A 57671-nucleotide genomic window follows, 5' to 3' on the forward strand; every position below is an offset into this window, starting at 1 on the left:
TTAGTTCCATCTTTTTTAGAAACTAAACTTAATTTTAAGTTTTTGTTGAAATTAGCAGCAGTACCCTCAGAGATTTTTTTATCATATGCATTTACAGCAGTATAGTATGCTTTAAAATCACTTTTAGCATCGTCATATTTTGGCTCAGTAGGTCGAACATTAGCTTTTTCTAAAGCAGCATCGTCAGCAGCTTCTGTAGCTAAATCCATATCAGCAACAATTACAAAATTGTCCATTAATTGGATTAATCCATTAGCTTTTCCTCTGTATTGAGTAAGTTCATCATTATCAATTAATTTGTCGATTTCAGCAGAGCTTCCAGCGTTAAATGTAACTAAATTTTTTCCATTGTAAGAAAGTGTCGCTTTTGTAGTGTTTGCAGTTGCTTTTGTACCGCTCATTTCCCAAGCATAACCATCATTTACACTCATTTTGTATGAGAATTCAGTTGGTATTTCTTTTCCGTTAGCATACTTTGCCGTTTGACTAATTACAGCAGCTTCTTTACTGTCAATTGTTAAAGTTGCATCTGATGTATTAGGAAGGAAGAAATAGTCATTTACTTCTACAGTTGTGTTTCCATTAAAAACATAACTGTCATTGTATTTTACTTTGATGTCAGAAGAAGTGCTTTTTGAAGAAAAAATTGCATTGTTTGTAGTTAGAGATTCTTTTGCAGGGAAAACAAATTTTAATTCAGTTGTTGAAGCAGTTTTAACCCATTTTTTTCCAGCATTATCCCAAGTGTAAACTCCATAAACACCAGATACGTTTAATATATCCTCAACTTCATTGTCATTTTTTCCGTTAAAAATATCAATACTGCTTACATCAAGTAAACGATTTAAATTCTCTAAAGCTTCGATTGCTCCAGAAGATTTAGATTTGTCTAATTGAACCAACATTTCATTAGCTTCTGCTTCTAATTTTATCTTTTGCTCAGCAGGAGTCAATTTTGAATATGGCTGTTTTACCAAGTTTGCGATTTGCTCCTCTAGAGTTAATTCTGTTTCTGGATCTGTCTTTGGATCCTCATTGTCACTAGAACACGAGATTGCTAGTTGCGAAAGTACTAGAGATGCTAGTAGGATTTTTTTAATCATAATGGTGTTATTTAAATTGGTTGATTTAATCAAATTTGTTTTTGATTTTTTTCATGGCGAAAGTACAATCTTTAAAAATGTTTTTATTACGGAAAGACGTAAAATGTAAACTTTTATGTAATAAAAATAAATTAATAAAATATCTTGCCCAATATTTACTTCTAGAGATTAATTAATAAGTTTTTTACATTTGTAATTAAAATTTTTATAAATAAAATTAAATGTTATACTCAAAAATAGAAGGCGAAGGGAAACCATTTGTAATCATGCACGGATTTCTTGGGATGTCTGATAACTGGAAAACTTTAGCTGGACAATATGTAGAAGCCGGATTTCAGGTTCATATTTTAGATTTAAGAAACCACGGGCGCAGTTTTCATTCAAGCGAATGGAATTATGAAGCAATGGTTCAAGATGTGTACGAATACTGTCAGGCAAATAATCTAACTCGAATTGATATTCTTGGACATTCTATGGGAGGAAAAGTGGCAATGCTTTTCGCAACAACGCACCCAGATATTGTAGATAAATTGATTGTGGCAGACATTGGCCCGAGATTCTACAAACAGCACCATCAGGAGATTTTGGCAGGATTAAATGCTGTTGATTTTTCGGTAAAACCAAGCCGAAATGATGTTGAGGAAATTGTGTCTCAATACGTTCCTGATTTTGGAACACGTCAGTTTCTGTTGAAAAATTTATACTGGAAAGAACCTGGACAATTGGCTTTTAGATTTAATCTTGGAGCATTTAATAACAATCTGGATGCCATTGGAAAACCTTTGGACGAAAACTTAAAATTTACGAATCCAACTTTATTTATAAGAGGGGGAAATTCTGGATACATTCAAGATGAAGATTTGGATGGAATTCGTAAACATTTTCCAAACTTAAAATTAGAAACCATACCAAATGCTGGGCATTGGCTTCATGCTGAAAATCCGAAAATGTTTTTTGAATTGACAACCCAGTTTTTGAAGGAGTAGTTATTTTTTTGATAAAAAATTAGTACTTTTAAATAAATTTTAAACCTGAATAACTATGAAATTATTACTTAGACTTCTTGTTACAGCTGCCTTAGTTTTATTATTGTCTAACATTTTAACAGGAGTCCATGTTGCTAGTTTTGGTACGGCCGTAATTGTTGCAGTAGTTTTAGGATTGCTAAATATCTTTATTAAACCAATTTTGGTATTGCTAACTCTGCCAGTAACGTTTGTTACGCTTGGTTTATTTTTATTAGTTATAAATGCGGTGATTATTTTGCTTTGTACAAAAATTGTTGGCGGTTTTGCAGTCGATACATTCTGGACGGCATTAATATTCAGCATTATTTTGTCTATCCTTCAATCTCTTACTTATAAAATATTGGGAGACGATAAATAAAACAATTGAGCAGATTAAAACTGCTTCAAATACAATAGATTAAAAACTTGGTTGGGTTGCAAAAATTTTATAATTTTGCAACCCAATTTTATTATGTAAATTAAAGAAGAAGATGGATATTAAAAGAGTAGCAATAGACGCTGTAAACGAGACGATTGTTATGAACGTTGTTCATATGGATTATAAAGGTCAAGTAGCAAAAAGAATTAACGAAAAAATGCCTTTAGCACAAGTTAAAGGATTTAGAAAAGGGGCTGTGCCTAAAGATCTTGTTGAAAAACAATACGGAAAAGCTATTAAGCAAGAAGAGATCAAAAAAGTAGTTGATTTGGCTTTAGAGCGTTATATTCAATCTGAAAGATTAAATCTTTTAGGAACTCCTCTTGCTAAAGTAAACGAAAACTTTAACTGGGATGCTGAAGAGTTAACTTTCGAATATGAAATTGGTTTAGTGCCAAACTTCGAAATTGATCTTGAAGCTAAAAATAATATCGTAAAATATATCGTTACTGCTGATGATAAATTAATCGACGGACAAGTGGAGCGTATCCAAAAACAATTTGGAAAAGCAGTTCCTCAAGAAGTTTCTGATGCTAAATCTGATTTAACTGGAACTTTCTCAAACGAAGCAAACGGAATCAACAATACGACTACAATTTCTGTTGATGCATTCAGCAAAAAAGCTCAAAAACAATTCATAGGTAAAAAAGTTGGAGATGTTGTTACAGTAAGCACAAAAGGTTTATTTGAAGACGATCACCAATTAATGGATTACTTAAAAGTAGGTCACGAAGGTGTTCACGGTTTAGATGTTGAAGTTAACTTTACTATTGAAGCAATCAACGGTTCTGAGCCGGCTGAATTAAACCAAGAATTATTTGATAAACTTTTTGGAGAAGGAAATGTTGCTTCTTTAGAAGATTTAAAAGCTAAAATTAAAGAAGATGCTGAAGCGCAATTCGCTCAGCAAGCTGACCAAAAATTATTATTAGACGTTCAAGATTTCTTAATCGAAAACACAAAATTCGATTTACCAGCTGAATTCCTTAAAAAATGGTTGCAAACTGTTGGAGAGAAAAAATTAACTCCAGAAGAAGCAGAAGTTGAATACGCAAGATCTGAAAAAGGTTTACGTTTCCAATTAATCGAAGGAAAAGCATTGGCTCAAAGCAATATCCAAATTACATTTGATGACTTGAAAGAGTTTACATCAAACGCAATCAGACAGCAAATGGCTCAATTTGGTCAAACAAACCCAACTGACGAAGAAGTTCAAGGAATCGTGGCTAGAGTTTTATCTAACCAAGACGAAGTGAAAAGACTTTCTGAGCAAGTTGTAGCGGCTAAAATGTTAGATATTTTCAAAGAAAAAGCTAACCCAACAACTAAAGAGGTTACTTACGAAGAATTTATCGCAGCTTCTTACGGAGAATAAATTTTAGTCTGAAAGTCTAAAGTTGTAAAGTCAAAAGTTAAGAAGTATACTTTTTAAAAATTAAGATTTTATTACAGAAACTGAAAGATAAAAATAATTATATTTGAACGTCAATGGAATTTTTATTCTATTGACGTTCTTTTTTTGTTTCAGGTTTCAAGTTGGTAATTGTTTCTTAGTAAAAAAACTTAGAATCTTAGCACCTTAGAATCTTAGCATCTTAAAAAAAGAAGACAAATTGGCATCCTTTATAAAAAGGTATGAACTTTGTTTTATCCGTTTAAGTCATTTTCTGACTTTAGACTTTTCAACTTTAAACTAAAAATATGAACTACGGTAAAGAATTCAAAAAATTTGCTACAAAGCACCAAGGAGTAAACGCAATGTATTACGATAAAATCGTAGCAGCGATGACACCAACAAACATGACTCCATATATTATCGAAGAGCGTCAGCTGAATATTTCTCAATTAGACGTTTTTTCAAGATTAATGATGGACAGAATTATCTTTTTAGGAACTGGCATTGACGATCAGATTGCTAATATAGTTCAGGCTCAGTTGTTATTTTTAGAAAGCGCTGATGCTTCAAAAGATATTCAAATTTATTTAAACTCTCCAGGAGGAAGTGTTTATGCAGGTTTAGGAATTTACGATACTATGCAATACATCAAGCCAGATGTAGCAACAATTTGTACAGGAATGGCAGCTTCTATGGGGGCAGTTTTATTATGTGCAGGAGCGGCAGGAAAACGTTCTGCATTACCTCACTCAAGAGTAATGATTCACCAACCATCTGGAGGAGCACAGGGAGTTGCAACAGATATGGAAATCAACTTACGTGAGATGCTGAAATTAAAAGATGAATTGTATAACATCATTTCTCACCACTCTGGTCAGTCTTTCGAAAGAGTTCACAAAGACAGTGAGCGTGATTACTGGATGAAAGCTGATGAGGCTAAAGAGTACGGAATGATTGACGAAGTTTTAAGAAGAGGATAATTTTCTTAAAGTTAAAGTTTCAAAATTAAATTTGAAACTTGAAACAAGAAACTTCAAACAAAAAAATAAAAATATTAGGCTGTAAAGAGCTAAGTTTTTAAGTTTTAGGTCAAAAAGCTTAGAAACTTAGTATCTTTGCAGCTTAGTAACTTAAATAAAGAATGGCAAAAGTAGTATTAGAATGTTCGTTTTGTGGAAGAAAGAAGCCAGAAACTAATTTATTAATTGCAGGTATCAATGCACATATTTGTGATAAGTGTATTGAACAAGCACACGGAATTGTTTTAGAAGAATTAAAATCTAGCGGAAGCGCGAAACTAGTTGGGGACTTAATTTTGAAGAAACCAAAAGAAATTAGAGCTTTTCTAGATCAATATGTTATTGGTCAAGACCAAACAAAAAAAGTAATGTCGGTTGCGGTTTACAATCACTACAAGCGTTTAATGCAACAGCAATTAGACGATGAAGTAGAGATTGAAAAAAGTAACATCATCATGGTTGGTCAGACAGGAACAGGAAAAACGTTAGTAGCAAAAACTATTGCTAAAATGTTGGATGTTCCGTTAGCAATTGTTGATGCGACTGTCTTAACAGAAGCTGGTTATGTTGGAGAAGATGTTGAAAGTATTTTGACACGTTTGCTTCAGGCTGCAGATTATGATGTAGCAAAAGCAGAAAGAGGAATCGTATTTATTGACGAAATTGATAAAATTGCCCGTAAGAGCGATAATCCGTCAATAACTCGTGATGTTTCTGGTGAAGGTGTTCAGCAGGCATTATTGAAGTTATTGGAAGGAACAGTTGTGAACGTACCGCCAAAGGGTGGACGTAAACATCCAGACCAGAAATTTGTTGAGGTAAATACCCAAAATATCCTATTTATTGCTGGTGGTGCTTTTGATGGAGTAGAACGTATTATTTCAAAACGTTTAAACCGTCAAGCAGTGGGTTACTCAACTTCTAAGAATGCTGACAATATCGATAAAGACAATTTGTTGCAATACATTATTCCAAAAGATATTAAAGACTTTGGTTTGATTCCTGAGATTATTGGACGTTTACCAGTTTTAACGCACATGGATCCTTTGGATAAAGCAACGCTTCGTGCAATTTTGACACAGCCTAAAAATGCGTTGATTAAACAATATCAGAAGTTATTCTTAATGGATGATGTTGAGTTTACAATTACCGATGAAGCTTTAGATTTTATTGTAGATAAAGCTCTAGAGTATAAACTTGGTGCTCGTGGATTGCGTTCTTTGTGTGAAGCTATTTTAACAGATGCTATGTACGAACTGCCAACATCTGATGATATTAGTTTGACAATCGACAAAGAATATGCAGAACATACGCTAAGTAAAAACTTATTGAAGCGTATGGAAATTGCTTCTTAAATTTTAAAGTCAACTTTGTCAAAGATTTAAGCTTTGTCAAAGTTCAATTTATAGAACCTGTTCATTTATTTTGAACAGGTTTTTTTATATACTTTTTTAAATCTATTTTCGTTTGTTTGTAGATATGAAAAAAATACTTTTTATACTTTGCCTTGTTTTTGTTTTCTCTTGTAATAAAGAAAACAAAGCACCAACTGTTGCTGAAAATAAGCAGGAAAACGAAATTGCTTCATCAGAAAAATCTAGAGTTGCAATTAATTACAGCGATTATTACAAAGAAGCAGAACAGTATTGCAAGAAAAATAATTTAAACCAAAGTAAATTTATCTTAATTGATTTGGGGATACATTCTGGGTATAAGAGATTCTTTGTTTACGATTTTAAAAAGAAAGAAGTTTTAAAATCTTATATGGTAAGTCACGGCTGTGGTGATAATCAATGGGGTAGAACATCTTCTAAAGAGAAACCGCAGATAAGTAACGAGTTCGATTCGCATTGTTCTTCTGTTGGAAAATATGTGATTTTAGATCGTGGTGTAAGTCAGTGGGGAATAAAAGTTAATTATGTTTTACAAGGAAAAGACAAAACTAATTCAAATGCACGAAGCCGAGCAATTGTACTGCATTCTTGGGATGCTATTTCAGATAGTGAAGTTTATCCCGAAGGAACTCCAGAAGGTTGGGGATGTCCTGCTGTTTCAAACGAAAGTATGAAAGAAATTGACGAATTGCTTAAAACAAATGAAAAAGTTCTAATGTGGATTATTAAGTCCTAAGCTATGGTGTTATGAAAACAAAGGTTCTATTTTAGCCCTGATCGAAACGGCATCCTTTTGCTCTGGGGTTCAGAGCAAAAGATATAGTGTAGAGCAGGACTAAAGGTTCTTTTGAAAACGGAATGTTCTGCTTCTAAAAATTATTGAACTCTAAACTTCTCTCGATATTCAATAGGTTTCATTCCGACCATTTTGTAAAATACTTTTCTAAAAGCCTTTGGGTCGTTATAACCTGTTTTTTCGATAATTTCTGAAATTGAAAGTTGTGTTTGTTCTAAGTATTTCTTCGAGCTTTCGACTCTGATATTTTGTAAATATTCAATAGGAGGAATTCCTGTTACTTGTTTAAAACGACGTGTCATGTTTCGTGCGCTTGTTGGAATATCTTTGGTTATTTCTTCCAGTTTTTCGATGGAATGATATTGGCTTTCAATTTTTTGCTGCAGCATTGCAACTAGAGAATCGTTGTGTAAATGATTAGGTCTGAAGGTGCTGAAATAACTTTGTTTGTATCGATTCAAATCGATTGAAAATATTTTAGCGATTTTAACTGCCATCTCGTTGCCGCAGAATTTCTGAACCAAAAGAATCAATAAATGAAATGTTGAGGTAGATCCGCCACTTGTGTATAAACTTCCATCTGCCGTCAAAGTTTCCTCAGGTTTTAAATTTACCATCGGAAAAGCTTTGGTAAAGGCACTGCAAGCGTCAACATGTGTTGTTGCTAATTTTTCGTTCAACAAACCAGAAGCAGCAAATAAAAACGCACCAGTACAAAAACTTGCTAATTCGGCTCCTGCCTGATGCTGCTTTTGTAGCCACGGAATAAAGCTTTTGTTCTTTTTAATCATTTCACTCATATTATCAGTGGTAAAAGCCGGAATTAAAATCAAGTCTAAAACACAATCTGAAGTTTCAATTGCATTGCTTTCATATCCAAATAAATTACCTTGGTCGTTTTGTCCTTTCGATTGAAAAATCAAAATTTCAAAAGGTTTTTCATCTCCAGGAGTAAGTTTATTAGCGGTTTCAAATACTTCTAATATCGCCGCGATGCTTAGTAATTTATAATCGTGAGGTACGATTAAACCTAGTTTCTTGCTCATGATATTTTGATTTTTTTGGATTTCAGTATCATACAAAAATAAGCAAATTGTCTTAAATGCCCCTAAAAATGACTTTTATTGGCATTTTTAAGTAATCTTAAAAAATTAAATTTGTTTTAATTAATTCGTAATTTTATCAATATGAAAACAAAAATCTTCTTAAATCTTGCTGTAAAAGATTTAAAACGCGCAATATCTTTTTTTAACGAACTCGGTTTTTCGACCAATCCGAAATTTACAAATGATAAGGGAGCTTGTATCGTTATTAGCGAAGATATCAATGTCATGATTTTGGTCAAAGATTTCTATCAGACATTTACCAAAAAGCAAATTTGTGATTCGGCTACAACAAGTGAAGTGCTTATTTCTCTTTCGATGGAATCACGAGAGCAGGTAGATCTAATGATTGAAAAAGCAATTAAAGCTGGAGGAACCGATTATATGCAATCACAAGATTATGGCTGGATGTATCAGAGAACTTTTTTGGATGTAGACGGACATCATTGGGAAGTTTTCTTTATGGATGAAAGTCAAATACCAGAGAACATGTAACAATTAATAAAACAGATTTAACTAAGTAGATAAAAAACTATTAAAAAATGATAACAATAAAAAATACTGTAAATGCATCTTTAGATAAAGTTTGGAATTTCTGGAATACTCCAGAACATATTACAAAGTGGAGCTTTGCTTCACCAGACTGGCACACGCCGTATGCAGAGGCTGATTTGAGAGAAGGAGGAAAATTCAAATCGACTATGGCTGCAAAAGACGGAAGTATGAGTTTTGATTTTGGAGGTGAATTTACTTTGGTAAAACCAAACGAAGCCCTTTCTTATGTTTTGGGAGACGGAAGAAAAGTGGAAATTACTTTTACGGAAACTGCAGATGGTGTTGAAATAATTGAAAGTTTTGACCCAGAAACACAAAATCCAGAAGAAATGCAGCGCGCTGGCTGGCAGGCCATTTTAGATAATTTTAAAAGTTACGTTGAGGCTAATTAAGAAGCAAAACGACAAAGCTCCCAAAGGTTGAAAAATAGAATGCTAAATAATACTTATATGGTTTAAAAGAAAATAAATATCTAACCCAACAAAAAAAAACAAAAAATGACAAAACAAATATGGTTGAATCTTCCTGTAAAGGATGTGGCAAAAGCGAAGGATTTTTTCTGGAAAATAGGTTTTTCGTTTAATGAACAACATGATACGCCAAGTTCGACGTGCATGGTTGTAGGTGAAGGATATTTTGTAGTGATGCTTTTTGAAGAAATGCTTTTTTCAAGTTTTTCACAAAACAGTATTACCGATACGAAATCGAGCTCAGAAGTCTTGATTTCTATCGATGCAGAAAGTAGGGAAGAAGTTGACGAATTGGCAGAAAAAGTGAAAGAAGCTGGAGGGAATGTTTTTGCTCCTCCTGCCGAAAGTCAGGGTTGGATGTATGGCTGTGGTTTTGCCGATTTAGACGGTCATCGTTGGAATGTTTTATTTATGGATTTTAGTAAATTACCAGGTTAAGATGGAAAAATTAGTGTTTAATACTGAAATAAAGGCTTCTAAAGAAAAAATTTGGAAAGTCTTGTGGGACGACGAAACCTATAGAAAGTGGACAAGCGTTTTTGCTGAAGGAAGTTACGCAGAATCGAATTGGAATGAAGGAGATAAAATTTATTTTTTAGGCCCTGGCGGAGCAGATGGAATGAATAGTCTTATTGAGACTAAAATTCCTAATGATTATATGGCTTTTAAGCATATTGGTGAAATTAAAAACTTTAAAGAAGTGCCGCTAAATGAAGAAACAGAAAAATGGAGTGGAGCAATGGAAACGTATAAACTGACCCAAAAAGGGGATGTTGTAAACCTTCATGTAGAAGTTGACGTAATTGAAAAACATATTGACTATTTCAAAGATGCTTTTCCAAAAGCGGTGAAATTGATTAAAGAATTGTCTGAGAAATAATGTTTTGGAGAGGACTTGAAAAAAGAAGCTAGAGAATAGAGAATAGAGAATAGAGAATAGAGAATAGAGAATAGAGAATAGAAAATAGAGAATAGAGAATAGAAAATAGAGAATTGATAATTTATAATTTTAAAAAAAATATCATGGCAACAGCAGTAAACCCATATTTAATGTTTAACGGAACATGCGAAGAAGCATTTTTGTTTTACAAATCAGTTTTTGGTGGAGATTTTCCGTATATCGGGAAATTTAAAGATGCTCCGGCAGAAGAAGGCGAAGTGCTTTCTGAAGAAGCTTTGAATAGAATTATGCACGTATCTCTTCCAATTGGAAATAGTATTTTAATGGGAAGCGACACGCATCCAAGATACGGAGATGTTGGTTTTGGCGATAACTTTTCTGTTTCTGTTAATGCAGAAAGCAGAGAAGATGCCGATAAAATCTTTAACGGACTTTCGGCTGGAGGAAAGGTAGAAATGCCTATTAATGACACTTTCTGGGGATCTTATTTTGGAATGTTTAAAGATAAATTTGGCATCAATTGGATGGTGAGTTTTGATAAAAATGAAGGAATGAAATAACATAAAAGTTACGTTATTTTAATAATAAAAGATAATTGTTAAATTACTCGAAAAAGCACATTTATATGTGCTTTTTCTTTTCAAAAAAACAAGGATTATTCTTTTTTATCAACGAGAGATTGCCGATTTTTGTCGCTTCATAATCAAGAAAGAAAAATGGCAGCAGAAGATAAAGAAATAATTTTATTAAAAGTTTCTGGACACGATAAAATTGGGGTTACAGCAGGTTTAACAGCCGTATTGGCAGCATATGACGCTAATATTTTAGATATAGGTCAGGCCGATATTCATGATACACTTTCTCTAGGTATTTTGTTCGAAATTGCTGCAGGTTCTTCTTCGGCACCCGTTTTAAAAGATCTTTTGTTTAAAGCTTATGAATTGGAAATCAAAGTAAAATTTATTCCGATTTCTATCGAAGATTACGAAACGTGGGTAAAATCACAATCAAAACAGCGTTATATCATTAATATTCTGGGTGAGAAACTAGCGGCTTCACAATTGTCTGCCGTAACTCAAATATTGTCAGATCAAAATTTAAATATCGATTCTATTATCCGATTAACTGGGAGAACTTCAATTGTAGAAAAAGAAGAATATCCACGTTCTTGTATTCAATTGTCTGTAACAGGTGAAATTGTAAACAAGATTATCATGACGGCAAGTTTTATGGAAATCTCTAGAACACTAAACGTTGATATTTCTTTCCAAGAAGATAATATTTACAGAAGAAACCGCCGTTTGGTTTGTTTCGATATGGATTCGACTTTAATTCAAACCGAAGTAATCGATGAGCTTGCAGAGCTGAATGGAGTAGGAGATCAGGTTCGTGCCATAACAGAATCGGCTATGAACGGCGAAATTGATTTCAACGAAAGTTTTAAAAAGCGTATGGCTCTTTTAGAGGGTTTAAGCGAAGAAGTTCTACAAAACGTTGCGGTTAATTTGCCAATTACACAAGGAGCACATCGTTTGATGAAAGCCTTAAAATACTACGGCTACAAAACTGCAATTCTATCTGGAGGATTTACTTATTTTGGAGAATATCTTCAAAAAGAACTAGGAATAGATTATGTTCATGCCAATCGATTAGAGATAAAAGATGGTAAACTAACAGGTAAATATTTAGGAGATATTGTTGATGGTCAGAAAAAAGCCGAATATCTAAAAGCAATTGCCGAAAAAGAAGGAATTCACATCAATCAGACCATTGCAGTTGGTGACGGAGCAAACGATTTGCCAATGCTAAATTTAGCTGGCTTAGGAATCGCTTTCCACGCCAAGCTAAAAGTAAAAGAAAGCGCTTCAACCTCAATCTCGAGTTTAGGTCTTGATGGAGTTTTATACTTGTTAGGATACCACGACCGATATATAGATATGATGTAGAAGGCAATTTTGCACAGTTTTTGTCATTTATGACATACTGAACGTAATAAAAAACAAACCTCAGTCTCTTCAAATAAAAGGCTGAGGTTTTTTATATGGGCATGTCCCTTCGGGTCGGGCTATCCGTTGCAATCTTTTATGCCAAACCCTGGCATAAAAGGATTTCCACTTCTATCCCTCATGCTGGTTTAGTGGAATTTACGGTTTTCAATCACGAAATTATATGGCTAAAAAGAATTTAAGTTTATTTTTTCTTTTAGTTCATTGTAAATTTTTTCAGTAGATGGAGTCTCAATATTTAATTCGATTCCATAATTAATTATTGGGCTAGCAAATAATTCTAACTCATTATTTGCTTTGTTTGAGTTTATGTCAAGCTGCAGTGAAGTCGGTGTTTTCGGTGGAAAAGTTGCTGCTTTCTCAAAAGTCTTCGTAATAATATCATCACTTAACTGAATTCCTTTTTTATCAGCTATTAATTTAATCTCTTTCATGATTTCTTTAGCTTCACTTCTTTGAAGAGGAACTGTACAGACTTCTCCAATTGAAGAATTGTATTTAGAAGTTACCAAACCAAAACTGGCAATAAAAATAAATTTCGTCCAGATTTCAGTAAAAGAATTGTCTTTCAATTCAAAATCTATTCTGCTTTCAGATAATAAATCAATTATCCAGTCAATGTTTTCATTGAAATTTTCGGGATCACGTCCAATGAATATTTTTCCAGGTTTTCCTTTATGTTCAACTATTCCCTTTTCTTTTATATGAGAAGCCACATAAATACAACTTGGTAAAATAGTATTGTTAGGAATTAATTTTCTTATTCTTTCATAAATGTCAGCACCATTCATCATAGGCAGAATAATAGTTTTCGGGCTTATAACCTGAATCATCTGCATACAAATATTTTCGAGATCATATTCCTTTGTGCAAACTAATATTAAATCGGGAGAAGATACTTCTTTTACAGTATCACAAATAAATTCAGGTTTAGTAACCGAATTAGGGTGTTCGTCTGAAAGTAAAATTAATCCATTTTTTTTAACAGCGTCATAGGTCTGTTCCCTGGCAATAAATGTAATTTGATGCTGTTTTTTACTTTCGTTGGTTTGGTTTATTTTAAAGCCAAAATAACCTCCAACTCCGCCAAGTCCTACTACGACAATATGTTTTCTTTCCATTTTTTTATTTTTTACAAATATCATTTCTTCTACGATTAATAATACTTGTCAAATGATAAGAATTTAGAGATGGGATGTATCTCGTCTAATACGGCTTAAGGAAGTGTCTGTAATTCCTAAATAAGAAGCTATAATTTTAAGAGGAACATTTTTAAATATATCGGGTCTTTGCTTTAAAAGCTTTAAATATCTAGTTTCGGCTTTTTGACTTACCATTTCGATAAGTCTGTCGTTAAGATTGTGATAATTAATAACAAACAGTAATCGGCTAAATTCTCTAAATTGAGAAATACTATGAAAATTATCTTGAACAGTTTCTAAATCCGTTTCCCAAAAAGTACAATCTGTAATGGTCTGAAAGGTTTCTTTGGTAGGCTCTTTTTTAAAAAAAGAAAGAAAGTCGTTTACAAAACAAGGCGCCGTAAAGATATTTGTAATGATTTCGTCATTATCTTCATTTAGAATAAAAGATGCCATGTATCCTTTTTCTAAAAAATATGTTTTAGTGCTTACTGTTTCCTTATCCAGTAAGATTGAGTTCTTTTCTAATTTAAAAGGAGTAAAATTTTTAGTAATTTTTTCTACAACTTCTTTTTCTATTGGAAATAAGGAATGGAAAAAGTTATTTAAAACTAGTTTGTTTTCTGGGTTAGTCATTATTATTTATTCACGAGATTCTAATTCTCGTTTAATTTCTTTTAAATTCTTAATATTCAAAAAAAGAATAGGTAATAAAGCAATCGGAATAATATTCATAGCGCTAAAACCTTTCATAAAAACAATGAATAGATTAAGAACGAATAACATAAAAAGCACAACGCAAAAAATAGTGTTTACAGTTTTTAATGTCTTCTGATTTTTAATCAGTTCTTCGGTAGTCATATCGCTGAATTTTGTGTCTTTCATCTTTTATAATTTTTATTTAAGAAAATTAAATAGTTATTTGTAATGATTAATTTTCAATACTTTAGCATTCCTTGCGTCAATTATAATTAAAAAAGTTCCGCCTTGTTCTCCTAATAATAAAGTTCCGTTAATAACATAATGATTATTAATTAGATGTACTTCGTAAGGCTTTTGATGTTTGATTTTATCTTCACCATAAATCTCAAAAAGAATAGGTTCTGCAATTTTGATAGCTGTTTGGCCGTCGTTAATCAGTAATTTTTTGTTATCAAGAAAATTGTCCTTGCGTGGATTTTCAAGAGCATCTTTTAATTCAAGTTCAGCCTCATCACTTCCAAACTTTGAGTGAGAACAGCAACTGAAAATAAGAATTAAAAAAAGACTAATTAAAATTTTAAGATCAATTTCTCTGTTAGATAAAACTTTCCTTATCAAATGACTAGATATAAATTAACACATTTCTTTCAATTGCTCCAAATAATCTCTCTGATTCGATAATCTCGGAATCTTATGCTGACCGCCCAATTTGTCTCTTTCTTTTAGCCAATCATAAAAAAGATTTTCACGAGCAACATTAATCACCAAAGGATTTAAAGTCATGTTGTTGTAACGTTTTGCTTCGTAATCTGAATTTAAAGTCTGCAACGTTTCGTCTAAAACTTTTTGGAAAAGACCTACATCGGCAGGATTTTTCTTGAATTCAATCATCCATTCATGAGCGCCTTTTTCTTTGTCCTGCATAAAAATAGGAGCAACAGTGTAATCAATCACTTCAGTTTGCGTAACTAGGCAAGCTTTAGCAATTGCCTGATCTGTATTCTCAACCATTAATTCTTCACCAAAAACATTGATGTGATGTTTGGTTCTTCCGGTAACTCTAATTCGGTACGGATTTAAAGAAGTGAAACGAACCGTGTCACCAATTAAATAACGCCATAAGCCAGAGTTTGTAGTAATTACGATGGCGTAGTTTTTATTCAATTCAACATCGGCTAGACGAATTACTTTTTGGTTTGGAGTTCCAAAAGTGTCCATCGGAATAAATTCATAGAAGATTCCATAATCTAACATTAACAATAAATCGCTTGAGTTATTTAAATCCTGAATTGCAAAAAAGCCTTCCGAAGCGTTGTAGATTTCATAATATTTAAAATCTTTACTTGGTAAAATTTTCTTGTACTGTTCTTTATAAGGAGAAAAACTTACACCTCCGTGAAAATACACTTCCAGATTTGGCCAAAGTTCTAATAAACTTTGCTTGCCCGTGTTTTCTAAAACTTTATTCATTAAAACCAGCATCCAAGATGGAACTCCTGCAAAACTGGTTACATTTTCGTTTTTGGTTTCATTGATAATGGCAGCGATTTTAGTTTCCCATTCGCTCATCAATGAAGTTTTGCTGCTTGGCGTACTGCTGAACTCGGCCCAAATAGGCATATTTTCAATCAGAATTGCCGATAAATCACCAAAGAAAGTATTATTGTTTTCGTAAATCTGAGAACTTCCTCCTAAACGAAGGCTTTTTCCCAAAAACAATTCAGAATCCTCATTATTATTCAAATAAAGGCATAAAAGATCTTTACTGCCTTTGTAGTGGCAATCTTCTAGAGCTTCGTTACTTACTGGAATAAATTTACTTTTTGCATTTGTAGTTCCGCTAGATTTAGCAAACCATTTAATTGGAGTTTCCCAAAAAACATTTTGCTCGCCTAAACGTGTACGTTCGATTAGCGGTTGTAATTCTTCATAAGTTGCAATTGGAACTCTTTCTGCAAAGGTTTGATAAGAGTTAATACTAGAGAAATCATATTGTTTTCCAATAACTGTATTTTCAGATGCCGTCAATAAGTTGTGCAATAATTCTTCCTGAACTTCATTTGGGTATTTTAAAAAAAGCTCTATTTGATGAATCCTTTGTTTGAGGACCCAAGATGCAAACGAATTGATAATAGATAAAGGCATGAATTTGTTTTTTAGTTAACTGATTTTAGCTTTTAAATCGTACAATTTGTGTAAAACAAAAAACTTAAAATTTGAATATCGATAGACAAATAGTAACTTTGTCTTCATATCAAAAATAATATTTTTTTGTAATAAACCATTCGATTTAAGGTAAAGATTCTACCTAATAAGTCGAATTTTAACACAAAAAATTTTAAATCTTTTGAGAATTCTAAATCAGCAATTTATAAATAAAAAATACGAATGCAATATCAAGGTGTACTCACAAAAATGCAAACAGAACTTGGAAGTCCAATTCAATATTATTTGGTTTTTGAAGACAGTTTCTTAAATGTAAACCAATTATTAGATAAAGAAATTGAAATCAATTTTGAGGGATGCCAATGTTTAAATTGCGGTAAAAAGAAAAAAATATACCGTCAAGGTTTTTGCTATGAATGCTTTTATTCAAGCCCTGCAGTAGGAGATTGGATTATGAGGCCAGAATTGAGCACAGCGCATTTAGGAATTGCTGATAGAGATTTAGAATATGAATCAAAAGCGCAATTGCAGCCGCACGTTGTGTATTTGGCTTCGGCTTGCGAAATAAAAGTAGGAGTGACTCGTAAATCGCAAGTTCCAACTCGTTGGATCGATCAAGGCGCTTCTCAAGCAATTGCAATTGTTGAGGTTCCAAACCGATATTTGGCAGGAATAACAGAAGTCGCATTAAAAGATCATTATACAGACAAGACCAATTGGAGAAAAATGTTGCAAAACTCTGTTGAAAATTTTGATTTAATTGCAGAGAAAGCAAAAATTGAAAGTTTAATTCCAACAGAAGTTAGAGATTATTTTTATGCTGAAAAAAATGATGTTTACGAACTTCAGTATCCCGTTTTGAGTTACCCCGCAAAAGTGAACAGTTTAAACCTTGATAAAACACCTTCTTTCAGTGGAAAATTAACTGGAATTAAAGGTCAATATTTGCTATTTGAGAACGGTACAGTTTTTAATATTCGCGGTTCTGAAGGGTATGTCGTTTCAATAAATGTCTAGGTTTTCTAAGGAGTTGTCGATGTTTATTACATAATCGTCTATTAATTTGTTAATTCTGTGATAATTTATTGTAATTTTAGCTCAATTCCAAAACACAAAAAGGTGTAAATGATGATACATTTGGTTACAATTTTGTAACAAATGCTTATTGGAAGAATTTATTTTTAGATAATAAAAGAAGGTAGATTTGAGACTGCCACTATTTCTAAAATTTAATTAAGATTTTATAATCAATAAATTATTCCATAAATGAGTATTTTAAGCAAAATAAATGTACACAGACGTAGCATAATGCGGAATCTGACTAAGAATGTTGGAAAGGCAAATATGCAGGACGATTTTATCTTGGTCGATAAGAGTGAGATCAAAAAAGTTCTGATCTGTAGACCAAATGGAAGATTAGGAAACCTTTTGTTAATTACACCTCTTGTTCAGGAAGTGTCTGAAATGTTTCCAAACTGTAAAATTGATTTATTTGTAAAAGGAACTTTGGCTCCAATTATTTTTGAAAAATACGATAGTGTTGACAAAATAATTCATCTGCCTAAAAAACCATTTAAAAGTTTGCTGGCCTATTCAAAAGTTTGGATTTCATTAAAGAAAACACCTTATGACTTAGCGATTAATGTAGATCAGAATTCATCTTCTGGCCGATTAGCAGTTCAGTTTTCAAATGCCAAATACAAGTTTTTTGGAGACTCGAATGAAGAAGAAACAGGGCATAAAATTGATTTTGAACATATTGCAAAATATCCTGTCTATAATTTCCGCAATTATCTTTCAAAACTGAGATTACCAACAAATAGTAATAAAATAATTGCTCCTTTAGAACTTAAATTATCGGCTTCTGAAATTGCAGAAGGCAGAAAGATATTAGGGCAGCTGACGAATAACGATAAAAAGACGATTTGTATTTTTACGTATGCAACAGGAACAAAATGCCTTTCGGAAGAATGGTGGGAAAAATTTTATTCTCAACTTACTTCAGAGTATAAAGACTATAATATTATTGAGATTTTACCTGTAGAGAATGTGTCGCAAATTGGATTTAAAGCACCAACATTTTACAGTAAAGATATTCGAGAAATAGGATCTGTTATTGCAAATGCAGATTTGTTTATTGGTGCCGACAGCGGAATTATGCATTTATCAAGCTCGGTACATACACCAACTATTGGATTGTTTTCTGTGTCTAATTTGAAAAAATATGAACCGTATGACAATTGCAGTATTGGAATAGATGTCAATCTCTACACGAAAAAACAATATATAAAAACAATAAATTCAATTTTGAATAACGGTAGATTAAATTTTTATTCAAGAGCAATATAAAAGCAAAAAATCCTGTTCGAATGAACAGGATTTTTTTTAAATGATAAGTTTTTAAGATACTGATAATCTAAGTTTTTTAAGCTTTAGAGAAGCTCAGTATCTTAGCGTCTTTTTTATGGATTTTTCTTCTTAAACAATCCATTCAATAAATCACTAGCTTTTTTAGTCACTTCTTGAGTTTTTTGCTCTTTTTCAGTTTTTGCAGCCTGAGTAGTATCTTTTGCTTTTGTGTTTTTATTAATCAAATCAGTAAGTGCAGAAGTTCCTTTTTGAGTCAGCTTTTCTTTTTGCTGATTAACCAATTGTGTAGTCAAATTGCTTACAGCGGCTTTCATATCAGTACTGATTTTAGGATTTGAAAAGTTACCAGTCAAAGCAGCATTAATTGGAATGTTATCTAATTTTGCAGCATCAGCAGGAGATAATTTTGCAATTAAATTATTAGCTTCAGTTCCTAAATATTTAGCAGGAACATCAAATTTAATCGTGTAATTCATGGTTTGGTCAAAACCGTGGGTTCCGCCAACTGTAGCTTTTATATCTTGATACTTAATTTCGAATGGTTTTACATTTACTTTTCCGTTGTCAAACGTTAATGCCATTTTCAGATCATTTAGATTTAATTTGTTCAAATCTAAAAACTTAACATTTGAAGTAAGCGAATTTAAAACAGTTGAATTTTTAGCATTTACTGTAGTCGATAATAATTGGCCTAATAAATCTCCTGAAATTGATTTAAGATCTGGAGTCAATTCTTTTGCATCCAAATTACCATTCAATTTGATAGTCGAATTTAATTTTCCGTTGATGATTCCCGCAATTGGAGCGATTTTTTTCATCATATCCAACTGTGTAAAAGTCTGTGCAATATCAACTTGATTGAATCCTAAATTCATATCAAATGTAGGTACTTTTTCTTTTGTAGAAACCGCTCCGTTAAGACCAATTGATCCACCGAAGATATTAGTTTTAAAGTTTTCAAGAGTTGCTTTTTCATCTTTAATAATCAATCTTCCGGCCACATCTTGAAGTTTTAGATTATCGTATAAAACTGTTGTAGCTTTAGCATTCAATGTGCAATTTAAGAAAGCAGGAATCTTCATTGCCTCAGCTGGTTTCGCTTCTGTTTTTGCAGTTGCAGGTTCGCCAGAAGTCATAAAATCATCAACAGCCAATTGTTTTGAGCTCATGTTGAAATTTCCTCTTAGTTCTTGTTTTTTAAACATAAAACCATAGAAGTTTTCTAAAACTCCGTTAATGCTAATGTCACTTTTTCCAGTTGTAGCATCAAATTGTTTTAAATTGATTTTGCTTGGATTAAATTCGACCAATGCTGTACTGATGTTCATTGCTTTATTGTTTTCATCAGTATATTTAAATCCTGACAAACTCATTGTACCAGCATTTTTTATGTTTTGGTATTGGCTTTTTTCTACAGAAGCCATATCAAAATTGGTTGTTACATCAGCTTTTAAAATACCTGCCAAGGGCTTATCCATTTTAATTGGATAGGCTTTTGAAAGATTAGCTAAGTTTATTGTTCCTTTTAAAGCCGCATCAACAATTGGATTTACAGTGATGTTTTTGATATTCGCTTTAGCGTTAAAAACATCCTGGTCAATTCTGAAAGATAACTTATCTAAATTAACGTAAGTATCATTTAAGATTCCGGTTTCGTTAATGATTTTCGTATCAATTACAATATTCTGAACTGATTTTGGTAGGTTTGGATATTGGAAAGAAGAGTTGTTTGATGCAATTTCGATATTAAATTTAGGAACTGTCGTATCTGTCAATTCACCCTTTGCAAAACCATTTACCGTAAAATCTCCAGTCGTTTTTACACCTTCTAAACTAGACGCGTACGCCGAAGGAATCAAACCTAAGAAGTTAGTAAACGATGAAGTAGGAGTTTTGAATTTCAAATCGTAAATCTGAGCTTTTTCAGCCATTTGGATAAATCCGTCAAATTCTAAAGGCAGCTGATTGATTAAAGCTTTATTTTCTTTAAAAGTATATTTGCTCTTCTCTAAGTCAATTCCAAGAACTGCGTCTAAAGTCAGTTTTACATTTTTCATGTAATTCACTTTATCCATGTTCAATGAAACTTTTGCAGTAGATTTTGTTGTCAAATCTAATTTTGAATTGGTAAAATCTCCAGTTCCTTCATGGTTTAAACTGTCAATTACCATTTTAATTTTAGAACCTTGATCGATGTATCTAAAAGTAAAATTCTCAATTTTATAGTTCTGAATTTTAAGTGCAAGTGGTTTGCTTGCTTCGTCTTTTTTATCTTCTTTTTTGTCTTTTAAGGCAATATCGAAGTTTCCTACACCATCTTTATTGAAAATAATGTTTATTAATCCGTTTGTAGAACTGATTCCCTGAATGCTTAAAGGCTCATCTTTTCCTTTGAAAAGTTCTTTAACGCTCATTTTTAAATTCAATTCTCCTAAAGAAACCAATGTATCGCCTTCAAAAGGAGCTTTGTTGATGATAACTAATTTCTCGATTCCAACCGTTGCGTTTGGAAAATTTTTGAATAAACTTAAATTGGCATCTGTAAAACTTACTTTAGCATCAACACTTTCGTTGATAGCTTCAACGATTTTAGCCTTGATTTGATCTTTAAACAAAAACGGAATGGCAAATAAGGCAGCAACAAATACCACAATGACTATGGCACTTATTTTTAAAACTTTTTTTAGCATATATTAATAGATTTGAGGGTTAACTTTTTAAAATCGATTCCTGCAAAAATAGTTTTTTTTACTACAGGTTGCAGATAAAGTTTTCTTAAAAATGTAAGAATTTTATTAAAATTGTTGAATAAAAAAATCCGTTAAGAATACTTTCAAAACGGATTTTTAAGTGAATTTATTTTATTATTTCTGAATAAATGAAACGATTTTCTCAACCAAGACTTCAGAAATAGGAAGTGTTTCATTGTTGTAGGTCGCTAAATTAGCTTCCTGATTGCCATCAACAATTTTCATGATATGATTCATTTTATCAATAATCTGCAAATCTGCATTTTTGTTGGCTTGTTTTAAATTCTCTGCATCTTTTACTGCAATTTGAATATCATTATTTCCTTGTACGATCAAAACAGGAATAGTAAGTTTTTGTATTTCGGTCTGCGGATTGTATTTAAACCAAGAAATCAAATAAGGTTGAATGCTTGGCCTGAAAAGAGAATTCAGCATTGGATCAATTTTTTTTACCTCAAATCCGTTTTTTAAACTATCGATAATCGGAAAAGTCATATCGTTTAGCTGTTTCATTGATTTTGCCCCAATCTGTGTTTTTAGAATTTGATCTGCTGGTTCGCCTGCTCCGGCAATCGAAATGAATTTGTCTGCTTTTCCACTGGCGACCATTCCAATTAAAGAGCCTTCACTATGACCAATTATGATTATTTTAGAAAAACGCTTGTCTTGTTTCAAGTAATTAATCCAGCTTTTGGCATCTTGAATGTAATTTTCAAAAACCAGACTGCCTTCCGATCCTCCTGCAGCTTTACTTTCTCCTATTGCTCTTTTATCATATCGCAAAGATGCAATTCCGTTTTTAGCCAAAGCTTCTGCCAGCATTTTCAGCGAATTGTTTTTCATCATGGGGTTATTTCCATTTCTATCTGTTGGGCCAGAGCCTGCAATGATTAAAGCAACTGGAAATTTTTTAGTCAAATCTGGAGTTGTCAGCGTACCAAAAATCTGATCGTTGTTAATCTTTAAGATAGCTGGTGTTTCCTTAAAGGAGATTTCTTTTTTGTCTTGAGCATTTATGAAACTCCAAAACAAAACCGTTAAAAAAAGAATTGCTTTATTCATCTTTAATTCAATTAATAAATATTGATTCCGTAGGGCAATATTGCTTGCACTCCTTTTTGTTTTTGAAATTTCTTAACCTGTTCGATAAGAAGATAGTTTTCTTCGCCGATTTCTTCTTTTATGAAAGCTTCTTTCGATTTTGCAAAAGGAAGATTTGATAGTAAATCGTTAAGTGTTTTTTCGTATTCAGGATAATTCTGAGTGCTGTATTTTTTTACTTTAGCAATTTTAGCTGCTTCAGCGATCGCATCATTTAATCCGCCAATTTTATCCACCAAACCAATTTTTAGAGCTTCAGTTCCTGACCAAACTCGACCTTGCGCAATTGAATCGACTTGTGCAAAAGTCATTTTTCGGCCTTCCGCAACATGAGTTACAAAAGTGTTGTATACTTTTTCAACTCCTTCTAAAGTGAAAGCTTTAAATTTTTCATCAACAGGCACAAAGGGACTGTAGTTTGCTGAGTTTTCGTGCGTTTTAACTTGTTCAGAATTTATTCCTAATTTGTTTGCCAATGGACTAAAATTTGGCAGCATTCCGAAAACTCCAATAGATCCTGTAATGGTATTGTTTTCAGCAAAAATTTTATTGGCGTTGCAGGCAATATAATAACCGCCAGAAGCTGCATAATTACCCATAGAAACCACAACTGGTTTAACTTTTTTAGTAATTTCAATTTCCCTCCAGATTAAATCAGAAGTTAGTGCACTTCCGCCTGGACTATCAATTCTAAGGACAATTGCTTTAACATCATCATTTTTTCTAGCTTCCTGCAAAGAGCGGCGCATAGAACCTTCTCCAATTGTATTTACATCTCCTTCACCGCTTCCAATTTCGCCTTGAGCGTAAATAATAGCAATCTGATCGCTTGAAGCATCAGCTAAAGCTGTTGTTACATGATTTTGAGTATAATCTGAAATTGAAATTTTGTTGTAATCTTCATCTTTGTCTACTTTTAGAACTTTTCTAATGGCATCGTGATAAACATCTTCGTAAGCAACAATATCTACTAAATGTTGCTGTTTTGCCATTTCTGGAGTTCGAGCCAAAAGACCATTTGCAATTTCGTTTAATTTTGGTAAGGGAATATTTCTGCTTTTTGAAATATCTGCCGAAACGATAGCCCAAATAGAGTTTAGAAGTGCAGTAATCTGCTCTCTATTGGCATCGCTCATTTTATTGTCTAAGAAAGGTTCAACAGCACTTTTGTATTTTCCGTGACGTATTACCTCCATATGAATTCCAGATTTATCTTGAAAATCTTTGAAAAACATAACTTCAGAAGAAAGCCCTTTAAAATCTAAATCTCCAGCTGGATTGAGATAAATGGTATTGGCAACAGAGTTTAAGTAATATTCTTTTTGCGAATACGTATTGGCATAAGCCCAAATATATTTCCCTGATTTTTTGAAGCTTTCTAAAGCATTTCTTAAATCTTTATATTGTGCAAGACCAAGAGACGATTCATCATTTAAGATCGAAATTCCTTTGATGTTATCATCTGTTTTTGCAGCCTCAATTGCGTTAATTACATCGGTTAAACCAATGCCTTTTTGTTCAGAAAAACGAGTTACCCATGGATCTTTATATTTTCCTGCGTAATCGTTTTTAATTTCTTTTAAATTTAATTCAATAACCGAATTAGATTTAACGGAAACACTGTCGTCACCGCCAAAAACAACTCCGATAAAGATTACTCCAAAAAAGAAGAGCATAATAAAAACAAAAATACCAATAACTGTGGCAATTACATTTCCTAAAAACTTCATATGTATATTTTTTTAATAAGTAGCAAAAAAGGGCAAAATGTTACAAACTAGACATCTAAATTTCGGATTGGATTTGAGACGTCGTTTCACAAATATATTGGTTAATTCTAAAATAGTTTTAGTTAATTTGCATTAATTATGAAATTACAGCATCAAGTCGTTTTATCGATAGGCAGCAACCAAGGCAGCAGACTAGAAAACATTCAAAATTGTATTGATTTGATACATCAAAATGTGGGGACTGTTATTGAGGTTTCAAAACTTTACGAAACTCCTGCGTGGGGGTTTGAAAGTGATGCTTTTTATAATTGTGCACTTCTTTTGCATACCAATTCATCTGCGCAAAAAGTATTAAATCAAATTTTAAAAGTCGAAAAGGAACTAGGAAGAATCCGTTTGAATCAAGAAGGGTATCAATCTAGAATTATTGATGTTGATTTGATTGCTTTTGATAACGAAATAATCGATACAGAAAAACTTCAAGTCCCGCATCCGCTAATGCAAAATAGGAATTTTGTTTTGCTTCCGATGCAAGATTTAAAATTAAGCTGGAAACATCCGATTTTACAAAAAACAATTCCCGAATTGATTGCCCTAACTCCAGACAATAGTGTTTGTACAGTTGTGCAGAATCTGAAAAGTCCGATTGCAAAAATTCCTTTAAATCAGTTTAATTATGTTGCTTTTGAAGGGAATATCGGTGCGGGAAAAACTACTTTGGTGCATAAAATTGCCGAAGATTTTAACGGAAAAACTGTTTTAGAACGATTTGCAGATAATCCGTTTTTGCCCAAATTTTATAAAGATCAAAATAGATATGCGTTTCCTTTGGAAATGTCTTTTTTAGCGGACCGTTATCAGCAATTGGCCGATGATTTGGCGCAATTTGATTTGTTTAAAGATTTTATAGTTGCCGATTATCATATTTTTAAATCTTTGATTTTTGCAAAAATAACGCTTGCCGAAGATGAATATCGTTTGTATAGAAATCTGTTTGATATTATTTATAAAGAAATGCCAAAACCAGATTTGTATGTTTATTTGTATCAAAATACAGAACGACTGCTTCAAAACATAAAAAAACGCGGACGTATTTATGAGCAAAATATTGAAGCGTCCTATTTAGATAAAATCAATAATGGCTATTTGGAATACATAAAATCTCAAACCGATTTGAATGTTTTAATCATTGATGTTTCGGACCGAGATTTTGTAAAAAAACACGAAGATTATCTTTATATATTGAATGAAATTAAGAAGAAGCTTAATTAATTGAGATATTGAGATAATGAGATAATGAGTCAATTAGATAATTTTGTAGAGATGTCTTTTTTTAATTATCTAAATTATCAAATTGACACATTACCAAATTCTAAACTATCTTTTCAAAGTAAAATGGCCTCTTAAGATCGGCATTGAATCATCTACTTTTAAAGCATACCAATAATCTGAAGCAGGAAGCGGAACCTGATTTAAAGTACCGTCCCACGTCATTTTGAAGCGGCTTAATTGTGCTATTAATTTTCCGTAGCGATCAAAAATTGTAACAACTGCCTGAGGATAATTTTCCATTCCAGTGACTTCCCACACATCATTGTAAGTATCGTTGTTTGGTGTAAAAAATGGAGGAAAAACAAGCACTACAAATGGTTTGGTATTTTGTCCGCAACCACTTTTTTCTCGTGCATATGCAGTTTGTAATCCGCCAGGAACATCGTAGAAAATAGTGGAATCTTGAAAATTGACTCCGTCTACAGAATATTCATAATAATCTTCTGCTTTTACAGGATAGATAATAGCTCTAGTTCCTTCAACATCAACTCTTGCAATTTGAGGAATTTTATGCTCTTCGACCATAATTGTTTTTGTACTCGTACAATTTTCGGGAGATGGACTTGTAACGGCTACCGTGTATGTTCCGCCAGTACTAACAGTAGTAGTTTGAGTTGTAGCTCCATTTGACCATAAATAACTCATTCCAGAAATTCCAGCATCTAATGTTATGGTCTTAAATTCGCATAATGGCAAAGTTTCATCAGTAACTGCTGGTGGTGTGTAAATCTCGATATTTATTGGAGTTCTTGTTGGGTTGATGCATCCACTATTTGATGCTTCGGCATAATAAGTTGTATTTGACGAAATTGTAGGAGTTGTAAAAGTGGTTCCCGCATAAATACTTGTTCCTCCAGTTGCTGAAGTGTACCAATTTATAGAGCCAACATTTGAAGTTGCCTTAATGGTTAAAACTCCTGGTCCGCAATTAGTATAAATGTCTTGTTCTGCAATAGGAGTTGCAGGAGTTGTATTTACAGTTGCAATTATCGATTTTCGGTTTAATTCGCAGCCTGCATCAACGTAATAAGTGGTAGTTGTACTTATTGATGGAGTAGTGTAGGTGTTTCCTGTGCCTAATAAATTTCCTCCTGTAGCGGCATCGTACCATTTAATCGTGCCAGCATTGGCGGTTGCGGTAAGAGTAAAACTTCCTGAATCGCAAACGGGAGGACTCAGATTACTGGCCGGTGTTGCCACAGGAATGGTGATTTTGGTACTGGTTGCAATCTGTAAAGGAGTTTCTCCTGGCATTCCGCCATATTCTACCACATATCCTTTTGGCTGATAATCCCCAGAGGTATCTCCTGCATTTGATAAGTCGTTCCAAGAGCCTCGTATTCCTACACCAGGCTGTGTAATGTGTGCATAGTCTTCATCGCCTTGCTGGTTGGGTTCGCCTGTGTTCCAAAAAGCATAATTTGGCGTTGAACCATTTGCGTTTCCATTCCAAAAAATAGTTCCTGTTTCAGGACCAGTAACCCATTTCCAGACGCCTTCTGTTTCAGCGTCGCTTCCTCCAATCCATCCCGTTCCAGAAGCTTGCTCGCCAATTAGTTTTGCTTCATCAGCAGATAATATAGTGGCTAAATAACCTTGAAGACCATAATAAGTACGAGCCACTGCTGCATCTCTTGCCGCTGTCCAAGTTATTCCTATACTTGGAACATATTCATAATAATGCTGTGTAGACGGTAAATAATTTGCTTTCCCCATTGTTATCGAAAATGTTCTTATTCCAGAAGCTGTTGCAGAAGAATTTGTAAAGGCAACATCTTTAATAGCAGCAACAAAATCGGAATATAAAACATCAGTTCCAGCAGTCGAACTAGATAATGTTAGTTTTCCTGCCGCAGCATCCCAACTTGTGGTAATGTTGGAATGTGCTGTAGGATTTAAAAGTACAAGCTTGTCAAGACCGCTAGAATATCCAGAAGAAATTTGAATATAAATGGCTTCGGTTCCAGTTTCAGAAGGATCGTTTGTTATGGTTATGTCTGTTACAATTTTTTTAGTTTCTTGAGGGCAGTATAATTGATCGCCAGTAGCTTTAATTACCGGAGACGCCACAGCTGAAAATTTACTGCAATTGTTAGAATAAGTAGCCGAATTGTCTTTGTAAGCAGACCAATTGGCATTCGAATAATTTGCGTTGTCTACTTGAATGCAGCTAAGGCTTGGGTTGGAGACAAAACTTAAATTATTAAGTAGAGTATTGTTTCCGTTTTTTAAATTTAAAGAAGTTAATAAATTACTATTGCAGACAAAGCTGGTTAACTCAGGATTTTTAGAAACATCTAAAGAAGTTAATAATGTGTTAGAACAATGTAACTGTGTTAGTTTGGGGTTTTTAGAAGTATCAATAAAGGGGACCTTTGTCGAGCTAAAATGTAATCTTTCTAATTCGCCATTGTTTGTAACATCTAGATTTGATATAGGATTGCTGCTTATATTTAAATCGTTTAAACTTATATGTTTCGTTACATCGATGCTGGTTATATTGTTACTAGAGGCACCTATAACAGATAATTGAGGGTTTTTCGAAATGTCTAAAATGCTTATTCTATTGCTGTTTAAGTTTAAAAAATTTAATACCGGGTTATTACTGATATTTAAACTGGTAAGTTGATTAAAATCGCACATGATGTGCTGAATAATTGTATTTTGACTGACATCTAGATCAGTTAATTTATTAAATCCGCAAAATAAGACTACTAGCTTTATGTTTTTAGTAATGTCAAGACTAGTGAGTTGGTTTTTATTGCAACTTAAATTGATTAATTCTGTATTGTTTGAAACGTCTATATTCGTTAATTTGTTATCGTCGAAAGTTAAATATTGTAAGGCTGTATTTTTGGTTACATCTAGATACATGAGGTTGTTCATGTTGCACTGTAGAATTCTTAAGAGCCTATTGTTAGAAATATCTATGCTGATAAATTTGTTTCCATCTAAATATAATTCAGAAAGATTAGTATTTTTTGATAAATCAAGATTTATCAGATTATTTAAGCTACAACTCAGAAATCTAAGCATTGTATTTTTAGTAATGTTTAAATTACTGATTTTGTTACTTCTATTAGGATCATTATTAATTGCACCTAAGTCTAAATATTCCAGATTTGTAAAGTTTTCTATTCCGGTTAGATCTGAAATATTTTTTCCTTGTAGCACTAATGTCTTCAGATTAATAATATTTGCAGTCAGAACTTGACCATCAATAGTGCCACTATCAATACTTAAATCGATTAAAGCTTGTTCGAAGTTAGGATCAGGAATTAAGGTATATTGTTGTGCATATCCAATAAAGCTGGATAGCAGTAAAATGAATATGAAAGATGTTTTTAAGGGGTAATTCTTTTTCATTTTATAAAAGTATTACTTTTATAATAATAAAAAAATATATTTACATTTCTAACATTTTTAGGCTTAAAAATTGTAAAATCACATGTTTTTAATAAAAAATCTGATTGATTTTATTGTCGCCAATTTATTTTTTGGAATAAATCCCAAACTACAATCCCCGCGCTTACAGAAATGTTTAGAGAGTGTTTAGTTCCTAGTTGCGGAATTTCAATACAGCCATCACAGATTGCAACAGCTTCTTGCGAAACGCCATAAACTTCATTTCCAAAAACTAAAGCGTATTTCTGGTCTTCTTTGATTTTAAAATCCTGAAGAAAAATAGAGCTTTCAACCTGTTCAATTGCCATTGTAAGAATATTTTCTTTCTTTAAGTTTTCGATAACTTCCAGAACATTTTCATGATGCTCCCATGCAACGGTTTCGGTTGCGCCAAGAGCAGTTTTATGGATTTCCTTATTTGGAGGAGTTGCGGTGATTCCGCATAAGATTATTTTTTCAATCAAAAACGCATCAGCAGTTCTAAATACGGAGCCAATATTGTGCAGACTTCTAATATCGTCTAAAACTAATATTAAAGGTGTTTTCTCCGATTTTTTAAAATCTTCAATAGATTTACGGTCTAGTTCGCTGTTTTCGAGTTTTCTCATTGTTTTTGAATTGTAGTCATAAAAAAAGCTTCCAAAGATAAGGAAGCTTTTTGATTATTTTAAATGTTTTTCAGATTAGCTTTTTACTGGATCTGGTAAAACAGTACCTTTAATAGTAAGGATTTTTGTAGGTTGTCCTTCTGCGTTAGAAGTTACGGTTACAGTTTTTGTAAAAGCACCAACTCTATCAGTAGCATATTTTACACCAATAACACCTTTAGCTCCTGGAGCGATTGGTTCTTTTGGAGTAGTTGGAATAGTACATCCGCAAGATCCTGTAGTGTTAGTAATGATTAGTGGCTTAGTTCCGTTGTTAACAAAAACGAATTCACGTTTTCCATCAGCATTGTGAGCGATAGTTCCGTAATCAATAGTTTCTGTTTCAAAAAGCATTCCTGCTCCTTCAACTTTAGCAACTTTAGCCGCTTTAGCTTTTTTAGTTGTTTGTGCATTCGTAGCTGTAATACCAGCTACAGCTAACATAGCGAATAAGATTATTTTTTTCATCTTTAAGGGTCTTTTTTAATGATAAACAAAGCTATATAAAAATCTTATACTACAACCTAAAAAATTCTTAAAATATTTTAATTTTTGAAGCTTTTCATATGCGGCTAAAAAAGCATAAATTCGCTGTCTTAATTTTTCATTTAAAAACATTACAATTTGGCAGCTAAAGAGAAAGTGGTGAAGGAAACACCTTTAATGAAACAGTACAACGAAATCAAGGCTAAATATCCTGATGCATGTCTGCTTTTCAGAGTAGGAGATTTTTATGAAACCTTTGGAGAAGACGCCATTAGAGCTTCTAAGATTTTAGGAATAACATTAACAAAAAGAGGTGCAGGATCTGATACAGAAACGGCACTTGCTGGGTTTCCGCATCATTCTGTAAATACTTATTTGCCAAAATTGGTTAAAGCCGGACTTCGTGTTGCGATCTGTGATCAGCTGGAAGATCCAAAAATGACCAAAACAATTGTAAAAAGAGGAGTGACTGAACTTGTAACTCCTGGAGTTTCTTTGAATGACGAGGTTTTGCATTCAAAATCAAATAACTTCTTAGCATCTGTTTATTTTGCTAATAAAAATATCGGAATTTCATTTTTAGATGTTTCGACAGGAGAGTTTCTAACGGCTCAAGGAAATGCAGAATATATTGATAAATTGTTGCAGAACTTTAACCCAAGCGAGGTTTTGGTTCCAAAGAATAATAAGAATGATTTTAAAACTGCTTTTGGAGAAGATTTTCATAGTTTCTACCTAGAAGATTGGATTTATAAAGAAGACTATGCTTTAGAAACCTTAACAAAGCATTTTCAGACGAATTCATTAAAAGGGTTTGGTGTTGAAGAATTAAAAGAAGGAATTATTGCTTCTGGAGCAATTTTATATTATTTATCCGAGACACAGCATAATCGTGTGCAGCATATTACGGCAATCCAGCGTATTGCAGAAGATGCTTATGTGTGGATGGATCGATTTACCATTCGAAACTTAGAATTGTATCATAGTTATAATCCAAATGCAGTTACGCTTTTGGACGTTATAGATAAAACACTTTCTCCAATGGGGGGACGTTTGTTGAAACGCTGGCTGGCACTTCCTTTAAAAGATGCTAATAAAATAAAAGGGCGACATGAGGTTGTGGCTTATTTAAAATCAAATCCTGAAATTCTACATAATATCCAATATCAGATTAAACAGATTTCAGATTTAGAACGTTTGATTTCTAAAATAGCTACAGGGAAAGTTTCGCCTCGTGAAATAGTGTATTTGAAGGAATCTTTAGATGCCATTATTCCGATTAAAACTCTTGCACTGGAAAGTCCTCAAGAAGCTGTGAAAGTTATCGGCGATAGTTTGCATGCTTGTGATTTGCTTCGTGAAAAAATTAAAACGACTTTAAATCAAGATGCGCCAGTTGCAATCTCAAAAGGAAATGCGATAGCGGCAGGAATAAATGAAGAGCTAGACGAGCTACGTGCGATTTCAACTTCAGGAAAAGAATTTTTAGAAGGAATTGAAAAAAGAGAATCGGAAAGAACTGGAATTTCTTCATTGAAGATTTCCTTTAACAATGTTTTTGGATATTATATTGAGGTTAGAAATACCCATAAAGATAAAGTTCCAGAAGAATGGATTCGTAAACAGACTTTGGTAAATGCAGAGCGCTATATTACCGAAGAATTAAAAGAATACGAAACCAAAATTTTAGGAGCAGAAGAAAAGATCTATAAAATAGAAAGCGAGCTTTTTGAACAATTAGTGGCGTGGATTGGCACGTATATTAAGCCAGTTCAAATGAATGCATATTTAATTGCGCAACTAGATTGTTTATGTTCGTTTACGCAAATGGCTGTCGAAAATCAATATGTGTGTCCAGAAATCGATGATACATTTGAATTGGATATCAAAAACGGAAGACATCCTGTGATTGAAAAGCAATTGCCTGTTGGAACTCCGTATATTGCCAATGATGTTTTCTTGGATAGAGAAACACAGCAGATTATTATGATTACCGGGCCAAACATGTCGGGTAAGTCGGCGATTTTGAGACAAACAGCTCTAATTGTACTTTTGTCTCAAATGGGAAGTTTTGTCCCTGCTGATAGCGTTAGAATGGGAATTGTAGATAAGATTTTTACTAGAGTTGGAGCTTCAGATAATATCTCTATGGGAGAATCTACTTTTATGGTAGAAATGAACGAAACGGCTTCGATTTTGAATAATATTTCAGACAGGAGTTTAGTGTTGTTAGATGAGATTGGACGAGGAACAAGTACATACGACGGAATCTCAATTGCTTGGGCAATTGCTGAATTTTTGCACGAGCATCCAGGAAGAGCAAAAACGCTTTTTGCAACGCATTATCATGAGCTGAATGAAATGACAGAATCAATGCCAAGAATCCAGAATTTTAATGTGGCCGTAAAAGAATTAAAAGATACTGTTCTTTTTGTTAGAAAACTGGTAAAAGGAGGAAGTGCACATAGTTTTGGAATTCACGTTGCAAAAATGGCTGGAATGCCTCAGTTGGTTATTTCGAAAGCACAAAAGCTTTTAAAGAAATTAGAAAAGAATCATTCAAGCGATGCTTTAAACGGAATAAAATCTGCTAATGATGAAATGCAGATGAGTTTCTTTAATCTAGATGATCCTTTGTTGGAAGAGATAAAAGAAGAAATTTTGAGTCTCGATATTAATGCAATTACGCCAGTAGAAGCATTGATGAAGCTGAATGAGATCAAAAGAATGTTGGTTAAAAAATAAAATCTAAAAATTTTCAATTTTAAAGTTTAGGTTATCAGAATGTTATAAAATAAGTGGATTTTTTTTTGAAAAAACGCTTGTGTAATTGAATAAATGTCCTAAATTTGCACTCGCAATACGAAACAAATCAAGTGTTGCAGTTCTTAAATAGAATTTGAAAATGCGAAAATAGCTCAGTTGGTAGAGCGCGACCTTGCCAAGGTCGAGGTCGCGGGTTCGAGCCCCGTTTTTCGCTCTAAGACCATACAATGCTCGGATGGTGAAATTGGTAGACACGCTGGACTTAAAATCCAGTGAACAGCAATGTTCGTGCGGGTTCAAGTCCCGCTCTGAGTACTAAAGCCTCTTCTTTTGAAGAGGCTTTTTTTATTTGCAGACTTGCGGGTAATAAATTTACGCAGTAAATTTATTAGAATCTCAGAATCTCAGAATCTCAGAATCTCAGAATCTCAGAATCTCAGAATCTCAGAATCTCAGAATCTCAGAATCTCAGAATCTCAGAATCTCAGAATCTCAGAATCTCAGAATCTCAGAATCTCGGAATCTTGAAAAAAATCTAAAATCAATAATCTAAAATCTAAAATTTATAAATGGGTGCTTTTGTAATTAGCAAGCGATTTAATGATGAATATAAGTTTACGTTTACTTCTCGGAGGGGGAAAGTGATTTTTACGAGTTTGAGTTATGAGTTGAGGTTTGAGTGTGAAGAGGATATTGAGAAGTTTAAAGCGAATATTGAGCTTGCCAAGTTTTTGAAGTTTAAAGGTTCTGGTGGGAAATATTTTTTTAAATTGATGCTTGGCGATGTCCATTTTGCTACAAGTCGAAAATATAGTACAGAATTGCTTTTGCAGAAAGGGGTGAAAGAAATTGTGACCTATTCTTCTAGGTCGGAGATTTTGGATTTTTCTTCAAGTGAGTCAATTTTTGATGATGAGGAATCTGAAGACGAAGAGGTAGAGGAGGTGGCTGAATAAGAAAAAAGCGTTCGCAATTGCGAACGCTTTTTTTGTTTGTGGGATTTGCGAAAAAAAAAGTTGATCGCAAAAAAAAACCATCTATAGAGATGGTTTTAAAATCGTTAGAACTTAGGTTCTAATTATTTTTTTACTTCTTCTACTTTAGCAGCAGCAGAATCAACTTTAGCAGCAGCAGAATCAACAGTTGCAGCAGCAGAATCAACAACAGCAGCAGCTGAATCAACAGCAACAGCAGTAGAATCTACAGCAGGAGCTTCAGCAGCAGCGTCAGCTTTTTTACAAGATACAACAGTTAATACAGCAACAACAGCTAAACTTAAAAATACTTTTTTCATCTTACTTTATTATAAAAGGTTAATTATTAATTCGTGGCAAAGATATAAATTTTTTAATATGTAAAATATTTTTTCACTTTTTTTTTAAAATATTTTCCTTACTCACGTTTATCTTATTTATCAAAGAATATGCCAAAATTATAAATTTTTCTTAAATTATCTAATTTGTCGTCTAAATAATTTTTTATTGAATAATCTTTATGAAAATCAGTTATTTAGTTTCTTTGATTTACGGTTTATTTTGTTTTTTAAGACTATTACAGTAGAATCGTTTTGGCTTTTTTCTTCAAATTTAACATCTTTATCAAATCAAAAAGCTATTAGATGAGTTTCATAATGGTTTCTGTGGCTCCTTTGTGGTCCTGAATAAACGATTTGCAGATTTTGCTTTTTTCTTCTAGAACGTTTTTGTCATTCAATAATTGGTCAAAAATCAATTTAAGTTCTTCGCTTGTTGATATTGGCATGCAGCCGCCGATTTTTACTAAATCAACTGCTTCTGCAAAATTCGAATAATTAGGTCCAATTACAATTGGAATTCCGAAAGTAGCCGGCTCTAATATATTGTGTATTCCGGGATTTCCAAATCCGCCGCCTACATAAGCAATAGTGCCGTAACTATAAATCTTAGTAAGAATTCCAATAGTGTCTATTATGAAAACACTGTAATCGGATAAATCTTTGTTTTCTTTTTCTGAGAATAGAATCGTTGGTTTTGTGATTTTTGAAAGAAGATCTAAAATCTGATCTGGTTTAATATTGTGTGGAGCAATTATGAATTTTGTATTTTCGGGTGCTTGATTGATATATTCAGTAATTAAAATCTCGTCTTTTGGCCAAGAGCTTCCAACAACAATTGTTGGTTGGTTGTTTTTGAAATTTTCAACAAAATCAAGACGATTGTCTCTCTCTAAAATAGCATTTACGCGATCAAAACGGGTGTCGCCAGAAACAATTACGTTATTGAATCCAATTCCTTCAATTTTTTGTTTTGAACTTTCATTTTGAACAAAAAAATAAGTAAAAGTATTTAATGCTTTTCTGTAAAAACCGCCATACCATTTAAAAAATGTCTGATTGTCTCTGAAAATTCCCGAAATAAGATAAGTTGGTGTTTTGCTTTTTTTTAATTCATTTAAATAGTTAAGCCAGAATTCGTATTTGATAAAAAAAGCAAATTCGGGATGAACCAGTTTTAAAAATCTTTTCGCATTACTTTTAGTATCAAGTGGTAAATAAATGGTCACATCGGCAACTGTGTTATTTTTACGCACTTCGTATCCAGATGGTGAAAAAAAGGTTACAATGATTTTATGTGAGGGATATTTTTCTTTGATTTTTTCTATAACAGGAAGTCCTTGTTCATATTCGCCAAGTGAGGCAGAATGAAACCAGATTGTTTTGTCGTCTGCTTTAATTTTTTCTTCTAATATTGGAAATACATTTTTTCGGCCTTCAACAAAAAGCTTAATTTTCGGACTAAATAGTGCTATGATTTTTAAGAAAAATCCTGCGATGTAAATGGTTAGATTGTATGAAAAAAGCATGTAATTTTTTTTGCAGCTAAATTACATTTCTTTCGACTATTTTCATTGGTTTGAAGCTATTAATAACTATTTTTGTTCCTCCTTTTAGAGATTTCTGCCTGAAAACGGTGTCTTTAATTTTTTTAAATAGATTCAAAATGAAAAAAATACAAATGGTTGACTTAAAGAGTCAATACGAAAAAATAAAATCAACTGTAGATGCTTCGATCCAAGAAGTTTTAGATACAAATACTTATATCAACGGACCTTTAGTTCATCAGTTTCAAAAAAATCTTGAAGATTATTTAGGAGCAAAACACGTTATTCCCTGTGCGAATGGTACAGATGCGTTGCAGATTGCAATGATGGGACTTGGTCTTCAGCCTGGAGACGAAGTTATCACTGCTGATTTTACTTTTGCAGCAACTGTTGAGGTGATTGCTTTATTGCAATTAACTCCAGTTTTAGTTGATGTAGATTTGCATAATATGAACATTGATATTGATGCAGTGAAAAAAGCAATTACGCCCAAAACAAAAGCAATTGTTCCTGTGCATTTATTTGGACGCGCTGCAAATATGGATGCGATTATGGAAATTGCCGCTCAATACAATTTATATGTGATCGAAGATAATGCTCAGGCAATTGGTGCTGATTATATTTCTAAATCTGGTTCAAAAACCAAAGTAGGAACAATCGGTCACGTCGCAGCAACTTCATTCTTCCCGTCTAAAAACTTAGGATGTTATGGAGATGGAGGAGCAATTTTTACAAACGATGATAAATTGGCTCACATTATCCGCGGTATTGTAAATCACGGAATGTACGAACGTTACCACCACGATGTTGTAGGTGTAAATTCACGTTTGGATAGTATTCAGGCTGGAGTTTTAAATGCAAAATTGCCACTTTTAGATGAATACAATCAAGCACGTCGTTTGGCTGCAACTAAATACAATGCAGCTTTCGCTGGAAATGCACACATCATAACTCCAGATTTTGATGCAAACGAAAATGATCATGTTTTTCATCAATATGTATTAAGAATCATCGATGCAGATCGTAATGCCTTAATGCAGCATTTATTGGATAAAGGAATTCCTTGTGCAATTTATTATCCAATTCCGCTTCATTCTCAAAAAGCATATTTAGATCCTCGTTATAAAGAAGAGCAATTTCCTGTAACAAATCAATTGGTTCAAGAAGTAATTGCTTTACCAATGCATACAGAACTTGATGATGAGCAGATTAAATATATTACAGACAGCGTAATTGAATTTTTGAAATAAGAAATTTTAAGTATTAGCCAAAATATAACCACAAACAACCACGAAATGAAAGTATTAGTAACAGGAGGATTAGGATTTATTGGATCTCACACCGTAGTCGAATTGCAGAATGAAGGCTTCGAAGTAGTGATTATTGATAATCTTTCCAATTCTTCAGAAGATGTTTTAAATGGAATTACTGCAATTACAGGAAAAACACCTTTATTCGAAAAATTAGATTTAAGAGAAAAGACTGCAGTGCAGGATTTTTTTAAAAAACACAATGATGTTACTGGGGTAATTCATTTTGCAGCTTCAAAAGCGGTGGGAGAAAGTGTTGAACAGCCTTTATTGTATTATGAAAACAACATCAGCAGTTTAATTTACCTTTTACAGGAATTACAGCAAAAACCAGAAGCAAGTTTCATTTTCAGCTCTTCTTGTACAGTTTACGGTCAAGCCGAAAAAATGCCAATTACGGAAGATGCTCCAGTTCAAGCGGCAATGTCTCCTTATGGAAATACAAAACAGATTGGCGAAGAAATCATTACAGATACTGCTAAAGTTACTAATATCAGTGCTATTTTATTGCGTTATTTTAACCCAGTTGGAGCACACGAATCAGTAGAAATTGGAGAATTGCCTTTGGGTGTTCCTCAAAATTTAGTGCCTTTTATTACACAGACGGGTGTAGGATTGCGTCAAGAATTATCTGTTTTTGGTAATGATTACCCAACTCCAGATGGAACTGCAGTTCGCGATTATATTCACGTTGTTGATTTAGCAAAAGCTCACGTAATTGCTTTGCAGCGTCTGTTAAACAAAAAGAATTTAGCAAAAGTTGAAACCTTCAATTTAGGAACTGGAAAAGGAAGTTCTGTTCTTGAAGTGATTCATAGTTTTGAAAAAGTCAGCGATAAAAAATTGCCTTATAAGATGATGCCTCGTCGTGAAGGTGATATTACTGAAGCTTACGCAAATACTGATAAGGCAAATAATGTCTTAGGATGGAAGGCTGAACTAAGTTTAGATGAAGCTATGGCAAGTGCTTGGAAATGGGAACAGAAAGTGAGGAATAAATAAATTCTTTATTAGTTAAAATTATAAAATTTTAAGATCCCAAATTATAGCAGTATAGTTTGGGATTTTTTTAGCGTATTAATTAACATGAAACAAAGTTTAGATTATAAATTAATATTTGCCTTAGCGGCCGTTGGAATTATTTGGGGAACTACCTTTTTGGAGATTAGAGTTGCGGTTGAGACTATTCCGCCTTGGTTTGTAACTTCAATTCGTCAGGGATTGGCGGGAATAATCATGATGATTATTTTATTGTTCAAAAAAGAATTGAAATGGATTGGGTGGGAAAATTTAAAACACCAGCTTGTTCCTTCTGTGTTAATGATAGTAATAGCAAATGGTTTTACAACCGTTGCAGAACAGACTGTGCCAAGCGGATTGGCTTCGGTAATCAGTGCTATGGCTCCTATACTTATTTTTCTGGGCAGTATATTATTTAAATTACAAAAACCAAGTTTAAGAGGATTTGTTGGAGTTATAATAGGGTTTTCGGGAGTTGTTTTTATATTTAAAGACGGACTAGGATCTTTTTTAGATGCCGATTACAGAATTGGAATGATGTTTATGGGGTTTGCGATTACTGCTTGGGCTGGTGGAACAATTTATACCAAACTTCATGGGAATAAATCTAAAAATATAGTTCTTAATTTATTTTACCAGTTTACAATGGCTTCGTGCATTCAGATTGTTTTGGCATTTATTTTTTCGCCCAATATTGATGTGAGTTTATGGAGTTCTAAAAGTATTTTCGCAGCATTATATCTGTCGATTTTCGGGTCTGTAATTGCTTTTTTTAGTTATAATTATGCTCTGAAACACGTTACGCCGGTTCAGGTTTCTATTTTAGCTTATATCAACACTATAATTGCGGTATTTTTTGGTTGGCTTATTTTGGATGAAAAAATTACAATTGATTTTATAATTGCAACTATCCTGATCATTTTGGGAGTTTTTATTATTAATTACAAAAAGAAGGAAAAGAAAACTTTATAAATTGATTTAGTTTATTTTGTAAATTTGTAGGATTAAAATGTAGGAATAATGGATTCGGATAAAGAAAATAAAAAGATTAACAAGGTCGAAGAGCCAAGAGTAGAATACGAAATTCAAAAACCAAAATTTAAAGGAATAGATCCTGAAACTTTTGATTTTGATACCGAGTTTGCGAAGGGTTTAACTCCAGAGGAATTTAAAGAGGAAATGTATAAAAGAATAAAAGCTTATCCTTGGAGAAAATAATTTTTAAAGAAACGGTTCTTGAATATTTTGATGATTTGCTTCTTATTCTTTTTGAAGACGAATATTTTGGTTTTCCTGATTCTGCTCGAAACTATGTAAATAAAATAGTTGATTTTATTTTTTCAAGTATATCAAGCTTTCCACATAAGAAAACTCCAGTTACTCTCCAATATTTAGGCTCAGATTATATTTTCTATAAAACTAATTCTAGAACGACTTGGTATATCTTTTTTGAAATAAGTAATCAAAATTATTTGATTACTGGAATTATAAATAATTACAGTGAAGAAGCAAAAGAGTTATAAAATAAAATCCTCATAAACTGATTAAAGCTTATGAGGTTTTTTTTATGAGTATAGTTTTAATTGACACTAAAAACTAATTAAGCATTAGCCGTAGCAGCTTCTTTATCAATTTTATTAATCAATCCAGTTAAAACTTTTCCTGGACCAACTTCAGTAAACAAAGTAGCGCCATCAGCGATCATTTGCTGTACAGATTGAGTCCATTTTACAGGAGCCGTTAACTGAATAATTAAGTTCTTTTTAATTTCGTTTGCGTCAGAAACTGCATTTGCCGTAACATTTTGATACACTGGGCAAATTGGAGCAGAGAAAGTTGTAGCTTCAATTGCAGCAGCTAATTCTTCTCTTGCAGGTTCCATCATTGGTGAGTGAAATGCACCTCCAACAGGTAAAATTAAAGCACGTTTTGCTCCTGCAGCTTTCATTGCTTCACAAGCTTTTTCAACAGCTGTAGTTTCTCCTGAAATAACCAATTGTCCAGGGCAGTTGTAATTTGCAGCAACCACAACACCATCGATAGAAGCGCAAACTTCTTCTACTACATTATCAGCTAAGCCTAAAACTGCGGCCATTGTTGATGGAGTGATTTCGCAAGCTTTTTGCATAGCCAAAGCACGCTGAGAAACTAATTTAAGACCATCTTCAAAAGATAAAGTTCCGTTAGCAACCAAAGCAGAAAATTCTCCTAATGAATGCCCTGCAACCATTTCAGGTTTGAAATCTTCTAAAGTTTTAGCTAAAATAACAGAGTGTAAAAACACAGCTGGTTGCGTTACTTTAGTTTCTTTTAGTTCTTCGGCAGTGCCTTCAAACATGATATCTGTAATTCTAAAACCTAATATTTCATTAGCTTTTTCGAATAATTCTTTGGCTAAAGCCGAATTTTCATATAAGTCTTTGCCCATCCCTGTGAATTGTGCACCTTGACCTGGAAATACGTATGCTTTCATTTGTCTAATTTAATTTTTACTTTTTTTTAAAATTGAAAATTAGTTTCAATTGGAAGGCAAAAGTACTATTTTTTTAGCTCGTATAACCCTTAAACATATAAATCCACGCTAATCTTGAAAATCTCAGATTAAAAGGAGTGAGTAAAGTAATCACAATAGCAATAATAGGAAGGATTCTTAAATCGAAGTTTGTTTCGAAAAAATACTGTGCAATACAATATGTTGCAATTCCTTGAGCAACTGTTAATCCGTAGTTTACATACATAGCACCAAAGAAATAACCAGGCTCTTTTTGGAATTTATAATTGCAATGGCTGCAGTATTCATTCATTTTTGGAAAACTGAAATTCAGAAAAATATTTTTGTCTGTAAAAACTTTTCCTTTATGACAAACAGGACATTCGTTTTTTAAAATATGAGTTAATGCGTTTGACATGATATTGTTGATTTTTGTTTATACAAAGGTAATTCAGAGCATTATAAAAGTCTTTTTAGTATCTTCGCTTATTGTAGCACAATAAAGACATTATGAGTGAAATTCCAATAAAAAAAATCTAAATTCCAAAATCTGAAATTGCAAATTCCAATTCGAAAATCTACAATCTAATCGCTTATGAAAAAATATCCCATTTATAGTGTTCAGAATTTTAGCTGTAACGATATTCATCGAGATTTTTATGTCAATACTTTTGCAGAACATTTAAAAAATCACAGTTTTGTAGAAGAACCGCACCGACATGATTCGTACTTAATGGTCTTTTTTACAAAAGGTTCGGGATTGCATGAAGTCGATTTTGATCAATTTGATATAAAAAGAGGAAGTCTTTTTGTGTTACAGCCTGGGCAAATGCACCATTGGAATTTATCGGAAGACATTGAAGGTTTTGTTATTATTTTTTCTCAAGAATTGTACAATTTATACTTCGGACAAAAAAAAATCAACGATTATAATTTTTACCATTCCATTCAAAACCGTCCCGAAATGGTTTTTGAAGAAAAAGAAATTCCTAACATTCTTCCTTATTTCGATTTATTGATTCAAGAAAATATTCACAACAATAAATATCAATTAGATAAATTGTTGAACTTGCTCGATTGCATTCATATAGAAGTAGCCAGAAAATATGGAGAAACATATTCGCATCAAACGCATTCTTACAATATTAAAATAAATAAATTCGAATCGCTTTTAGAAGAATATTTCAGAACCGAGAAACTACCTTCATTTTACGCAGAAAAACTAAATATCACACTGAAACATTTAAACAGAATCTGCAACGAAATTCTCCAAAAAACAGCAACAGAAGTAATCACAGATCGTGTTATTCTCGAAATAAAAAGAATGCTAATCGATAAGCAATTAGCTGTAAATGAAGTTGCCTTTAAAGTAGGTTATGAGGACTATTCGTATTTCTCGAGATTCTTCAAAAAACAAACCGGAATGTCGCCAACAGAATTTAAAAATACAGTGCGGTGAATTTTTAGGTTTGCCACGAATTACACGAATTACACTAATTTTTTTCTCGCAAAGTTGAAATTGTGCCACAAATTAAAAATCCAAATAATCTTTTTAATCTGTGGCAAAAAAAAAATCTTGGAAATTAGTGCAATTAGCGGCAAACAAAAAAGCCCTACAAATGCAGGGCTTGAATAACCAACCAATTAAATCCGAGAATGCTTAATTAGGCTTGTTTTACAAATTGTAATTCAATGTTTAAACGAACTTCTTCACCTACTAAAACACCACCTGTTTCAAGAGCTGAGTTCCAGTTTAAACCCCAATCTTTACGATTGATTTTTCCTTCTATGCTTAAACCTACTTTTGTATTTCCCCAAGGGTCAGTCATGATTCCGCTAAATTCAACTGGGAATTTTACTGTTTTAGAAACACCTTTAATGTCTAAATCTCCAGTTAATTCAAATTCACCATCATTAATTTTTTTGAAAGCAGAAGATTTAAAAGTTAATTTTGGATGATTCTCAGCGTCAAAGAAATCACCGCTTCTTAAATGTCCGTCACGATCTGCATTAGCAGTGTCGATTGAAGCGATATCGGCAGAAAAACTAAAATCTGCATTATCAAAACTTTCCCCTTCTGTGATTGCAGAAGCATCATAAGTTCCGAATTTTCCTGAAACATTTGTAAACATCATGTGTTTAACTTTAAAACCAATTTCTGAGTGAGTTGGGTCAATTGACCATTTTGTAGTTGCCATAATTTTATTTTTTAAATAATTAATTTCATTTTGATAGGACAAAGTTACGGTGACAGTTGTCCTGGAGCACTTAACCTAGATTAAGAAATGAAAAATGTAAAGGTTTTTGCCACAGATTAGAAGGATTAAAAGAAATATTGCCACGAATTACACGAATTTCCACAAATTTCAATTCAATTTATTTCGAGCAGTTGGTGGCGAAAAAAATCAATTTAATCCTTCTAATCTGTGGCTGGAAAAAACTAATGTTTAAAGCTTAGCTTTTGCTATTCATATAAAATGTCAACGCTCCCGACGGACATTTATTAACAGTAGAAATTATTTTCTCAGTTGTAGATTGTTCTGGAGTAATCCACGGTTTTTCTTTTGGACGAAAGACATCCGGATTGTTTTTTACGCAATTGGCAGAATGAACGCATTTTCCAGATTGCCATACAATCGTAACTTCTCCGTTTGTATATTCTTTAGTTAGGTTATTTGGATTCATGGTTTAAAATTTTACTGATGAATTTAATTTTAAAGTCAGAACAGTTTTCGTATTTATAAAGTTAGTCTTTCTTTTTTAAAATCGAACAAAAAAAGAAACGATAACAGTCTCATTTACAGATTTGTTATCGTTTCAAAGTACAGGTATTAATTGTTTTTGTTTGAATTAATAATTCATCGGAATGTCCATTAATAAAAATTCAGCGTCTGTGTTTGCTTTAATGTTTAAAACATCAGTTCCTGAAATTCCAACCGCATCACGAGAATTTAATTCCTGACCGTTGATGGTTACATTTCCTTTTAAAACGAAAGCATAAACTCCGTTTCCTTCTTTTTTAATTTTATATTCAGCAGTAACGTCAGCATCAAAGTTACCCATATTGAACCAAGCATCTTGGTGAATCCAAACACCTTCATCGTCTGGATTTGGAGATAAAACTTGAGATAATTTATTACGTCTGTCTTCAACATCCAAAGTAATCTGCTGATAACGTGGCGTCACGTTTCTTTTATTTGGAAACAACCAGATTTGCAATAATTTAGTTTGTTGATCAGCATTTGGGTTGAATTCGCTATGCTGAATTCCTGTTCCAGCACTCATTACCTGAATGTCTCCGTTTTTAATTACTTCAGTATTTCCCATGCTGTCTTTGTGAGCCAAATCACCTTCAAGCGGAATTGTAATAATTTCCATATTATCGTGAGGATGCGTTCCAAAACCCATTCCGCCCGCAATTGTATCATCGTTCAAAACACGAAGGGCTCCAAACTGAATTCTATCTGGATTGTACCAGCTTGCAAAACTAAAACTATGATAAGCGTTTAACCATCCATGATTTGCATTTCCTCTTGTGTCTGCTTTGTGCAATATTATATTTTCCATGATTTTGTCTTTTATTGATTTTGATAGTACAAAGATACCGCCAAGGTCAAGGAAAAGCACTTAATCTAGATTAAGAAAGGTTTTTTAAAGGTTCTGAGGTTCTAAAATGCTATCCCGAAGCTTCGGGACAAAGGTTTTTCTGGAGCAGAAATTTGGTTTTCAAAAGACCTGACGTCCCGCTATCCGTTCCAATCTTTTGTGGTGAACCCCACCACAAAAGGATTTCCACTTCTATCGGGGCTAAATAAGAAGTTTTTGTTTTCAGAAGTAGAAAAGTAAAGTAACCATGCAGTTTGTCATCTCGACGAAGGAGAGATCACACAAGTGGCTCGACAAAGATTGACGATTATAGGATTGGAGTTTCTAGTGTGATCTCTCCTTCGTCGAGATGACAAGATTGTGAGAAGATATGTTTAGGTAATTATACTCAAAGTGAAATAAAACTTTGCGGCTTAGCTTCTTCGAGATTATTAAAAATTTCTATTACTTAATCCTAATCAATTTCCCTTTCCCAACCACTTCATCAAGATAATTCGCAGCAGAACTTTTCTTATCATGCATGTAAAATAGAATCGTATCTTTTGTAATCTGATCTTTTGGAATACTGATAATCAAATCAGTATTAATAAAATTATCTAATAATATTACATTGCCATAAGAAACTTTTCCTTTTGGTAAATACTTGTTATCAAAAGCAAAAATGCTATCCTTAAAAGTGATTTTATCTTTTTGGATATAGGAATTGTCATCTTCTATTAAATAATTATAACGGCCAGTAAGTTTGTCCGTTTTCTGGCTGAAGTTAATAGAAAGTATCGTTATTAGTAAAGCAAAATATTTCATGGCAATCTAGCTGTATTGATTCATAAACTGCTGTACAACAGCATCTGTATTCTCGTGGCGTTTTTTTCTTTCTAAAACAATTGGCGGGGCAGCTCTTTCTAAACAATCTTGTACGGCACAAGTTTCGCAAGTTACACCAACAATTCGTTTCACCAAAGGTTTTCCGTCTATGAATTTGAATTTCTTTTTCATTGTTGGATTAATCAAAATTCCAACAGAAATACTTCGAATGGTATCCTGTAAAAAAGGATCTTTTGTAGCCGATGAAAAAACCAAATATTCGTTTCCGCTATTCGCATAACTGGATATTTGCGCATCAAAAAAATGCGATTTGTTTTGTTGGATCGCTTCGTCAATTGTTTTTACCGAAACCCACCTTCTGCAATAATGTTCGTTTGTTTCGTTGGCGTGCGGTTCCTGCTGATGTGTAATATGCAACTCTTTATTGATCTGGTAAAAATCAGAATCGATTTTATGTGATAATCTTAAAAAGAATAAGTTTTTCAGCTGAAAATCTTTTGGTAATAAATTGGTCAATCGCTGATAAAACGATTCAGGCGAAACTTCAAAGCTTTCAATTAATTGAACAAATTCTTCGGGTTTTGGATTTTCGTTTTCCAAAAAAGAATTGATTTTATCAACAACTAATTTTCTCGGCAATAATAAAGCGCCGGCAAAATAAGAAGCATAAAAATTATGCAAAACCTGATCGAAATTTTCAAACTTAATCCAGCTGAAAGTCAGTAATCGATCGGATATTTTTAGATAATTATAAGCTATTTCTTTAGCCAAAATAAAAGCTTTCTGCGGTGCATCTAATTCGGTCGAAAGTAATAAAGTTCTGCTTTTTGGAACATAAATCGAACGCAAATCGCCTAAAGCTTCTTGATCTATAAATGCTATTTCTTTGATGTTGTATTCGTATTCTTCTTTTAGAATTGCTTCCAGTTCTTCAATGCTGATTTTAGAATCCAGATTGATCTGAAAAGACTTCGAAAATGCAATTACTTTTTCTTCTAAATCTTCAAAATAATTACTGTGGGCTTCCTGATACGAACGTAAAGCAGCCAAAAAGAAACTTTCTCGGCTTAAATTATAATGCTGTGCAATTTCAATGATCGTACTAATAAAAGCATTGACTTTAGCTGGAGCGTTGGCAATTATATCAATTAAATCGGCTTCCTGAATTCCGAAAAGCTCAAGCGGAATTTCTTTTAGAATTCCTGATTTTAAAATTTCGCCAATAGGAGCGAGGTTATTATCGAGTTTTAGAGAAACCATTTGGTCATAAGTCACGTCCAAATGTTCGCAAAGCAGTAAAATTTTATCTGTTTTTGGATATTTTTTTCCCTTTTCAATCTCGTTTAAGTACGATTTTGAAAGATTGGTCAGTTTGGCCAAACCAAAAAGAGACAAGTTTTTTTGTGTACGAACTTGTTTCATTTTTAGCCCAAAAATCAGCTTTATATAGTCTTTTTCGATATCCATAATCCAAATGTAAGTAATCTAAAAATAATCGCCAAAAAAATATTTTTTAAATTTAGCGAACGTTCGCTTGTTTTGTAAAAAACTTTTTTATAACATTGTATCGTTGAAACTTGTTAATTGTGAGTTAGTTATGGTTAAGTTGTTTTGATGGGAAAAAGAAGATTTGTTTAGTTAATTAAAAAATTAAAATCTGCAGCAATGAAAAGCCAATTAGAGATTACCGAAACGGCGATGGAATTTTTAGCCGAAAAGAAGCTTCGTTATCCAAAAATATGGACAGAAGAAGCGATTGTTTTTATAACTGAATTGCATAGAAAATTCGAATCACAGCGAAAACTATTGCTTTTACAGCGTGAGCAGAAACAAGTCAATTTTGATCAGGGAATTATGCCTGTTTTTACTCCTGAAACAAAAAGCATCAGAGAAAGTAATTGGACAGCTGGAGAAATTCCTAAGGATTTACTGGATCGAAGAGTGGAAATTACTGGACCAGTTGATCGTAAAATGATCATCAATGCTTTGAATTCAGGTGCCAAAACATTTATGGCTGATTTTGAAGACAGCACTTCGCCAACTTGGCAAAACCTGATGGATGGGCAAGTGAATTTAATTGATGCAGTAAAAAAAACAATAACGTTTACTGATTTGGTGAAACAGAAATCGTATCATTTAAATGAAAAAACAGCAACGTTAATTGTGCGTCCGAGAGGTTTGCATTTGTCAGAAAAGCATGTTTTAATTGAAGGAAAAGAAGTTTCGGGTTCTTTGATAGATTTTGGACTGTATGTTTTTCATAATCATAAACGCCTTTTGGAAAACAATTCTGGACCCTATTTCTACATTCCGAAATTAGAACATTATCTGGAAGCACGTTGGTGGAATACTGTAATTGACTTTACTGAGGATTATTTGAAACTGAAAAGAGGAACGATAAAAGTGACGGTTTTAATTGAAACCATAACAGCAAGTTTTCAGCTAGATGAAATTATTCACGAATTGAAAGAACATATCGTAGGCTTGAATTGCGGACGCTGGGATTATATTTTCTCTTACATCAAAAAGTTTAGAAAAAATCCAAAATTCATTGTTCCAGATCGCGATCAGGTAAATATGACCTCACCTTTTATGAATGCGTATTCCAATTTGGTTATTCAAAGATGTCATAAAAGAGGTATTCATGCCATTGGCGGAATGGCAGCACAGATTCCGATTCGAAACAATGAAGAAGCCAATGCAGTTGCTTTTGCAAAAGTAAAAACCGATAAAGAGCGTGAAGTTCGAAACGGTCACGACGGAACCTGGGTAGCACATCCAGATTTGGTTAAGGTTGCAAAAGAAGTTTTTGATAAAGGAATGCCGACTCCAAATCAGATTCATATTAAAAGAGAACATCGAAAAATTACAGAAGCCGATTTGATTGAACCGCCAATTGGAATCATTACTGAAAATGGCATTCGAAAAAATATCAATGTTGGAGTTTTGTATTTAGCTTCATGGCTGAATGGACAAGGCGCTGCAGCATTGCATAATTTGATGGAAGACGCAGCAACGGCCGAAATTTCGAGATCGCAATTGTGGCAATGGCTTCAAAATAAAGTGCTTTTGGATAATGGACGAAAATTAGATTTGTCTTATTATCATGAATTGGCTTTAGATGAATTCAGAAAAATCAAAGAGGAATTAGGCGAAGAAAATCATGAAAAACAACAATTTCCATTGGCTGAAAAAGTATTGGAAAGATTAGTTGTAAATCCAGATTTCGTTGATTTTTTGACGATTCCGTGTTACAAATATTTATAAAAAAAATCTGCTGAATTTGCGAGATCTGCGGGCGAATAATTTTCTCACGCAGATTTGGCAGATCAGGCAGATCGAATGTGAATGAAAAGATCTGCGCAGATCTTCCGAATACTATTTATTTAAGTCCAGTTAAAACTGATAACTGAGACTGAAAACTATAAACTTTACTAACCACTTTAACTATACTATTTATGAAAACAACAGAAGACAGAATTCAGGAATTGATTAACGATTGGATAACGAACCCAAGATGGAAAGGTGTTGAACGTCCTTACACTGCGAGTGAAGTAGTTACGCTTCAGGGTTCGTATAAAATTGAGTATTCTATTGCGAAAATGGGTGCAGAGAAATTATGGAGAAAGTTAAAAAGTCAGGATTATGTTGCGGGTTTAGGCGCTTTGACTGGGAATCAGGCGATTCAGGAAGTCGATGCGGGTTTAGAAGCGATTTATTTAAGCGGATGGCAGGTTGCTGCTGATGCAAACCTGGCGGGAGAAATGTATCCAGACCAATCGCTTTATCCAGTAAACAGCGTTCCGATGGTGGTAAAAAAAATCAACAATGCGTTGTTGCGTGCTGATCAGATTCAGATTGTAAATAATATTGAAGATAAAAAAGATTATTTAGTTCCGATTGTAGCTGATGCCGAAGCGGGTTTTGGTGGAAACTTAAATGCTTTCGAATTAATGAAATCTATGATTGAAGCAGGAGCTTCAGGAGTTCATTTTGAAGATCAGCTGAGTTCTGCTAAAAAGTGTGGACACTTAGGCGGAAAGGTTTTGGTTCCAACGCAGGAAGCAATCAATAAATTAATTGCAGCCCGTTTGGCTTCAGATGTTATGGGCGTTTCAACTTTAATTGTGGCAAGAACAGATGCTGATGCGGCAAATTTATTAACAAGCGATGCCGACCCAAGAGACAGAAAGTTTTTAACGGGTGAAAAAACGGCTGAAGGTTTCTTCTATGTAAAAAACGGGATCGATCAGGGAATTGCAAGAGGTTTGAGCTACGCACCTTATGCCGATTTAATCTGGATGGAAACCAGTAATCCAGATTTGGAGTATGCGAGAAAGTTTGCAAAAGCAATGAAAAAAGAATTTCCAGATAAAATGCTGGCTTACAATTGTTCGCCGTCTTTCAATTGGGCAGCAAAATTATCAGTAGCCGAAATGGAAACATTCAGAGAAGATTTGGCAGCAATGGGATATAGTTTCCAGTTCATCACTTTGGCAGGATTCCATGCTTTAAATACAAGTATGTTCGAATTGTCTAAAGCGTATAAAGAGCGTGGAATGGCAGGATATTCTGAGTTACAAGAACGTGAATTTGCTTTGCAAAAAAACGGATTCAGAGCTGTAAAACATCAAGCTTTTGTGGGAACTTCTTATTTTGATGCCGTACAAAATACGGTAATGTTAGGAAAATCAGCAATAACCGCAATGAAACATTCTACAGAGGTTGAGCAATTTTAATTTTTTTTCCGCCACGAATTCACGAATTATCTTTTAATAATCTTTGAGAATAAAAATTTGTGAATTCGTGGCGGAAAAATTTTATTTTTTCAAAAGTCTCGCTTTCATTTTGCTGAAAAATTCAGGAGTGACTCCAATAAAAGAAGCGATTTGTTTTTGAGGAACTTTGTGTACCAATGTTCCGTATTTTTTTGTGAATTTTTCAAAACGCTCTTCTGCCGGTAAGCTCAAATTGTCCATTAATCGCTGTTGATTAGCAACTAATGAATTCTCAATTAAAATTCTGAAAAAACGTTCCAGTTTCGGAATTTCAAGATACAATTGTTCTTGATTTTCTTTAGATAAAGAGACCACTTCTGCTTCTTCCAGAACTTCAATAAAAAGCTGACCTGGTTTCTGAGAAAAAAAGCTGTACATATCGCTCATCCACCAGCCTTCGCAGGCAAATGATAAAACATGTTCAACAATATTATCGTTGATATTGAAACTTCTTAAAATTCCAGAGTTTACAAAATACGAATGTTTGCAGACTTCTCCGGCGTTTAATAAAAGCGTTTTGGCTTTATAAGTGTTCGTTTCTAGTTTAGATAAAAAAAGCGCCTGTTCTTCTGGTGTCAGAGAAACGTGTTTGGCAATGTTTTCGAGAATTAATGCCATTATTTTTTATCGTCGATTAAAGTAAATGAAGTTGCTTTAAATCTGTCTCCTTTGATTTCTCCTGTAACCAATGCTTTACTGATCGCATTGCAAAAACCTTTTTCGGCGTGAGCATCTCCGTGATCGTGAATCGTAGTTCCGTCAACGAAATAGCTCTTTCCGTCAATGCGAACGGCTAAATCACAGCTTTTACCTTTCATTCCGAATTGGCATTCTCCACATGAAGCTTCAACGATTGTTGGTTTGTCAAATTTCTTTTTGTCTTGCGCTTGTGCTGAAATTCCAATAAATAGGAAAATCATAAATATAAGTTTTTTCATTTTCTAAGAGTTTACAGTTACTAATTTTGCCGTTTCTTTGGCACGTTCTACTACTTCGTTAATTGGAGTCGAAAGAGCATCGTAACTTAAAACAACACCCATTCTTCGATAAGGTCTTGACGTCGGTTTACCAAAAATCCTGAAATCGGTTTTTGGTAAAGCGGCTACTTTTTCGATTCCGCTAAAAGTTGGATTTGCAGAATCTTCTGATGCTAAAATTACGGCGCTTGCTCCAGCTTTTTCTAAAGTAATTTCGAAAATCGGAAGACTTAAAATGGCTCTCAAATGCAATTCAAATTCGTTAAAATTCTGAGTTCCTGCTAAAGTTACCATTCCGGTATCATGCGGACGCGGAGAAAGTTCAGAGAAATAAACGCCTTCATTGGTCAGGAAAAACTCAACGCCAAAAAGTCCGGCACCGCCAAGTGCTTCGGTAATTTTTTCGGCCATATCCTGAGCTTCATATAAATCTTTTTCTGAAACCAAAGCCGGCTGCCAGCTTTCTTGATAATCGCCACGTTCTTGTCTATGACCAATTGGAGCACAAAATAAAGTAGGGTTGTTATTTTGAGTAATCGTTAAAAGTGTAATTTCTGAATGGAAATCGACAAAAGCTTCTACAATAACTTCAATAACATCGCCACGCGAACCTGCAACGGCATATTGCCATGCTTTCTCGATATCGCTTTCTGTTTTTATCGTTGATTGTCCTTTTCCAGAAGAAGACATTAGGGGTTTTACCACGCACGGAATTCCAACTTCCTGAACAGCTTTTTGTAATTCTTCTGCAGAAGTTGCGTATTGGTATTTTGCTGTTCGTAATCCCAATTCTTTTGCTGCTAAATCACGAATTGCTTTACGATTCATGGTAAAGTTTGCCGCTTTCGCTGATGGAACCACTGTGATTCCCTGTTTTTCGTAATCGTAAAAACGTTCGGTGCGAATGGCTTCTATTTCGGGAACGATAAAATCAGGTTTATGTTTGGCTACGATTCGGTCTAAAGCTTCGCCGTCAAGCATATTGATTACTTCAAACCCGTGTGCGACTTGCATGGCCGGAGCATTTTCATAACTATCAACTGCAATTATAGTTTGTCCGATTCGTTGGGCGGCAATGACAAATTCTTTGCCTAATTCGCCTGAACCTAGGAGTAGTATTTTCATTTTGATGAATTGAAATTTTTTATAAACAAAAATAGCTATTTTTATTATTTATTAGTTTATTATAAAATTATGAGTTTAAAACAACCGCACAAAAATAGAATTGATGAAAGCCAAATCCAATATTGTGGATGGGACGATGATGGTTGTCGTAAAGTAATGTATCATCAAAAGCTTTTTACTGGCTATTTAGTATTAGATAGAAATCCAAATGGTTTTGTTGAATTTGAAAAAGAATATAAAAATGGTAGTCATTTGGGGTGGGACAATGAGTATGATCAAAACGAACAACTTGTGCGAACAACTTTAACTGTTGGAGAAACTAGTTTAGTTTTTTATGAATACGATTCAAAGGGTAATCAATTGGTTGAAGGAAAATTGACGGACGATGGTTATTTCCAAAAAATGGTAGAGAGGTATAATTTAGATTAGAAAAATCAATAAAAAAGGTTTCTAAAAATAGAGTATGCCAAAAGAACTGCAAAAATTAATGTTTTGTAATATTGTTTTTGGATTCAATTCAAGTTGATTAAAAAATTAAAGATAAATAAAATGAAAATTATTCTCACGCAGATTTTGCAGATTCGGCAGATTTTAATTTATTGTAAGGTTAATTTTTTCATCATGTAACCATACAGTTTGTCATTTCGATTTCTATGATAAAACCAAATCTTTTTTATAAGGGATTTGTTTTTTTATTACTGCAAAAACTCTATGAATTATTTTATTTCTCACAGCATTCAAAACACTCATTTTGTTCTTTCCTTCATCAATTTTTCTATGATAGTATTTGCTTAAATCATTATCCAAACGTATTGCACTCATTGCTGCCAGATGTAAGATGGTTTTGAGTCCTTTATCTGCAAGTATGGAAACTCTAGGTCTTCTTTTTAGTGATGTTCCAGATTGAAAATCGAATGGTACAACCCCGCTGTAACAGGCCATTTTTCTTGGATCTGTTATAACCGTAAAACCTTCTGTTTTTGATAATAATGTCCACGATAGAACTTGGCCTACTCCTGGAACTGATTTTATCAGTTTCTGCTTCTGGCTTAGACTTTGGTCATCATGGATTACTTTTTCAATATCATTTTCAATAGCTTTAATTTGTTCTTCAACACTTTTAATGAGTTTTACATTTAGACTTTTTAGTTCTTTATCCAATCCAATGCCTTTCATTAATTTATAATCATGCTGCTGGGCCATAAGCTGTTTTTTAATTTTTATCCTTAAAGCTCTTTCGGTCAATAGTATTTTTATCTTTTTGATAGAGCGAGAACTTGGCTTCCATTCTCTATTTTCCTGATAATTTTTCTCAATGAAATTACAAATCCTCAGTGCATCGATTTTATCATTTTTGCCTCTGACAAGACCTATGCTTTTTTTGATATGCAGAGCTGATATGACATAAACTCTAAAATTGAATTTCTCAAGCACTTCAAAGAGATTCCAATTGTATCTGCCTGTGTTTTCCATACCTATAATCACATTTTCATCTGAATATCTTTTGAAAAAACGTTTTATAACCTGAACGTTGTTCTCAATTGAAAAGTAATTTACAGATTCTTCCTTAACACAAATATCCAAAGTCTTGCTGCTGATATCAATGCCGACAATAATGTTTTTCATAACTTTGCTTTTACGATTCAACAATGATTTGAGAAATTCATCATAAGCTCAACTCCTTAATAACGGGTCACTAGCCCAAATTTCTATCTGAGTCTTTGATGAAAGGGAAGCTAAAGTCTTAATCGAAATATGAGTCACAAGCTCTGAGGAACGAACAGTTTACTTTTGCTTCCTTTCTCAATCATAAATCTACTTAAATTTCAAAAAACAAATCTAAAGGAGGAACGAGAAATCGCATTAGAAACTCGACAAAGATTGGTGTTTTTACTTTACGGAATCTCGTGTGCGATTTCTCCTTGCGTCGAAATGACAAGATTGCGGGTAAATTGCAATATAAAAAAAGGTTCGCAAAGATTAAATTTAAAATCTTTGCGAACCTTTGCGTATTTCTTTGCGCTCTTTGCGGTAGAAAACTTTGCGGTTAAGTCACCTAGTGAAAATGATCTTCTTCAATTTCAAATTCGGCATCTTTTTCCCAAATTTCCATCTCGCAGGGTTTGCAGTTGAATTTAAGTTTGTATTCTAACTCGCCTTGCTTTAATACCAATGGTTCTTTTACTTTAACGCCAACGATATCTTTTTGGTGTATCGGGCATTTTTTTAATTCGTATTTGATGCAATATTTGGTTGTCATTACACGAGATTTTCCTGGATCCCATTGTAATTCGAATGCTTTTTCGATTTCGGTAACACCGTGGCGTTCGTAGAATTTACGAGCCGTTTTGTTCGAGACGTTGTACATGAAATCCAATTTGGTTTCTGGATATGGATGTGAAGTTTTTACCAATTGGTGTTCTTCACGAACATAATTTGCCAAACGAATTTCTGATAATTGATCGAAAACATTTCTTCTCATTTCGTTGATTTTTGAAATAGGAAGGAACCAGTTTTGAGAAAATACAACATCAATTTCATCGGCGCTGTAAGGTGTAAAACCTGTTTTTGCCAATTGAGTTTTGATATTTTCTGCGATAGATTCGCCTGTTTTTGTCTGTTCTTTAGGATGTTCTAAAGTTACAGTGCTTACGTTTCCATCTTCGTCGGTTGCGATTAATTCGAAACCTTTTTCGTTTTCGGTAAACAATAAAGTCGTTCCGATTTTACGGATTGCACTGTCTTCTCTTTCCACAATTTTGATAAAAGCAGCATCATTGTTACGGTAAATAAAAGTCCCGTCTTTGATTTCTTTTAAAACGTTTGGATAAACTTTTCCGTTCTCGGCTTTGTTTACGTAAATTCCGTCAGCTTCATTGTTTTCATTGATAAAGCAAAGTCCGTCACCGTGTTTAACAATTCGCCATTTTCGATTTCGTAAGCGTTTCCAACAGTTCTGATCAATTTACCAATATACTGCCCTTTTGATTTTGGGCTTTCCCAAGAACCAATAGAGCTGTGTCTTTCGTTTACGAAATAATCGGTATAACCGCGGTTGAAAGTTCTGCTTAAAGTAGAATCAAAAGTATAGGTGCATTTTCCAGAAGATGCTTTAATGTATTTATCGCTTCCTTCTAAATAGCTGTCTAATTTTTGACGTAAATAAGATACGTTGTTTTTAACATAAGCAACGTCTTTTAATCTTCCTTCGATTTTAAAAGAAACGATTCCCGCTTCAATCAAATTCGGAATTTGATCTGAAACGTCTAAATCTTTAATCGAAAGCAAGTGACTGTTTCTGATTAAAGTATCTCCGTTTCCGTCGATTAGGTTATAAGGTAAACGGCAGTTTTGTGCGCATGAACCACGATTGGCACTACGTTCTCCGTTGGCCACACTCATATAACAGTTTCCGCTAAAAGAAACACACAAAGCTCCAGTTACGAAAAACTCTAGTTCAACATCAGCGTGATCGTATATTGTTTTAATTTGATGCAAGTTTAATTCACGTGCTAAAACGACACGTTTGATTCCGGCATCTTTAAGGAATTTAATTTTATCTGCATCACGATTATTGGCTTGTGTGCTGGCGTGAAGAACAATAGGAGGCAAGTCCATTTCCATAATCGCCATGTCTTGGATAATCAAGGCATCGACACCAATATCGTATAATTCCCAAATCATTGAACGACAAGTTTCTAATTCGTTATCGTACAAAATGGTATTCATAACCACAAAAACTTGTGCGTTAAATAAGTGTGCGTATTTAACCAGTTCGGCAACATCTTCAATAGAGTTGTTGGCATTAGAACGTGCACCAAATTGTGGCGCACCAATATATACAGCATCGGCACCGCTGTTTATGGCAGCGATTCCTCCAATTAAATCTCTAGCAGGAGCTAATATTTCGATTTTCTTCTTCATTTCTAAAACTTTAGACTTTTGTGGTATTCCCGAAAAAAAGTGTGCAAAGGTCTAATAAATTATTCGAGTTTGCTAGTGATGAAGCGATTTTTTTGAATTTGTTAACTTAATATTGGTAGATTCTTTAATCACGGAATCTTTTGTTAATTATTTTTTCTTTTTCTTATCAGCTCTTAAAAGTTTTTTTTCATCTCCATCAAGTTTTCGTTGAAGCTTTTTTACATCTTCTGCAGGGGAGAGATTTTCAGGAATAATACCTCTTTTTGTCAACATTTCTCTAACAGCAATATTATTATCAATATGTTCTGTCTCTATTTTGCTTTGTCCTTTCAAGTCTTTGCTTTGAACATTTAAACCTGTCATTTCAGCAGCTAAATCTTTTGCTTTTATACTTATTGTAGGTAAGAAATCGGCAACGGGTCTATTATCAGGAATGCCCATTTTCTTTTTTAGCATATTAGTGCTTAATCTAAATAGAGCTTGATCACCTCTGCTTCTTATTAATGCAAATCCATGGCTATCAACTCCTCTTTCATACAAAATTCCAGATAATTGTTTTTCTGTTTGGCTTAGTTTTTCTCGAGCTTTTATTCTTTCGAATTCTAAAAGGCGCTGTTCTACCATTTCTGCTTTACGGGTTTGAACTGCGAAATAGTTTTGTGCGAATGCAATTTCTTGTTTTCTACTGTCGCCATTTTGAGCAATCAAATAACAGGCATAACGTGTTAGTGCAATATCATTTATAGATCTTTCAGAATTTGAACCTAGCTCTACCATTTTCCTGACGTCAGGAAAATGGTTGTCTATATTTTCACCAGCATTTTTACAGGCGTCTTTAGCTTTTTGAATTACTTTTTCAAAATTTTCCCATTTACTGTAACCCAAGTAATAATTGTAAATCGCGAGCACTCCAACATTCAATTCCTTCTAATTGTAATGTAGCTGATTCAAATTTTCAAAAAGTTTCTTTATTTCGTCCGATTTCATATTCATTTATTTTATAATCTAAATTGTTTAAATATATAAAAAAACAATAGCAAAAAGTAGGTTATTTCGTCTTTTTTCTAAGGGTAAAATTTGAATATGCATAAAAAACAAAAAAAACCGCCCAATCCGAAGACTGAGCAGTTTTCAAAAAAAAAGCATGAATCGTTTAGCTTGCTCTCATTTTAATTTGTGATAAAGTATTTTGAATACTATTTAATTGTTTTGAAATGATATAAACCTGATCATGTTCTAAATGATTCTCTTCTAGTGCTTTTTTGTATTTTTCAACAGCAGCTTCTTCACCTGTAATACAAGCGTTTATGATGGCTTCTGTATCGCCTCCAGTAAAGGCAGACTTTATGTCGATCCATGCTCGGTGTAAAGCTCCAAGCGGGCCTCCGCCAGAAGTGTCTGTTGATTTTCCTAGTTTATTGATTTGATCTTGTAATTCTACAATAAATAAGGCTCTTTCGCGGGCATATTCTAGGAAATCAGTTTTCATTGCTGGATTTTCTGCGTGTTCGGCCGCATCTGTATATCCTAGTTTTCCGTCTTCAAGGATTGAAATTAATCCTTCTAAAGTTTTAACTGCTTCTTGTGTGGTTTCATCTGTATGTATCATGACGAATAGTTTTTTAAATTAATACATTACAAAGTTGACGATTTATAAAACGTTATGCTTTACAGGATTACATATGAGGTTTTATAATATTGTAGAATGGGAATTTTGAAAGTTCTAATTTATTCTCTCGCAGATTTGAGAGATTGTAGCAGATTCTTTCTTTTGAAAGTGAATTTTTCTTTTTACCGTTTTGCGTGAGGGATAGTAGTGGAAAGCCCACAGCCTGACGAAGGAAGTGCGAGGACTTGTAACAGATAGCCCGACCCGTAGGGACACGCCCAAATTAATTGCATAAAAAAAACAGCTTAAAGTATAAAAGTGATGAAACTTTTGAACCTTAAGCCGTTTTTATAAAAACTTA

At 33.4% G+C, this 57671-nt stretch carries 54 protein-coding genes, 2 tRNA genes and 1 pseudogene (1 of these 57 only partly in view); 28 read left to right on the plus strand and 29 right to left on the minus strand.

Going from position 1 to position 57671, the window contains the following annotated elements; all coding sequences use genetic code 11:
* Window positions 1–1103: the 5' portion of a hypothetical protein gene (locus tag M0M44_RS08755; RefSeq protein ID WP_248729411.1), read on the minus strand. The gene continues 250 nt to the left of window position 1, outside the view; only the first 1103 of its 1353 coding nucleotides appear in the window; its start codon is at window positions 1101–1103; its stop codon lies off the left edge, out of view.
* Between the two features lie 221 nt (window positions 1104–1324).
* Between M0M44_RS08755 and M0M44_RS08760 the strand changes: the two genes are divergently transcribed.
* The 6 genes from M0M44_RS08760 (at window position 1325) to M0M44_RS08785 (ending at window position 7094) form a co-directional block, all read left to right on the plus strand.
* Entirely contained in the window at window positions 1325–2089 is a 765-nt protein-coding gene (locus tag M0M44_RS08760) for an alpha/beta fold hydrolase (RefSeq protein WP_248729412.1), read from the plus strand.
* A 55-nt stretch (window positions 2090–2144) separates the two neighbouring features.
* Complete coding sequence (locus tag M0M44_RS08765) at window positions 2145–2489, plus strand: phage holin family protein (protein ID WP_248729413.1); 345 nt, start codon at window positions 2145–2147, stop codon at window positions 2487–2489.
* A gap of 112 nt (window positions 2490–2601) precedes the next feature.
* Window positions 2602–3924, plus strand: a complete 1323-nt coding sequence (locus tag M0M44_RS08770) for a trigger factor (RefSeq protein ID WP_248729414.1) — start codon at window positions 2602–2604, stop codon at window positions 3922–3924.
* A gap of 326 nt (window positions 3925–4250) precedes the next feature.
* The gene (clpP, locus tag M0M44_RS08775; RefSeq protein WP_144215417.1) at window positions 4251–4925 is read left to right on the plus strand and encodes an ATP-dependent Clp endopeptidase proteolytic subunit ClpP; all 675 of its coding nucleotides are present in this window, start codon (window positions 4251–4253) and stop codon (window positions 4923–4925) included.
* A gap of 161 nt (window positions 4926–5086) precedes the next feature.
* The gene (gene clpX / locus M0M44_RS08780) at window positions 5087–6319 is read left to right on the plus strand and encodes an ATP-dependent Clp protease ATP-binding subunit ClpX (RefSeq protein WP_095927868.1); all 1233 of its coding nucleotides are present in this window, start codon (window positions 5087–5089) and stop codon (window positions 6317–6319) included.
* Between the two features lie 124 nt (window positions 6320–6443).
* Complete coding sequence (locus M0M44_RS08785; RefSeq protein WP_248729415.1) at window positions 6444–7094, plus strand: murein L,D-transpeptidase catalytic domain-containing protein; 651 nt, start codon at window positions 6444–6446, stop codon at window positions 7092–7094.
* A gap of 140 nt (window positions 7095–7234) precedes the next feature.
* Here M0M44_RS08785 and M0M44_RS08790 read toward each other — a convergent pair whose 3' ends face one another.
* Window positions 7235–8200, minus strand: coding sequence for a GlxA family transcriptional regulator (locus tag M0M44_RS08790; protein ID WP_248729416.1), 966 nt, complete (start codon window positions 8198–8200; stop codon window positions 7235–7237).
* Window positions 8201–8341: 141 nt separating this feature from the next.
* Here M0M44_RS08790 and M0M44_RS08795 point away from each other — a divergent pair, with 141 nt between their 5' ends.
* The 6 genes from M0M44_RS08795 (at window position 8342) to serB (ending at window position 12129) form a co-directional block, all read left to right on the plus strand.
* Window positions 8342–8752: a VOC family protein gene (locus M0M44_RS08795; RefSeq protein WP_248729417.1), complete on the plus strand. Its 411-nt coding sequence runs from the start codon at window positions 8342–8344 to the stop codon at window positions 8750–8752.
* A gap of 47 nt (window positions 8753–8799) precedes the next feature.
* Window positions 8800–9204, plus strand: coding sequence for an SRPBCC family protein (locus M0M44_RS08800; protein WP_177210887.1), 405 nt, complete (start codon window positions 8800–8802; stop codon window positions 9202–9204).
* Window positions 9205–9309: 105 nt separating this feature from the next.
* Entirely contained in the window at window positions 9310–9720 is a 411-nt protein-coding gene (locus tag M0M44_RS08805) for a VOC family protein (RefSeq protein WP_248729418.1), read from the plus strand.
* 1 nt (window position 9721) lies between these two features.
* Window positions 9722–10162, plus strand: coding sequence for an SRPBCC family protein (locus M0M44_RS08810; RefSeq protein WP_248729419.1), 441 nt, complete (start codon window positions 9722–9724; stop codon window positions 10160–10162).
* Window positions 10163–10305: 143 nt separating this feature from the next.
* Complete coding sequence (locus tag M0M44_RS08815; protein ID WP_248729420.1) at window positions 10306–10743, plus strand: VOC family protein; 438 nt, start codon at window positions 10306–10308, stop codon at window positions 10741–10743.
* Between the two features lie 156 nt (window positions 10744–10899).
* Window positions 10900–12129, plus strand: coding sequence for a phosphoserine phosphatase SerB (gene serB, locus M0M44_RS08820; protein ID WP_248729421.1), 1230 nt, complete (start codon window positions 10900–10902; stop codon window positions 12127–12129).
* A gap of 227 nt (window positions 12130–12356) precedes the next feature.
* Here serB and M0M44_RS08825 read toward each other — a convergent pair whose 3' ends face one another.
* The 5 genes from M0M44_RS08825 to M0M44_RS08845 all read right to left on the minus strand — a co-directional run bounded on the left by M0M44_RS08825 (window position 12357) and on the right by M0M44_RS08845 (window position 16178).
* Window positions 12357–13310 carry a ketopantoate reductase family protein gene (locus M0M44_RS08825; RefSeq protein ID WP_248729422.1) on the minus strand — a complete coding sequence of 318 codons (954 nt, stop codon included), beginning with the start codon at window positions 13308–13310 and terminating at the stop codon, window positions 12357–12359.
* A gap of 63 nt (window positions 13311–13373) precedes the next feature.
* The gene (locus tag M0M44_RS08830; protein WP_248729423.1) at window positions 13374–13967 is read right to left on the minus strand and encodes a Crp/Fnr family transcriptional regulator; all 594 of its coding nucleotides are present in this window, start codon (window positions 13965–13967) and stop codon (window positions 13374–13376) included.
* Between the two features lie 6 nt (window positions 13968–13973).
* Entirely contained in the window at window positions 13974–14216 is a 243-nt protein-coding gene (locus M0M44_RS08835) for a redox-active disulfide protein 2 (protein WP_248729424.1), read from the minus strand.
* Window positions 14217–14249: 33 nt separating this feature from the next.
* Window positions 14250–14651, minus strand: coding sequence for an NTF2 fold immunity protein (locus M0M44_RS08840; RefSeq protein ID WP_248729425.1), 402 nt, complete (start codon window positions 14649–14651; stop codon window positions 14250–14252).
* 15 nt (window positions 14652–14666) lie between these two features.
* Window positions 14667–16178: a GH3 auxin-responsive promoter family protein gene (locus tag M0M44_RS08845; protein ID WP_248729426.1), complete on the minus strand. Its 1512-nt coding sequence runs from the start codon at window positions 16176–16178 to the stop codon at window positions 14667–14669.
* Window positions 16179–16421: 243 nt separating this feature from the next.
* On the opposite strand from M0M44_RS08845, the gene M0M44_RS08850 reads away from it, so the two are divergent.
* Window positions 16422–17216 (plus strand): DUF2797 domain-containing protein, encoded by a 795-nt coding sequence (locus tag M0M44_RS08850; protein ID WP_248729427.1) that lies wholly within the window; start codon window positions 16422–16424, stop codon window positions 17214–17216.
* 249 nt (window positions 17217–17465) lie between these two features.
* Window positions 17466–18548 (plus strand): glycosyltransferase family 9 protein, encoded by a 1083-nt coding sequence (locus M0M44_RS08855; RefSeq protein WP_248729428.1) that lies wholly within the window; start codon window positions 17466–17468, stop codon window positions 18546–18548.
* 113 nt (window positions 18549–18661) lie between these two features.
* On the opposite strand, the gene M0M44_RS08860 is transcribed toward M0M44_RS08855, so the two are convergent.
* From M0M44_RS08860 to sppA, 3 genes are all read right to left on the minus strand, one after another.
* Entirely contained in the window at window positions 18662–21259 is a 2598-nt protein-coding gene (locus M0M44_RS08860; protein ID WP_248729429.1) for an AsmA-like C-terminal region-containing protein, read from the minus strand.
* 174 nt (window positions 21260–21433) lie between these two features.
* Window positions 21434–22381: an alpha/beta hydrolase family protein gene (locus M0M44_RS08865; RefSeq protein ID WP_248729430.1), complete on the minus strand. Its 948-nt coding sequence runs from the start codon at window positions 22379–22381 to the stop codon at window positions 21434–21436.
* 11 nt (window positions 22382–22392) lie between these two features.
* A complete protein-coding gene (gene sppA, locus M0M44_RS08870) occupies window positions 22393–24150 on the minus strand; it encodes a signal peptide peptidase SppA (RefSeq protein ID WP_248729431.1) in 1758 nt (585 codons plus the stop codon).
* A 138-nt stretch (window positions 24151–24288) separates the two neighbouring features.
* On the opposite strand from sppA, the gene folK reads away from it, so the two are divergent.
* Window positions 24289–25422, plus strand: coding sequence for a 2-amino-4-hydroxy-6-hydroxymethyldihydropteridine diphosphokinase (gene folK, locus M0M44_RS08875; protein ID WP_248729432.1), 1134 nt, complete (start codon window positions 24289–24291; stop codon window positions 25420–25422).
* A gap of 105 nt (window positions 25423–25527) precedes the next feature.
* On the opposite strand, the gene M0M44_RS08880 is transcribed toward folK, so the two are convergent.
* The 3 genes from M0M44_RS08880 to M0M44_RS08890 form a co-directional block, all read right to left on the minus strand.
* Complete coding sequence (locus M0M44_RS08880) at window positions 25528–28848, minus strand: Ig-like domain-containing protein (RefSeq protein WP_248729433.1); 3321 nt, start codon at window positions 28846–28848, stop codon at window positions 25528–25530.
* Window positions 28849–28958: 110 nt separating this feature from the next.
* Window positions 28959–29495 carry an RNA methyltransferase gene (locus tag M0M44_RS08885; protein WP_248729434.1) on the minus strand — a complete coding sequence of 179 codons (537 nt, stop codon included), beginning with the start codon at window positions 29493–29495 and terminating at the stop codon, window positions 28959–28961.
* Window positions 29496–29570: 75 nt separating this feature from the next.
* Window positions 29571–30002, minus strand: a complete 432-nt coding sequence (locus tag M0M44_RS08890) for a DUF1573 domain-containing protein (RefSeq protein ID WP_248729435.1) — start codon at window positions 30000–30002, stop codon at window positions 29571–29573.
* A 156-nt stretch (window positions 30003–30158) separates the two neighbouring features.
* On the opposite strand from M0M44_RS08890, the gene mutS reads away from it, so the two are divergent.
* From mutS to M0M44_RS08910, 4 genes are all read left to right on the plus strand, one after another.
* The gene (gene mutS, locus M0M44_RS08895; RefSeq protein WP_248729436.1) at window positions 30159–32765 is read left to right on the plus strand and encodes a DNA mismatch repair protein MutS; all 2607 of its coding nucleotides are present in this window, start codon (window positions 30159–30161) and stop codon (window positions 32763–32765) included.
* Between the two features lie 162 nt (window positions 32766–32927).
* Window positions 32928–33000: transfer RNA gene (locus M0M44_RS08900), tRNA-Gly, on the plus strand.
* 15 nt (window positions 33001–33015) lie between these two features.
* Window positions 33016–33101: transfer RNA gene (locus M0M44_RS08905), tRNA-Leu, on the plus strand.
* 254 nt (window positions 33102–33355) lie between these two features.
* Window positions 33356–33742, plus strand: a complete 387-nt coding sequence (locus M0M44_RS08910; RefSeq protein ID WP_248729437.1) for a DUF1508 domain-containing protein — start codon at window positions 33356–33358, stop codon at window positions 33740–33742.
* Between the two features lie 122 nt (window positions 33743–33864).
* On the opposite strand, the gene M0M44_RS08915 is transcribed toward M0M44_RS08910, so the two are convergent.
* Both M0M44_RS08915 and M0M44_RS08920 read right to left on the minus strand, forming a co-directional pair.
* Complete coding sequence (locus M0M44_RS08915; RefSeq protein ID WP_008467260.1) at window positions 33865–34080, minus strand: PG1828 family lipoprotein; 216 nt, start codon at window positions 34078–34080, stop codon at window positions 33865–33867.
* Between the two features lie 320 nt (window positions 34081–34400).
* Window positions 34401–35627 (minus strand): 3-deoxy-D-manno-octulosonic acid transferase, encoded by a 1227-nt coding sequence (locus M0M44_RS08920; protein ID WP_248729438.1) that lies wholly within the window; start codon window positions 35625–35627, stop codon window positions 34401–34403.
* A gap of 137 nt (window positions 35628–35764) precedes the next feature.
* On the opposite strand from M0M44_RS08920, the gene M0M44_RS08925 reads away from it, so the two are divergent.
* From M0M44_RS08925 to M0M44_RS08945, 5 genes are all read left to right on the plus strand, one after another.
* Window positions 35765–36895 (plus strand): DegT/DnrJ/EryC1/StrS family aminotransferase, encoded by a 1131-nt coding sequence (locus M0M44_RS08925; RefSeq protein WP_248729439.1) that lies wholly within the window; start codon window positions 35765–35767, stop codon window positions 36893–36895.
* Window positions 36896–36940: 45 nt separating this feature from the next.
* Window positions 36941–37957, plus strand: a complete 1017-nt coding sequence (gene galE / locus M0M44_RS08930; protein WP_095928524.1) for a UDP-glucose 4-epimerase GalE — start codon at window positions 36941–36943, stop codon at window positions 37955–37957.
* Between the two features lie 84 nt (window positions 37958–38041).
* Entirely contained in the window at window positions 38042–38947 is a 906-nt protein-coding gene (locus tag M0M44_RS08935) for a DMT family transporter (RefSeq protein WP_248729440.1), read from the plus strand.
* 48 nt (window positions 38948–38995) lie between these two features.
* On the plus strand, window positions 38996–39193 hold the full coding sequence (locus M0M44_RS08940; RefSeq protein WP_248729441.1) for a hypothetical protein: 198 nt from the start codon (window positions 38996–38998) through the stop codon (window positions 39191–39193).
* Window positions 39181–39498: a hypothetical protein gene (locus M0M44_RS08945; RefSeq protein WP_248729442.1), complete on the plus strand. Its 318-nt coding sequence runs from the start codon at window positions 39181–39183 to the stop codon at window positions 39496–39498. The genes M0M44_RS08940 and M0M44_RS08945 overlap by 13 nt, the downstream gene beginning before the upstream one ends.
* Window positions 39499–39575: 77 nt before the next feature.
* Here M0M44_RS08945 and fabD read toward each other — a convergent pair whose 3' ends face one another.
* Window positions 39576–40448, minus strand: a complete 873-nt coding sequence (gene fabD, locus M0M44_RS08950) for an ACP S-malonyltransferase (RefSeq protein ID WP_248729443.1) — start codon at window positions 40446–40448, stop codon at window positions 39576–39578.
* A gap of 73 nt (window positions 40449–40521) precedes the next feature.
* Window positions 40522–40884, minus strand: coding sequence for a DUF983 domain-containing protein (locus M0M44_RS08955; RefSeq protein WP_248729444.1), 363 nt, complete (start codon window positions 40882–40884; stop codon window positions 40522–40524).
* A gap of 177 nt (window positions 40885–41061) precedes the next feature.
* Here M0M44_RS08955 and M0M44_RS08960 point away from each other — a divergent pair, with 177 nt between their 5' ends.
* Window positions 41062–41925 (plus strand): helix-turn-helix domain-containing protein, encoded by an 864-nt coding sequence (locus M0M44_RS08960; protein ID WP_248729445.1) that lies wholly within the window; start codon window positions 41062–41064, stop codon window positions 41923–41925.
* 205 nt (window positions 41926–42130) lie between these two features.
* On the opposite strand, the gene M0M44_RS08965 is transcribed toward M0M44_RS08960, so the two are convergent.
* The 5 genes from M0M44_RS08965 to M0M44_RS08985 form a co-directional block, all read right to left on the minus strand.
* Complete coding sequence (locus tag M0M44_RS08965; RefSeq protein ID WP_109191894.1) at window positions 42131–42664, minus strand: YceI family protein; 534 nt, start codon at window positions 42662–42664, stop codon at window positions 42131–42133.
* Window positions 42665–42920: 256 nt separating this feature from the next.
* Window positions 42921–43151, minus strand: coding sequence for a (4Fe-4S)-binding protein (locus M0M44_RS08970; RefSeq protein WP_248729446.1), 231 nt, complete (start codon window positions 43149–43151; stop codon window positions 42921–42923).
* A 165-nt stretch (window positions 43152–43316) separates the two neighbouring features.
* Entirely contained in the window at window positions 43317–44033 is a 717-nt protein-coding gene (locus tag M0M44_RS08975) for a pirin family protein (RefSeq protein ID WP_248729447.1), read from the minus strand.
* Between the two features lie 483 nt (window positions 44034–44516).
* The gene (locus M0M44_RS08980; protein ID WP_248729448.1) at window positions 44517–44876 is read right to left on the minus strand and encodes a hypothetical protein; all 360 of its coding nucleotides are present in this window, start codon (window positions 44874–44876) and stop codon (window positions 44517–44519) included.
* 6 nt (window positions 44877–44882) lie between these two features.
* Window positions 44883–46364 carry a helix-turn-helix domain-containing protein gene (locus tag M0M44_RS08985; RefSeq protein WP_248729449.1) on the minus strand — a complete coding sequence of 494 codons (1482 nt, stop codon included), beginning with the start codon at window positions 46362–46364 and terminating at the stop codon, window positions 44883–44885.
* 198 nt (window positions 46365–46562) lie between these two features.
* On the opposite strand from M0M44_RS08985, the gene aceB reads away from it, so the two are divergent.
* Both aceB and aceA read left to right on the plus strand, forming a co-directional pair.
* Entirely contained in the window at window positions 46563–48164 is a 1602-nt protein-coding gene (gene aceB / locus M0M44_RS08990; RefSeq protein ID WP_248729450.1) for a malate synthase A, read from the plus strand.
* Between the two features lie 191 nt (window positions 48165–48355).
* Window positions 48356–49636 (plus strand): isocitrate lyase, encoded by a 1281-nt coding sequence (gene aceA, locus M0M44_RS08995; protein ID WP_248729451.1) that lies wholly within the window; start codon window positions 48356–48358, stop codon window positions 49634–49636.
* 81 nt (window positions 49637–49717) lie between these two features.
* Here aceA and M0M44_RS09000 read toward each other — a convergent pair whose 3' ends face one another.
* The 3 genes from M0M44_RS09000 to purT are packed head-to-tail and all read right to left on the minus strand — an operon-like array spanning window position 49718 to window position 51777.
* Entirely contained in the window at window positions 49718–50293 is a 576-nt protein-coding gene (locus tag M0M44_RS09000) for a Crp/Fnr family transcriptional regulator (RefSeq protein ID WP_073407828.1), read from the minus strand.
* A complete protein-coding gene (locus tag M0M44_RS09005; protein WP_095928538.1) occupies window positions 50293–50613 on the minus strand; it encodes a DUF6370 family protein in 321 nt (106 codons plus the stop codon). Before M0M44_RS09005 ends, M0M44_RS09000 begins: the two co-directional genes overlap by 1 nt.
* A gap of 3 nt (window positions 50614–50616) precedes the next feature.
* Window positions 50617–51777 (minus strand): formate-dependent phosphoribosylglycinamide formyltransferase, encoded by a 1161-nt coding sequence (gene purT / locus M0M44_RS09010; RefSeq protein WP_248729452.1) that lies wholly within the window; start codon window positions 51775–51777, stop codon window positions 50617–50619.
* A gap of 69 nt (window positions 51778–51846) precedes the next feature.
* Between purT and M0M44_RS09015 the strand changes: the two genes are divergently transcribed.
* Window positions 51847–52206: a hypothetical protein gene (locus tag M0M44_RS09015; RefSeq protein ID WP_248729453.1), complete on the plus strand. Its 360-nt coding sequence runs from the start codon at window positions 51847–51849 to the stop codon at window positions 52204–52206.
* A 222-nt stretch (window positions 52207–52428) separates the two neighbouring features.
* On the opposite strand, the gene M0M44_RS09020 is transcribed toward M0M44_RS09015, so the two are convergent.
* From M0M44_RS09020 to M0M44_RS09035, 4 genes and pseudogenes are all read right to left on the minus strand, one after another.
* A complete protein-coding gene (locus tag M0M44_RS09020) occupies window positions 52429–53403 on the minus strand; it encodes an IS110 family RNA-guided transposase (RefSeq protein WP_248729454.1) in 975 nt (324 codons plus the stop codon).
* 430 nt (window positions 53404–53833) lie between these two features.
* Window positions 53834–55701: pseudogene (locus tag M0M44_RS09025) on the minus strand (peptidase U32 family protein).
* A 147-nt stretch (window positions 55702–55848) separates the two neighbouring features.
* Window positions 55849–56586 (minus strand): DNA damage-inducible protein D, encoded by a 738-nt coding sequence (gene dinD / locus M0M44_RS09030; protein WP_248729455.1) that lies wholly within the window; start codon window positions 56584–56586, stop codon window positions 55849–55851.
* A gap of 268 nt (window positions 56587–56854) precedes the next feature.
* A complete protein-coding gene (locus M0M44_RS09035; protein ID WP_248729456.1) occupies window positions 56855–57310 on the minus strand; it encodes a ferritin-like domain-containing protein in 456 nt (151 codons plus the stop codon).
* Between the last annotated feature and the right edge of the window lie 361 nt (window positions 57311–57671).

Origin of the sequence: Flavobacterium humidisoli (assembly GCF_023272795.1) — a bacterium.
Taxonomy (GTDB): Bacteria; Bacteroidota; Bacteroidia; order Flavobacteriales; family Flavobacteriaceae; genus Flavobacterium; species Flavobacterium humidisoli.

Excerpts from the sequence above, each read along its gene's own strand:
- M0M44_RS08760 (WP_248729412.1), top strand. The coding sequence starts at position 1,325 with ATGTTATACTCAAAAATAGAAGGCGAAGGGAAACCATTTGTAATCATG.
- M0M44_RS08765 (WP_248729413.1), top strand. The coding sequence starts at position 2,145 with ATGAAATTATTACTTAGACTTCTTGTTACAGCTGCCTTAGTTTTATTA.
- M0M44_RS08770 (WP_248729414.1), top strand. The coding sequence starts at position 2,602 with ATGGATATTAAAAGAGTAGCAATAGACGCTGTAAACGAGACGATTGTT.
- clpP (WP_144215417.1), top strand. The coding sequence starts at position 4,251 with ATGAACTACGGTAAAGAATTCAAAAAATTTGCTACAAAGCACCAAGGA.
- clpX (WP_095927868.1), top strand. The coding sequence starts at position 5,087 with ATGGCAAAAGTAGTATTAGAATGTTCGTTTTGTGGAAGAAAGAAGCCA.
- M0M44_RS08785 (WP_248729415.1), top strand. The coding sequence starts at position 6,444 with ATGAAAAAAATACTTTTTATACTTTGCCTTGTTTTTGTTTTCTCTTGT.
- M0M44_RS08790 (WP_248729416.1), bottom strand. The coding sequence starts at position 8,200 with ATGAGCAAGAAACTAGGTTTAATCGTACCTCACGATTATAAATTACTA.
- M0M44_RS08795 (WP_248729417.1), top strand. The coding sequence starts at position 8,342 with ATGAAAACAAAAATCTTCTTAAATCTTGCTGTAAAAGATTTAAAACGC.
- M0M44_RS08800 (WP_177210887.1), top strand. The coding sequence starts at position 8,800 with ATGATAACAATAAAAAATACTGTAAATGCATCTTTAGATAAAGTTTGG.
- M0M44_RS08805 (WP_248729418.1), top strand. The coding sequence starts at position 9,310 with ATGACAAAACAAATATGGTTGAATCTTCCTGTAAAGGATGTGGCAAAA.
- M0M44_RS08810 (WP_248729419.1), top strand. The coding sequence starts at position 9,722 with ATGGAAAAATTAGTGTTTAATACTGAAATAAAGGCTTCTAAAGAAAAA.
- M0M44_RS08815 (WP_248729420.1), top strand. The coding sequence starts at position 10,306 with ATGGCAACAGCAGTAAACCCATATTTAATGTTTAACGGAACATGCGAA.
- serB (WP_248729421.1), top strand. The coding sequence starts at position 10,900 with ATGGCAGCAGAAGATAAAGAAATAATTTTATTAAAAGTTTCTGGACAC.
- M0M44_RS08825 (WP_248729422.1), bottom strand. The coding sequence starts at position 13,310 with ATGGAAAGAAAACATATTGTCGTAGTAGGACTTGGCGGAGTTGGAGGT.
- M0M44_RS08830 (WP_248729423.1), bottom strand. The coding sequence starts at position 13,967 with ATGACTAACCCAGAAAACAAACTAGTTTTAAATAACTTTTTCCATTCC.
- M0M44_RS08835 (WP_248729424.1), bottom strand. The coding sequence starts at position 14,216 with ATGAAAGACACAAAATTCAGCGATATGACTACCGAAGAACTGATTAAA.
- M0M44_RS08845 (WP_248729426.1), bottom strand. The coding sequence starts at position 16,178 with ATGCCTTTATCTATTATCAATTCGTTTGCATCTTGGGTCCTCAAACAA.
- M0M44_RS08850 (WP_248729427.1), top strand. The coding sequence starts at position 16,422 with ATGCAATATCAAGGTGTACTCACAAAAATGCAAACAGAACTTGGAAGT.
- M0M44_RS08855 (WP_248729428.1), top strand. The coding sequence starts at position 17,466 with ATGAGTATTTTAAGCAAAATAAATGTACACAGACGTAGCATAATGCGG.
- M0M44_RS08860 (WP_248729429.1), bottom strand. The coding sequence starts at position 21,259 with ATGCTAAAAAAAGTTTTAAAAATAAGTGCCATAGTCATTGTGGTATTT.
- M0M44_RS08865 (WP_248729430.1), bottom strand. The coding sequence starts at position 22,381 with ATGAATAAAGCAATTCTTTTTTTAACGGTTTTGTTTTGGAGTTTCATA.
- sppA (WP_248729431.1), bottom strand. The coding sequence starts at position 24,150 with ATGAAGTTTTTAGGAAATGTAATTGCCACAGTTATTGGTATTTTTGTT.
- folK (WP_248729432.1), top strand. The coding sequence starts at position 24,289 with ATGAAATTACAGCATCAAGTCGTTTTATCGATAGGCAGCAACCAAGGC.
- M0M44_RS08880 (WP_248729433.1), bottom strand. The coding sequence starts at position 28,848 with ATGAAAAAGAATTACCCCTTAAAAACATCTTTCATATTCATTTTACTG.
- M0M44_RS08885 (WP_248729434.1), bottom strand. The coding sequence starts at position 29,495 with ATGAGAAAACTCGAAAACAGCGAACTAGACCGTAAATCTATTGAAGAT.
- M0M44_RS08890 (WP_248729435.1), bottom strand. The coding sequence starts at position 30,002 with ATGAAAAAAATAATCTTATTCGCTATGTTAGCTGTAGCTGGTATTACA.
- M0M44_RS08910 (WP_248729437.1), top strand. The coding sequence starts at position 33,356 with ATGGGTGCTTTTGTAATTAGCAAGCGATTTAATGATGAATATAAGTTT.
- M0M44_RS08915 (WP_008467260.1), bottom strand. The coding sequence starts at position 34,080 with ATGAAAAAAGTATTTTTAAGTTTAGCTGTTGTTGCTGTATTAACTGTT.
- M0M44_RS08920 (WP_248729438.1), bottom strand. The coding sequence starts at position 35,627 with ATGCTTTTTTCATACAATCTAACCATTTACATCGCAGGATTTTTCTTA.
- M0M44_RS08925 (WP_248729439.1), top strand. The coding sequence starts at position 35,765 with ATGAAAAAAATACAAATGGTTGACTTAAAGAGTCAATACGAAAAAATA.
- galE (WP_095928524.1), top strand. The coding sequence starts at position 36,941 with ATGAAAGTATTAGTAACAGGAGGATTAGGATTTATTGGATCTCACACC.
- M0M44_RS08935 (WP_248729440.1), top strand. The coding sequence starts at position 38,042 with ATGAAACAAAGTTTAGATTATAAATTAATATTTGCCTTAGCGGCCGTT.
- M0M44_RS08940 (WP_248729441.1), top strand. The coding sequence starts at position 38,996 with ATGGATTCGGATAAAGAAAATAAAAAGATTAACAAGGTCGAAGAGCCA.
- fabD (WP_248729443.1), bottom strand. The coding sequence starts at position 40,448 with ATGAAAGCATACGTATTTCCAGGTCAAGGTGCACAATTCACAGGGATG.
- M0M44_RS08955 (WP_248729444.1), bottom strand. The coding sequence starts at position 40,884 with ATGTCAAACGCATTAACTCATATTTTAAAAAACGAATGTCCTGTTTGT.
- M0M44_RS08960 (WP_248729445.1), top strand. The coding sequence starts at position 41,062 with ATGAAAAAATATCCCATTTATAGTGTTCAGAATTTTAGCTGTAACGAT.
- M0M44_RS08965 (WP_109191894.1), bottom strand. The coding sequence starts at position 42,664 with ATGGCAACTACAAAATGGTCAATTGACCCAACTCACTCAGAAATTGGT.
- M0M44_RS08970 (WP_248729446.1), bottom strand. The coding sequence starts at position 43,151 with ATGAATCCAAATAACCTAACTAAAGAATATACAAACGGAGAAGTTACG.
- M0M44_RS08975 (WP_248729447.1), bottom strand. The coding sequence starts at position 44,033 with ATGGAAAATATAATATTGCACAAAGCAGACACAAGAGGAAATGCAAAT.
- M0M44_RS08980 (WP_248729448.1), bottom strand. The coding sequence starts at position 44,876 with ATGAAATATTTTGCTTTACTAATAACGATACTTTCTATTAACTTCAGC.
- M0M44_RS08985 (WP_248729449.1), bottom strand. The coding sequence starts at position 46,364 with ATGGATATCGAAAAAGACTATATAAAGCTGATTTTTGGGCTAAAAATG.
- aceB (WP_248729450.1), top strand. The coding sequence starts at position 46,563 with ATGAAAAGCCAATTAGAGATTACCGAAACGGCGATGGAATTTTTAGCC.
- aceA (WP_248729451.1), top strand. The coding sequence starts at position 48,356 with ATGAAAACAACAGAAGACAGAATTCAGGAATTGATTAACGATTGGATA.
- M0M44_RS09000 (WP_073407828.1), bottom strand. The coding sequence starts at position 50,293 with ATGGCATTAATTCTCGAAAACATTGCCAAACACGTTTCTCTGACACCA.
- M0M44_RS09005 (WP_095928538.1), bottom strand. The coding sequence starts at position 50,613 with ATGAAAAAACTTATATTTATGATTTTCCTATTTATTGGAATTTCAGCA.
- purT (WP_248729452.1), bottom strand. The coding sequence starts at position 51,777 with ATGAAAATACTACTCCTAGGTTCAGGCGAATTAGGCAAAGAATTTGTC.
- M0M44_RS09015 (WP_248729453.1), top strand. The coding sequence starts at position 51,847 with ATGAGTTTAAAACAACCGCACAAAAATAGAATTGATGAAAGCCAAATC.
- M0M44_RS09020 (WP_248729454.1), bottom strand. The coding sequence starts at position 53,403 with ATGAAAAACATTATTGTCGGCATTGATATCAGCAGCAAGACTTTGGAT.
- M0M44_RS09035 (WP_248729456.1), bottom strand. The coding sequence starts at position 57,310 with ATGATACATACAGATGAAACCACACAAGAAGCAGTTAAAACTTTAGAA.